This is a genomic window from Methanobrevibacter sp., assembly GCF_015062985.1.
In the GTDB taxonomy this organism is placed as follows: Archaea; Methanobacteriota; Methanobacteria; order Methanobacteriales; family Methanobacteriaceae; genus Methanocatella.
The window spans coordinates 1-57671 of sequence record NZ_SUTI01000007.1 but is presented as its reverse complement, the minus strand read 5'-3'; the positions used below and the strand labels follow the sequence as shown (position 1 = coordinate 57671).

56 protein-coding genes and 1 pseudogene are annotated in these 57671 nt (G+C 34.1%); 40 read left to right on the top strand and 17 right to left on the bottom strand.

Annotated features, from left to right (window positions below):
• The first annotated feature begins 12 nt into the window (after positions 1 to 12).
• From E7Z77_RS04650 to ade, 5 genes are all read left to right on the top strand, one after another.
• Positions 13 to 450, top strand: coding sequence for a hypothetical protein (locus E7Z77_RS04650; RefSeq protein ID WP_292750785.1), 438 nt, complete (start codon positions 13 to 15; stop codon positions 448 to 450).
• A 44-nt stretch (positions 451 to 494) separates the two neighbouring features.
• A complete protein-coding gene (locus E7Z77_RS04645) occupies positions 495 to 959 on the top strand; it encodes a hypothetical protein (protein ID WP_292750783.1) in 465 nt (154 codons plus the stop codon).
• An 11-nt stretch (positions 960 to 970) separates the two neighbouring features.
• Positions 971 to 1273: a DUF5518 domain-containing protein gene (locus E7Z77_RS04640; RefSeq protein WP_292750782.1), complete on the top strand. Its 303-nt coding sequence runs from the start codon at positions 971 to 973 to the stop codon at positions 1271 to 1273.
• Between the two features lie 99 nt (positions 1274 to 1372).
• A complete protein-coding gene (locus E7Z77_RS04635; RefSeq protein ID WP_292750780.1) occupies positions 1373 to 2593 on the top strand; it encodes a TIGR00300 family protein in 1221 nt (406 codons plus the stop codon).
• Positions 2594 to 2595: 2 nt separating this feature from the next.
• Positions 2596 to 4311, top strand: a complete 1716-nt coding sequence (ade, locus tag E7Z77_RS04630; RefSeq protein WP_292750778.1) for an adenine deaminase — start codon at positions 2596 to 2598, stop codon at positions 4309 to 4311.
• On the opposite strand, the gene E7Z77_RS04625 is transcribed toward ade, so the two are convergent.
• On the bottom strand, positions 4308 to 4934 hold the full coding sequence (locus tag E7Z77_RS04625) for a DUF447 domain-containing protein (protein ID WP_292750776.1): 627 nt from the start codon (positions 4932 to 4934) through the stop codon (positions 4308 to 4310). The two genes, ade and E7Z77_RS04625, sit on opposite strands and share 4 nt — an antisense overlap.
• Before the next feature lie 94 nt (positions 4935 to 5028).
• On the opposite strand from E7Z77_RS04625, the gene E7Z77_RS04620 reads away from it, so the two are divergent.
• A complete protein-coding gene (locus tag E7Z77_RS04620) occupies positions 5029 to 6039 on the top strand; it encodes an SIS domain-containing protein (protein WP_292750774.1) in 1011 nt (336 codons plus the stop codon).
• 40 nt (positions 6040 to 6079) lie between these two features.
• Here the strand turns inward: E7Z77_RS04620 and E7Z77_RS04615 are convergent, their stop codons facing one another.
• The 3 genes from E7Z77_RS04615 to E7Z77_RS04605 all read right to left on the bottom strand — a co-directional run bounded on the left by E7Z77_RS04615 (position 6080) and on the right by E7Z77_RS04605 (position 9309).
• Positions 6080 to 6670, bottom strand: a complete 591-nt coding sequence (locus E7Z77_RS04615; RefSeq protein ID WP_292750772.1) for an Hsp20/alpha crystallin family protein — start codon at positions 6668 to 6670, stop codon at positions 6080 to 6082.
• A gap of 471 nt (positions 6671 to 7141) precedes the next feature.
• Complete coding sequence (locus tag E7Z77_RS04610) at positions 7142 to 8212, bottom strand: hypothetical protein (protein WP_292750770.1); 1071 nt, start codon at positions 8210 to 8212, stop codon at positions 7142 to 7144.
• Complete coding sequence (locus E7Z77_RS04605; RefSeq protein WP_292750768.1) at positions 8209 to 9309, bottom strand: oligosaccharide repeat unit polymerase family protein; 1101 nt, start codon at positions 9307 to 9309, stop codon at positions 8209 to 8211. The genes E7Z77_RS04610 and E7Z77_RS04605 overlap by 4 nt, the downstream gene beginning before the upstream one ends.
• A gap of 106 nt (positions 9310 to 9415) precedes the next feature.
• Between E7Z77_RS04605 and E7Z77_RS04600 the strand changes: the two genes are divergently transcribed.
• The 3 genes from E7Z77_RS04600 (at position 9416) to E7Z77_RS04590 (ending at position 12501) form a co-directional block, all read left to right on the top strand.
• Positions 9416 to 10975, top strand: a complete 1560-nt coding sequence (locus E7Z77_RS04600) for a flippase (RefSeq protein WP_292750766.1) — start codon at positions 9416 to 9418, stop codon at positions 10973 to 10975.
• A gap of 208 nt (positions 10976 to 11183) precedes the next feature.
• On the top strand, positions 11184 to 11711 hold the full coding sequence (locus E7Z77_RS04595; protein ID WP_292750764.1) for a CPBP family glutamic-type intramembrane protease: 528 nt from the start codon (positions 11184 to 11186) through the stop codon (positions 11709 to 11711).
• A gap of 397 nt (positions 11712 to 12108) precedes the next feature.
• Complete coding sequence (locus E7Z77_RS04590; RefSeq protein ID WP_292750762.1) at positions 12109 to 12501, top strand: hypothetical protein; 393 nt, start codon at positions 12109 to 12111, stop codon at positions 12499 to 12501.
• A 221-nt stretch (positions 12502 to 12722) separates the two neighbouring features.
• On the opposite strand, the gene E7Z77_RS04585 is transcribed toward E7Z77_RS04590, so the two are convergent.
• Genes E7Z77_RS04585 through E7Z77_RS04575 form a run of 3 tightly spaced genes read right to left on the bottom strand, consistent with a single transcriptional unit; the run spans position 12723 to position 15690 of the window.
• Complete coding sequence (locus E7Z77_RS04585) at positions 12723 to 13754, bottom strand: NOG1 family protein (protein WP_292750760.1); 1032 nt, start codon at positions 13752 to 13754, stop codon at positions 12723 to 12725.
• 8 nt (positions 13755 to 13762) lie between these two features.
• Positions 13763 to 14320 (bottom strand): TIGR00296 family protein, encoded by a 558-nt coding sequence (locus E7Z77_RS04580; protein WP_292750758.1) that lies wholly within the window; start codon positions 14318 to 14320, stop codon positions 13763 to 13765.
• Positions 14320 to 15690 carry a TldD/PmbA family protein gene (locus E7Z77_RS04575; RefSeq protein ID WP_292750756.1) on the bottom strand — a complete coding sequence of 457 codons (1371 nt, stop codon included), beginning with the start codon at positions 15688 to 15690 and terminating at the stop codon, positions 14320 to 14322. The genes E7Z77_RS04580 and E7Z77_RS04575 overlap by 1 nt, the downstream gene beginning before the upstream one ends.
• Positions 15691 to 15870: 180 nt before the next feature.
• Here E7Z77_RS04575 and E7Z77_RS04570 point away from each other — a divergent pair, with 180 nt between their 5' ends.
• Positions 15871 to 17079, top strand: a complete 1209-nt coding sequence (locus tag E7Z77_RS04570; protein WP_292750754.1) for a GMC family oxidoreductase — start codon at positions 15871 to 15873, stop codon at positions 17077 to 17079.
• A gap of 4 nt (positions 17080 to 17083) precedes the next feature.
• Here the strand turns inward: E7Z77_RS04570 and pyrI are convergent, their stop codons facing one another.
• The 5 genes from pyrI to hisA are packed head-to-tail and all read right to left on the bottom strand — an operon-like array spanning position 17084 to position 20330.
• The gene (gene pyrI, locus E7Z77_RS04565) at positions 17084 to 17563 is read right to left on the bottom strand and encodes an aspartate carbamoyltransferase regulatory subunit (RefSeq protein ID WP_292750752.1); all 480 of its coding nucleotides are present in this window, start codon (positions 17561 to 17563) and stop codon (positions 17084 to 17086) included.
• Between the two features lie 6 nt (positions 17564 to 17569).
• Positions 17570 to 18064, bottom strand: coding sequence for a flavodoxin domain-containing protein (locus E7Z77_RS04560; RefSeq protein ID WP_292750750.1), 495 nt, complete (start codon positions 18062 to 18064; stop codon positions 17570 to 17572).
• 25 nt (positions 18065 to 18089) lie between these two features.
• Positions 18090 to 19112 (bottom strand): N-acetyl-gamma-glutamyl-phosphate reductase, encoded by a 1023-nt coding sequence (gene argC / locus E7Z77_RS04555; protein WP_292750749.1) that lies wholly within the window; start codon positions 19110 to 19112, stop codon positions 18090 to 18092.
• An 11-nt stretch (positions 19113 to 19123) separates the two neighbouring features.
• The gene (locus E7Z77_RS04550) at positions 19124 to 19588 is read right to left on the bottom strand and encodes an FAD synthase (RefSeq protein ID WP_292750747.1); all 465 of its coding nucleotides are present in this window, start codon (positions 19586 to 19588) and stop codon (positions 19124 to 19126) included.
• 4 nt (positions 19589 to 19592) lie between these two features.
• Positions 19593 to 20330, bottom strand: a complete 738-nt coding sequence (gene hisA, locus E7Z77_RS04545; protein ID WP_292750745.1) for a 1-(5-phosphoribosyl)-5-[(5-phosphoribosylamino)methylideneamino]imidazole-4-carboxamide isomerase — start codon at positions 20328 to 20330, stop codon at positions 19593 to 19595.
• 159 nt (positions 20331 to 20489) lie between these two features.
• Here hisA and E7Z77_RS04540 point away from each other — a divergent pair, with 159 nt between their 5' ends.
• From E7Z77_RS04540 to E7Z77_RS04520, 5 genes are all read left to right on the top strand, one after another.
• Positions 20490 to 21395 (top strand): ATP-grasp domain-containing protein, encoded by a 906-nt coding sequence (locus E7Z77_RS04540; RefSeq protein WP_292750743.1) that lies wholly within the window; start codon positions 20490 to 20492, stop codon positions 21393 to 21395.
• Positions 21317 to 22189 carry a hypothetical protein gene (locus E7Z77_RS04535; protein ID WP_292750741.1) on the top strand — a complete coding sequence of 291 codons (873 nt, stop codon included), beginning with the start codon at positions 21317 to 21319 and terminating at the stop codon, positions 22187 to 22189. Before E7Z77_RS04540 ends, E7Z77_RS04535 begins: the two co-directional genes overlap by 79 nt.
• Before the next feature lie 168 nt (positions 22190 to 22357).
• Positions 22358 to 23062: an ABC transporter ATP-binding protein gene (locus tag E7Z77_RS04530; protein WP_292750739.1), complete on the top strand. Its 705-nt coding sequence runs from the start codon at positions 22358 to 22360 to the stop codon at positions 23060 to 23062.
• Between the two features lie 4 nt (positions 23063 to 23066).
• The gene (locus tag E7Z77_RS04525) at positions 23067 to 25337 is read left to right on the top strand and encodes an FtsX-like permease family protein (RefSeq protein ID WP_292750737.1); all 2271 of its coding nucleotides are present in this window, start codon (positions 23067 to 23069) and stop codon (positions 25335 to 25337) included.
• Between the two features lie 227 nt (positions 25338 to 25564).
• Complete coding sequence (locus tag E7Z77_RS04520) at positions 25565 to 27823, top strand: ABC transporter permease (RefSeq protein ID WP_292750735.1); 2259 nt, start codon at positions 25565 to 25567, stop codon at positions 27821 to 27823.
• A gap of 41 nt (positions 27824 to 27864) precedes the next feature.
• Here the strand turns inward: E7Z77_RS04520 and E7Z77_RS04515 are convergent, their stop codons facing one another.
• Positions 27865 to 28185: a TfoX/Sxy family protein gene (locus E7Z77_RS04515; protein WP_292750733.1), complete on the bottom strand. Its 321-nt coding sequence runs from the start codon at positions 28183 to 28185 to the stop codon at positions 27865 to 27867.
• Positions 28186 to 28493: 308 nt separating this feature from the next.
• Here E7Z77_RS04515 and E7Z77_RS04510 point away from each other — a divergent pair, with 308 nt between their 5' ends.
• The 10 genes from E7Z77_RS04510 (at position 28494) to E7Z77_RS04465 (ending at position 39206) form a co-directional block, all read left to right on the top strand.
• Positions 28494 to 28958: a DUF2124 domain-containing protein gene (locus E7Z77_RS04510; protein WP_292750731.1), complete on the top strand. Its 465-nt coding sequence runs from the start codon at positions 28494 to 28496 to the stop codon at positions 28956 to 28958.
• A gap of 21 nt (positions 28959 to 28979) precedes the next feature.
• Positions 28980 to 29426, top strand: coding sequence for a hypothetical protein (locus E7Z77_RS04505; RefSeq protein WP_292750729.1), 447 nt, complete (start codon positions 28980 to 28982; stop codon positions 29424 to 29426).
• Between the two features lie 105 nt (positions 29427 to 29531).
• The gene (locus E7Z77_RS04500) at positions 29532 to 29906 is read left to right on the top strand and encodes a metalloregulator ArsR/SmtB family transcription factor (RefSeq protein WP_292750726.1); all 375 of its coding nucleotides are present in this window, start codon (positions 29532 to 29534) and stop codon (positions 29904 to 29906) included.
• An 18-nt stretch (positions 29907 to 29924) separates the two neighbouring features.
• A complete protein-coding gene (locus tag E7Z77_RS04495) occupies positions 29925 to 32456 on the top strand; it encodes a cation-translocating P-type ATPase (RefSeq protein ID WP_292750724.1) in 2532 nt (843 codons plus the stop codon).
• 210 nt (positions 32457 to 32666) lie between these two features.
• A complete protein-coding gene (locus E7Z77_RS04490; protein WP_292750722.1) occupies positions 32667 to 34271 on the top strand; it encodes an ABC transporter substrate-binding protein in 1605 nt (534 codons plus the stop codon).
• A gap of 75 nt (positions 34272 to 34346) precedes the next feature.
• The gene (locus E7Z77_RS04485; RefSeq protein WP_292750720.1) at positions 34347 to 35342 is read left to right on the top strand and encodes an ABC transporter permease; all 996 of its coding nucleotides are present in this window, start codon (positions 34347 to 34349) and stop codon (positions 35340 to 35342) included.
• Positions 35332 to 36186, top strand: coding sequence for an ABC transporter permease (locus tag E7Z77_RS04480; protein WP_292750718.1), 855 nt, complete (start codon positions 35332 to 35334; stop codon positions 36184 to 36186). The genes E7Z77_RS04485 and E7Z77_RS04480 overlap by 11 nt, the downstream gene beginning before the upstream one ends.
• A gap of 12 nt (positions 36187 to 36198) precedes the next feature.
• Positions 36199 to 37146 (top strand): ABC transporter ATP-binding protein, encoded by a 948-nt coding sequence (locus E7Z77_RS04475; RefSeq protein WP_292750716.1) that lies wholly within the window; start codon positions 36199 to 36201, stop codon positions 37144 to 37146.
• Complete coding sequence (locus tag E7Z77_RS04470; protein WP_292750714.1) at positions 37136 to 37747, top strand: ATP-binding cassette domain-containing protein; 612 nt, start codon at positions 37136 to 37138, stop codon at positions 37745 to 37747. Before E7Z77_RS04475 ends, E7Z77_RS04470 begins: the two co-directional genes overlap by 11 nt.
• A 91-nt stretch (positions 37748 to 37838) precedes the next feature.
• Entirely contained in the window at positions 37839 to 39206 is a 1368-nt protein-coding gene (locus E7Z77_RS04465) for an MATE family efflux transporter (protein ID WP_292750712.1), read from the top strand.
• On the opposite strand, the gene E7Z77_RS04460 is transcribed toward E7Z77_RS04465, so the two are convergent.
• Together E7Z77_RS04460 and E7Z77_RS04455 are read right to left on the bottom strand one after the other, a co-directional pair.
• Entirely contained in the window at positions 39203 to 39817 is a 615-nt protein-coding gene (locus tag E7Z77_RS04460) for an ATP-binding cassette domain-containing protein (protein WP_292750710.1), read from the bottom strand. The genes E7Z77_RS04465 and E7Z77_RS04460 overlap by 4 nt on opposite strands.
• Position 39818: 1 nt before the next feature.
• The gene (locus E7Z77_RS04455) at positions 39819 to 40766 is read right to left on the bottom strand and encodes an ABC transporter ATP-binding protein (RefSeq protein WP_292750708.1); all 948 of its coding nucleotides are present in this window, start codon (positions 40764 to 40766) and stop codon (positions 39819 to 39821) included.
• Between the two features lie 145 nt (positions 40767 to 40911).
• On the opposite strand from E7Z77_RS04455, the gene E7Z77_RS04450 reads away from it, so the two are divergent.
• A complete protein-coding gene (locus E7Z77_RS04450; protein ID WP_292750706.1) occupies positions 40912 to 41478 on the top strand; it encodes a GNAT family N-acetyltransferase in 567 nt (188 codons plus the stop codon).
• Here E7Z77_RS04450 and E7Z77_RS04445 read toward each other — a convergent pair.
• On the bottom strand, positions 41473 to 42165 hold the full coding sequence (locus E7Z77_RS04445; RefSeq protein WP_292750704.1) for a 4Fe-4S double cluster binding domain-containing protein: 693 nt from the start codon (positions 42163 to 42165) through the stop codon (positions 41473 to 41475). The two genes, E7Z77_RS04450 and E7Z77_RS04445, sit on opposite strands and share 6 nt — an antisense overlap.
• 338 nt (positions 42166 to 42503) lie before the next feature.
• Between E7Z77_RS04445 and E7Z77_RS04440 the strand changes: the two genes are divergently transcribed.
• The 9 genes from E7Z77_RS04440 to E7Z77_RS04400 all read left to right on the top strand — a co-directional run bounded on the left by E7Z77_RS04440 (position 42504) and on the right by E7Z77_RS04400 (position 52662).
• Positions 42504 to 44126 carry an ABC transporter substrate-binding protein gene (locus E7Z77_RS04440; protein WP_292750702.1) on the top strand — a complete coding sequence of 541 codons (1623 nt, stop codon included), beginning with the start codon at positions 42504 to 42506 and terminating at the stop codon, positions 44124 to 44126.
• Between the two features lie 55 nt (positions 44127 to 44181).
• Positions 44182 to 45171, top strand: coding sequence for an ABC transporter permease (locus E7Z77_RS04435; RefSeq protein ID WP_292750700.1), 990 nt, complete (start codon positions 44182 to 44184; stop codon positions 45169 to 45171).
• Complete coding sequence (locus E7Z77_RS04430; RefSeq protein ID WP_292750698.1) at positions 45164 to 46018, top strand: ABC transporter permease; 855 nt, start codon at positions 45164 to 45166, stop codon at positions 46016 to 46018. The genes E7Z77_RS04435 and E7Z77_RS04430 overlap by 8 nt, the downstream gene beginning before the upstream one ends.
• Positions 46019 to 46075: 57 nt before the next feature.
• A complete protein-coding gene (locus E7Z77_RS04425; protein ID WP_292750696.1) occupies positions 46076 to 46582 on the top strand; it encodes a GNAT family N-acetyltransferase in 507 nt (168 codons plus the stop codon).
• A gap of 558 nt (positions 46583 to 47140) precedes the next feature.
• Entirely contained in the window at positions 47141 to 48001 is an 861-nt protein-coding gene (gene truA / locus E7Z77_RS04420) for a tRNA pseudouridine(38-40) synthase TruA (RefSeq protein WP_292750695.1), read from the top strand.
• Positions 48002 to 48010: 9 nt separating this feature from the next.
• Positions 48011 to 49204, top strand: a complete 1194-nt coding sequence (locus tag E7Z77_RS04415) for an MFS transporter (RefSeq protein ID WP_292750692.1) — start codon at positions 48011 to 48013, stop codon at positions 49202 to 49204.
• Positions 49205 to 49243: 39 nt separating this feature from the next.
• Positions 49244 to 50566, top strand: coding sequence for a UDP-N-acetylglucosamine 2-epimerase (non-hydrolyzing) (wecB, locus tag E7Z77_RS04410; RefSeq protein ID WP_292750690.1), 1323 nt, complete (start codon positions 49244 to 49246; stop codon positions 50564 to 50566).
• The gene (locus E7Z77_RS04405) at positions 50550 to 51638 is read left to right on the top strand and encodes an ATP-grasp domain-containing protein (protein WP_292750688.1); all 1089 of its coding nucleotides are present in this window, start codon (positions 50550 to 50552) and stop codon (positions 51636 to 51638) included. Before wecB ends, E7Z77_RS04405 begins: the two co-directional genes overlap by 17 nt.
• A gap of 1 nt (position 51639) precedes the next feature.
• A complete protein-coding gene (locus tag E7Z77_RS04400) occupies positions 51640 to 52662 on the top strand; it encodes a hydantoinase/oxoprolinase family protein (RefSeq protein WP_292750686.1) in 1023 nt (340 codons plus the stop codon).
• 25 nt (positions 52663 to 52687) lie between these two features.
• Here the strand turns inward: E7Z77_RS04400 and E7Z77_RS04395 are convergent, their stop codons facing one another.
• On the bottom strand, positions 52688 to 53254 hold the full coding sequence (locus E7Z77_RS04395; protein WP_292750684.1) for a CDP-2,3-bis-(O-geranylgeranyl)-sn-glycerol synthase: 567 nt from the start codon (positions 53252 to 53254) through the stop codon (positions 52688 to 52690).
• 141 nt (positions 53255 to 53395) lie between these two features.
• Between E7Z77_RS04395 and tes the strand changes: the two genes are divergently transcribed.
• The 5 genes and pseudogenes from tes to hmtA1 form a co-directional block, all read left to right on the top strand.
• Positions 53396 to 54901, top strand: coding sequence for a tetraether lipid synthase Tes (gene tes / locus E7Z77_RS04390; protein WP_292750682.1), 1506 nt, complete (start codon positions 53396 to 53398; stop codon positions 54899 to 54901).
• Positions 54902 to 54988: 87 nt separating this feature from the next.
• On the top strand, positions 54989 to 55471 hold the full coding sequence (gene hacB / locus E7Z77_RS04385; RefSeq protein WP_292750680.1) for a homoaconitase small subunit: 483 nt from the start codon (positions 54989 to 54991) through the stop codon (positions 55469 to 55471).
• Positions 55472 to 55484: 13 nt separating this feature from the next.
• Complete coding sequence (locus tag E7Z77_RS04380; RefSeq protein WP_292750678.1) at positions 55485 to 56105, top strand: HVO_0476 family zinc finger protein; 621 nt, start codon at positions 55485 to 55487, stop codon at positions 56103 to 56105.
• A gap of 11 nt (positions 56106 to 56116) precedes the next feature.
• Positions 56117 to 57397 carry a tRNA (N(6)-L-threonylcarbamoyladenosine(37)-C(2))-methylthiotransferase gene (locus tag E7Z77_RS04375; protein ID WP_292750676.1) on the top strand — a complete coding sequence of 427 codons (1281 nt, stop codon included), beginning with the start codon at positions 56117 to 56119 and terminating at the stop codon, positions 57395 to 57397.
• Between the two features lie 199 nt (positions 57398 to 57596).
• Positions 57597 to 57671: pseudogene (gene hmtA1, locus E7Z77_RS04370) on the top strand (histone HmtA1); the annotation flags it as partial.

Sequence of the window (57671 nt, the reverse complement as noted above, 5' to 3'; positions counted from 1 at the left end):
AAAATTTTAGCTTTGTTAATAGTGTTAATAGCTGCAATATCAGTGGCTACTGTTTGTGCAGCTGATTTGACAACTGAAAAAGATTTCAATGGTTTATTTAAAATGAATAGTACTAATAACAGTACTTTTTATCCAAAAGCTGACGATATGGGTTTTGGACTATTTTTATCTAATAGGTCTTGGGTGGATAATGAAAGTATCATAGTATGTTATTATGAAGATGGTATGGATAAGCTAGTTCCTAAATTAAAAAGCAACACCTTATTTATTGAAAATCCAAAAGTTGAAGGAAATTTAACAATCTTTGAGGATACTACTTCACCAGAAAATGCACAATATGCTGCAAAGTATTTTGTTGGTGTCTCTTCTCCGAAAAATACAACAGTCTTTGTTGGTTGCAATGATTTAAATCTTGCTAAGGAATATGCAAACACTATTTCATTTGATTAAGCAATTTATTGCTTTTCATTTTTTTTTTAAAAAAGGTGGAATTAATGAATAAGAAATTAATGTTCTGTTTGTTTGTATTTTTGGCAGTAATTTTTTCTTTATCTAGTGTTAATGCTTTTTGGCCATTTGATAGTGGAACTGATGTGACCGTTAATGGGGTCAGTTTTCACCTGCCAGATGGATTTGATGAAGTTGAACAGGAACATGCAGACAGTGTTAGCTATAATGAAGTATTTTCATACAAAAATAATGAAAACCATCAATATATTGAGATAGCTGTCATGGATTATGATGGGGATGCTAATTCGTTATATTCTTCATTAATTAAAAAAGGTTATCAAAAAGAAGTAATTGATGGAAAAGAAGGTTATGGAAAGGTTTTTTCCGGTGGTCCTAGATATGCATATTGTTATTTGGATAATAATAAATATGTTGTATTGGATATTCCATATGTTTATGCTGATGAAGGAATGCAGCATGATGAATTGCTTGCAGAAATAATAAAATGATGGTGGAGATTATGTCAGAAGATATTGTAAATGATTTTGAATTCAAACCGGTAATAATTGGGACAATCATATCTGTAATTCTTATTTTAATTTTTCCAATGGGCATATTACATTTATTTTGGGTGATGATCGGTTCAGCAGTTTCAGGTTTTCTCACTGTTAATTCAACAAAATATGCTTTAGTTTATGGAGCCATAATAGGAATTATCTCAAGTTTTTTCATGTTAACCGTATTTACCATACCAATTTATGTCATATTAGGCGTTTTTGGTGGATTTGTAGGTAAAGTAATTCAATCAAATTTTGTAAAATAATTTAATCTTTTCTTTTTTTCTTTTTTTTAACATAACAATATCATTAAATATCATTCAAAACATAGTTATAATATTAATTAATATATGGAGCATATTGTTATGAATAAAAGAATTATTGAGCTTTCGGGCCATATTATTGACTCGTTGACATTAACCAAAACAATGGGCATAATCATGGACAAAGGTGGAGAATTTGATATTTTGGAAATTGACGTTGGACGTAAGAAATCAGACATTAGTCATGCGAAAATTGAAGTTTCCGCGGATTCTCCCGAATTGTTAGAGTCTATTTTAGATGAATTATCTGTTCTTGGTGCGTCAATTGATGAGATTAAAGAAGTAAAACTTGTTGCATCAACAAAGGATAAGGTTGCTCCTGAAGGCTTTTATTCATCATCCAATCATACCACTCATATTTTCTATGATGGGGATTGGATTCCTGTTGAAGAAATTGAAATGGACTGTTTGGTCGTTGTCGATGAAGCGAAAAGGAGAGCTTTTGTCAAACCGATTGCTGATGTAAAAGCAGGCGATAAGATTGTTGTCGGTCTTGAAGGTGTTAAGGTTACACCACCTCACAGATCAAGGGATGAACAGCAGGTATTTGAGTTCATGAACAGCGAAGTATCCTCTGAAAAGCCTTTAATGAATTTGATTAATGGCATTGCTAGTGAAATGAAGGAAATCAAAGCAAAAGGAGGAAAAATCGGAATTGTTGGTGGACCAGCTATTGTTCACACTGGATCTGGAAAATATCTTGCTTCTTTGATAAAAGACGGATATATTGATGTTATTATGGCCGGTAATGCTTTAGCTACTCATGATATTGAATCAAACTTGTTCGGCACATCTTTAGGTATTGAAGTTGAAACAGGTAAGATTGTAGCTCATGGTCACACTCACCATATGAGGGCAATCAACAGAATCAATCAATCAGGATCAATCAAAAATGCCGTTGAAGACGGTACTTTGACAGGCGGAATCATGTATGAGTGTATCAAAAATGATGTTCCATATGTTCTCGCAGGTTCCATCCGTGATGACGGGCCTCTTCCTGATGTTATAACGGATGTAATTGAGGCACAAAAGTTGATGAGACACTATGCTCAGGAAGTTGACATGGTAATTATGATTGCAACAATGCTCCATTCAATTGCAACTGGTAATCTCCTGCCTTCAAGAGTTAAAAGCATTTGTGTTGATATAAACCCATCCACTGTTACTAAATTGTCTGACAGGGGAAGTGCACAGGTAGTTGGTATCGTTACAGATATCGGAACATTTTTACCACTTCTTTACAATGCTTTAAATGAGGAATAAAAATGAGTTTTACAGCTTATATTTATGATGTTGTCTCCAATACAATTCGTCCTGTTAGGATTACAATTGAAAATGGAATTTTTACGGAAGTCGCTCCAATCACAGTCAATGAGGAAACACTTGTGGATGTTAAGGGGTTAATTATTCCCGGATTTATTGACTCACATATTCATATTGAAAGCAGTATGATTACTCCTGCACAATTTGCTAAAATTGCTGTTCGCCACGGTACTACTTCTGTGGTTTGTGACCCTCATGAAATAGCTAATGTTTTAGGAATTGAGGGTATTGAAGCAATGATTAAAAATGCCAGCCAAGTTCCATTTAATTTTTATTTCACCGCACCGTCATGTGTGCCGGCCACTTCATTTGAAACTTCCGGTGCTGTTATTGATTCATCCGATATTGAATATCTGCTTAAAAAAGATGAAATTGTTGCATTGGGGGAAATGATGAATTTCCCTGGTGTTATAAATGGCGATGAGGAAGTCATCAGAAAATTGGAATTGGCAAAAAAATATGGAAAGCCGATCGATGGTCATGCGCCTCTGCTTTCTCGTGAAGATTTGGATAAATACCTTGCTCATGGTATAAGTACGGACCATGAATGCAGCAATATTATAGAAGCTTTTGAAAAAAAGATTAAAGGCATGAAAATTATGGTTCGTGACGGTTCATCTGCTATGGATATGGAAGGTCTTTTCAATATAGATGAAGGCAAGTCACTCATAAAAAATCCTGAAATGCTAGGTGCTCTATATACGGATGTATTTGAAAGAAAAATATATTCTCCAATGTTTGATTTTATAGTTAGTGATGATAAGCATCCAAATGATTTGATTAAGGGGCATTTGAATTTATCCATTAAAAAGGCAGTTTCTTTAGGAATTGATATCTTAAAAGCTATTGACATGGTGACAATTAATCCAGCATACCATTATAAGTTGAATTGCGGAATTATAATGGAAGGTACGCAGGCGGATTTCGTAATTGTTGACAGCATATATGACTGCAATGTCTTAAAGACATATGTTGCTGGCGAATGTGTTTTCGATGGTGAAAATGTCTTATTTGATGTTCCGGAAATTGAACCTTCCAATTCAATCAACGCTTCTAAAAAAACACCTGAGGATTTTGATATACATTATGATAGTGATGAATGTGAAGTTAATGTAATCGAATGTTTCGATGGGGATTTATTAACTAAAAAAGCCACTGCAAAATTATATGTTAAAGATGGTATTGTCCAGCCCGACATTTTTCAGGATGTTTTAAAAATATCCGTGGTGGAGCGTTATGGTGGCAATACTGTTTCCAATGCTTTTATTAAAGGTTTTGGTCTTAAAAAGGGAGCTATTGCTTCATCTGTTGCTCATGACTCTCATAATATTATAGCGGTGGGTTATAATTCTGAAATGATGGCACAAGCCGTCAATAAGGTCATTGAGGATGGTGGAGGTATTGCCGTTGTGAGTGAGGACTTCTCCGATTCATTGCCGCTTCCGATTGCAGGGCTTATGAGTAATGAAGACGCATATGATGTTGCCAATAAGTTGGGTATTTTACATCATATGGCTAAGGCTTTAGGATGTGAACTGCAATCCCCATTCATGACTATGGCATTCATGGCTCTTTTAGTAATTCCATCTTTAAAAATTTCTGATAGGGGGCTATTTGACGGAGATTCATTTGATTTTATTGATGTTATTAAAAATTAAGGTTCGTAACCTTTTTTTATTAACTCTTTTTTTATTGCTTCCATTGCTTGCATGTCCTGTTTGTAACCGATTTTTTTTACAACGCGATTCGCTTCCCTGAATCTGTTAAGATACAATTCTTTTTGCTTTTCATCCACAAGGTCAAAACGGGTAAAATTGGATAACGTTTCAATGACATAGCCAAATCCTCTATTCATCGCTTTTGTAGGTTTATTGATTACAATTTCGGTAACTCTTGACTTGATGACAATTGCTTCTTCTTTCTTTCGGATGGGGTCACTTTGTTTTACGGCTTCCTTTAAACTAATTACTTCACATTTAAAATAGGCTTCAGCATCCTTCAGGGAATTATTTTCATTGAAGCACTCCGGAGGCAAATTTCCAAGGGTTGATTTGGTGAATAGTTCAGGATCATGTGTGATGTTTGCAATAAACTCTCTTTGCAGAATGATGTTGTCCAAAGTATGACTGCCCTTGAAAATGCGGTTTATTATAATATCCTTTCCGGAACACAATACCCCTATAGGGGCGGCATTTTTTAAATTTTCGTTGTTAACTGTCGTGATTATTGTTTCGTATTGTCTTCCTTTTTCCATTCCGATTGAAGCTAAATCTATTTCCATATTATCATTTTTAAGATTTTCTAATTGAAAAACATTTTTATATATTTAAATATATACTATTAATATTATTACATTGATTTTAGGAGTTTAAGCCATGAAATATAAAATGTATGATGAAATGATGGAGCAACCGGAGTCACTTAGAATGACTTTCGAAGCAGAATTCGCTGCACTGGAAAAAGTTTCAAATTTAGTTTTGGAAGCTGATAAAGTCTATTTAATAGGTTGCGGCAGTTCTATTTCAACTTGCTATAGTGTACGTGATGCAATTAGGATGTCAAGTACCAATATTGACATAGAAGTTTATACAGGATATGAATTCTACTACAATAAAAGATTGGTTGAAGATGAAAATTCTATTGCGATATTCACTTCCCAGTCCGGTGAGACTGCAGATACATTGGCATCACTTAGAAGGGCCAATGAGTTTGGCATTCATACTGTGGCTATTTCAAATGAACCTGAAAGTTCTATGATTAAAGAAGCTAAAACTCCAATTATAACAAGATGTGGAACTGAAACAGCAATTTTAGGCACTAAGACTTACATCACTCAGTTGGCATGTCTTTATCAGATTTTATTCAAGGCAAGCGATTACGAGTATAAAACAGAATTGCTGGCACAACTTTCCGAGATGCCAAAAATGTTGGAAAAGTTACTGCTTCTAACTGAAGCGGAAAGTAAGGAACTTGCTTTAGAGTTTAAAGATGAAAATATTTTTTATTGTCTTGGTAGCGGTCCTAACTTTGGTTTGGCTTATAAATTGGCCATGACCATGCTTATGGAAGGGGCAGTTAAACATGCTTGCCCGGAATATTCTGCCGAATTTAGGCATGGACTAATCGAAAGGGCTGAAAAGGATGTTCCAATCATCATTCTAAAATCAGAGTTTCCATCTGATGAAATCACAGATAAGGCTATTGAATTTTCCAAAAATTTAGAGTTGAAATCAATAATTTATAATTTGGAGGATTATGCATCTGTGGATAAATTATTATCGCCGTTTATCTTTGTAATTCCACTTGAATGGTTTGTATATTATTTAGCACACTTTAATGGCGAAGATCCTGGTGCTACAAGACACATAGGAAAAGTCAGATATTAATTTTTTTTTTTAAAAATAAAAAAGAGATGAAATGTAGAATTTATTCTACATTTACTTTAGTTTTTGGTATAATCATTTTTGGAATGGTTATAATAACAATTCCATTTGAGAATTTTGCGCTGATGTTTTCAAGATCGATGCTGTTTTCGAATCTTACAGTTTTAACGCAAGTTCCGTTTTTGATAGCGGATACAATGAGTTCAGCTTCTTCATCTTCTTCAAACTCTTCGATGTAAGGTTTGAAATTAGTTTCGATAGTGATGTCATTGTCACCTGCTTCGATTAAAACATCTTCTTTGGAAACACCTGGCACAGCAGCTTTGATGTAGTAAAAGTCTTTGGTTTCCACTAAATCAATGTCAATGGACTGTACTGTTGATTTTTTGTAATCAGAATATTTTTGATCTGCACTTTTTTGCATATTTTTAATGCTTTCTCTGAATTCATCAATACTTTTGTATAAATCAGTCAATACATTGTCTGCAATAGTTTTTCCTTTTTCTCTAGTTTCGTCGAATTTTTCTTTATATTCGTCTTTTTTATCATCGAAGTTTACTTCTTCGTCATTATTTTCTTCAAAGGTTTCTTCTTTTTCTGTAAATTCAGTGTCAATAGTTTCAGAGTCTACCATAGTTTTCACACTCCTTATTGATGAATTTTTATTTTCAAGTATTAGTTACTTTTTGTTAGTATATAAAGTTTTCTATTAAATTTACTAAAAGTTATTAAAAAATATTATATTTAATCTCTGGTTTTTCATATGTATGATGCTTTATTCTTTCTGAATTCCCAAATTCTTTTATCAATGTTCCAAATACTTGTTTTTAAATCTTTAAAATCAGATTACATTTTTTTTAATCAATTTATTTTTATTGATTGGGCGGGGGTATAATTTATGTTTTTAATGTTTTTTTTTTTAAGATTAAAATTTCTTTATTTGGAGGTGAGTACTATTTTTTTGAATATAGTTTGGGTAACTATATGCTCTTTTTAATATTAACTTTATTTGAATATTTCATTAGGAAATACTCAAAACTGATGGATGTTAGGAATTCTGTTAACTTTTATATGGTTAAATTAAAAAAAGATAATTAAGAGCGTCTTACCGATACTGTTTTCTATGGTTCCAGATTTTCCTTAAACTACTGAGACCACCACAATTTTGGTTATATAAGTCCATACTTGTAGTTAATTCAGCTACTTTAAGACTTGCTTTACAACCATCTTTAATCAAACGTTTGCCCTGAGGTCTTTTCATCCGGGAAACCGCATGACTTATATCCTGTGTGGAAGCAACATCTATTCCTAAATCTTGAGCCAGATCATTACTTGCATGTTGAGTATGGAAACCCAAAATTTTTACTGCGGGAACTCCTAAAGCACCAGCTTCAATTGTCACGCCCATTCCTGCACAGTAAATTACTCCCTGTGAAGCATTCATCAAACTAATTAAATCAACATAACCCTCAACAACAAAAATATTGTTTTTAGTGATATGGGGGGTTATAGTAGATGTTTCAAACCTAAATGGAATGACCAATATTGTTTTATCTATTTTTTCCACTTCTTTAATTATTCCGAGAATATCAGAAGCTCTTGTATCTCCACCTAAAAAAAGAACATAAAAATCATCATGTTGGTACTGTTCATAAATTTTCTCGGGTTCTATTATTGGAACTCTGCTTACGTATTCAGCCTGAGGATATCCTTTTATATTTACAGTATTTGTAATATCGTACAATTCTTCTAATTGTTTCATAGCCACCTTATTTGGAACAGTGATTAAGTCGGCATATGCTATCATTTCTATCGGGTTATAAATATCCTGTTCTATATGAAGTTTTGGCAAATTTAATTTTTTTGATGCTGCAATTCCTTTACGCACATCCCCGGCATTCCCGCATGTTAATGTTAAATCGATAGGATGTTTTTTTAAAGCCTTGTATGTGCGGATTGTATCTTTTAAAACAAGTTTGCCTATTGTAAAATTGCTTCTTTTCTTTGTCGTGTTCCTTCGACCTTCCCCTATTGAAAAAATTTCTTTACTGTAAGGACCCAATAATTCCATTGCCCCTTCACTATGAGTCAAAGATAGAATGTCTGCATCGACTTTTTCAATGATAGGAATTAAGGCTTTTGCAGGAGCCGTTTCTGCTACAACAGCGATATTCATTTATTACTCACCTTTTCTAAATTAACTGAATAAATTAATATAATTATTGAAATTAAATAGAATAAAATCACGACCAAATCGGTAGGTCCTGTTTCTATCCATATTATTAAATGAGCCATCAATATTGCATACAATGCAATGAAAATACTCTTGACATTGATCTGTACTTTATAAATTAAATTCATTATAAATCCTAAGATTATCATTTGCAATAGCATGGCATATGTTCCAAAATCCAACAGTGCAGGTCCAAAAATTGTTGAAGTTGTTGAATGTGCATGACCTAATGTTGTTGAGCCAACGATTACTCTTGGATCTGAAGATTTAAAAAATCCCATCAATGTATTGTATAATAATTGGCCGTGAGTGCTGCCCTGCAGAAACGCTGCATGGTCTAAGACCTGTAAGGTATATCCTGCCCTATAGAATAATAGTTCAATTGGAGTTGTTGTCCAGGTTTGCCATTCAATTGATTTAACTGCAACATATCCCACTACCACCAGCAATATGAATATGGCAATTATGGATAAGATCAAATATTTCCAAGGCAAATCCTTAGTGTAATACAGTGTTATCAATACGCTTATTACAATAGCCATTGCGGTTGTTCTATAACCTGTAGATACAAACAATAATAAACCTAATATAAACAGTAAATAATATTTCTTGTTATCATATTTTGCTATTAGAATATTAATAGAAGGCAAAAAGATTAGATAACTTAATAGCCATATCCTTGTTGCGGCACGTGCTTTAAGATAACCGCTAAATAAGGGAATTCCTCCCAAGTAGATTAGATTGGCTATTTGAAGTAAGATTCCAAGTATTACCATTGATAAAACTAAACGTTCCGAGAAAATTTTATCTATTTTTTCACTATTTAGATTAATTTCCTTATTCTTAAGAAAATAATTTGATAATGCAATTCCTATGATATAAAATACAATTCCTAAGAATATTAATCCGATAGTGTAAAGATTAACACCAATTAACTTATTTAAATGAGAATAAAAGGCTATTTCTGAAAACATTAAATAAATAATAATCAATAGAACAAATACCATTGGCGAAAAAATATCAAATTTTTTATAATCCATAGTCATCTACCATAAAATAGTTAATTAGCCTCAAATAAATACTAAATATATAATTATATTTTTATAAAGTTATATAAACATTTTATATATTGAATAAGTGAAGATTATGTCTAATAAGGTACTTAAGAATAGTTTCATTTTAGTAATAGGCAACTTACTTTTTAGAGTAGGGGGCTACATTAATAGACTATTAATGAGTAGAATGCTCGGACCTGAAGGATATGGGTTATATGGATTAACTTTACCGTTTCAAGGAATATTCCAAATTTTATCTGCTGGCGGATTACCTCCCGCAATATCAAAATATGTTGCAGAATATAATGCAAAAGATGAAAAGGCATTGACCCGACAAGTTATTTATACTGCAACCAAGTTCATGGTTTTAATGGCAATATTATTAAGCATTATCCTATTATTTTCATCAGATTTTATTGCAAACGTAATATTCCATAAACCACTAGTTGTATGGCCTTTAAGGGCTGTTAGTCTTATAACTCCTTTTAGTGTAATTGTTGGAGCTATGAGAGGCGCATTTCAAGGAGTTTATAAAAATGAATATACCGTATATAATAGGATGGCCGAACAGTTAGCAACAATTGTTTTTGCTGTCGTATTTGTTTATTGCGGATTATATGCTATGGGTGCCGTATTAGGGGGAGCGTTTGGTTTCATAGTTTCGGCCATAACTGCAGTATTCTTGTATAAAAAATATATTAGCCCAATGTTCTATTCAGAAGATTCATTGGATTTAAGTTTTAAAGAAGAATTAAAATTATTATGGATGTTGATTTGTTTTGCAGTGCCTGTAGCTATTACTGCATTATCTGAAATGGCAATTTATGATGTTGGCACTTTAGTCATCGGTGTTTTTATGTTTTCTACAGATGTAGGGTTTTATAATGCTGCGGATCCTATTTCAAGAATTCCATTAGTTATTTCACTATCAATTTCAACAGTATTGCTTCCTGCAACAGCAGAGGCTTATGTTTTAAAAAATCAAAAGTTATTGCAGGAATATGTTGTAGACTGTTTAAGATACTGCATTCTTACAGTCATTCCTATGTGTGTAATTATAAGCATGTTCAGCACACCTATTATTCAATTACTCTTTGGAAACGTTTATAATCCGGGTTCAGGAGTTTTAAGTATCTTAGTAATAGGAATGTCTTTTTATAGCATATATATGATTAGTAGCAGCATACTTCAAGGTACTGGAAATCCTAGATTGCCAATGTATCTGCTGCTTTTTGGCACTCTAATAAATATTGTATTGAATGTATTTTTTGTTAACATAATGGGTATTATAGGTGCTGCCATAGCTACAACAATAACCACAGCCATATTAATGATTATTATAATGCTGTTAGTAATTAAGACTACAAAAATATCTGTCCCTTGGAAAAATATATTACTGGTGTTAATTTGCAATTTAATTTTAATGGTAGTCTGTTATGTAATTCCTAAAACATTAATCGGTTTTATCATAGGAAGCATAATAGGCAGTTCTATCTATCTTTTATCATTGATAAGGTTAAAAGTTTTAACAAAAAGAGATATAAGCTTTTTTAGCCAGTATATGAACAAGGTCCCTATACTAAAAAGATATACTCATAAAATAGTTAAATATATTGAAAAGAAAGGTCTAATATATAAAATTGAAGAGTAATGTGGAAATCCGGTTGTTATCATGTTTAATTTAAAAGATAAATTTGAATTTTTAGAGGATGGAGTTGATTTTCCTTTTTATAATGATGTTCCAAAGTTATCCGCAGCAGAATGGTTAATGTTACTCCTTTCAGTTATTAATGATTGCTTATATTACCATAAAAGATATGCCATTTAGGGAGAATAATTTTTCCCTGATACTTTTTTTATTGGGAGTAGTTCCGGCACTTTATATTTGTAAAGGAAATTACGGGTTATTTTTTAAGATTCCAAGATTAAAAGATATAAAACTTATTTTAGGATGTGTCATTGGAAATTATTTATATGTGTTCATAATAGCAATCATTTTATTTGGATTGGGCATACAGACTGCGACTCATGCTGGCAGTTCCGCACCGGTAACCCTAGCTCATTTTATAGACCAATTCATACAATTATGGGGTGAAGAGTTCCTTAAAATATTTGTTTTATTGCTGGTCATGTTCGGTGTATATAAATTTACAAATAATCGTAAGCTGTCTTTAATGTTAGGCGTTGTTGTCTCTTTGTTCCTGTTTGATTTACTTCATTGCAATACTTATGGCGGAAAAATATTACAAGTGTTATTAATTCAGGGTTTAGGTTCCATATTTGAGTTATATGCATATTTAAAAACCAAAAATGTGGTAGTATCATATATAATTCATGTAATTGTTGATTTAATCCCGGATATAGTACATTTATTGGGTTTGGCATAGGTATAAGTTAATTTGAATAAATCATTAACTCATACCTATTCACTTTAATTGATTCAATTCTAAATGGGTTATTTGAGAAAAATAAGCAAATAGTTATTATCCCATTTACGTATTCGCCAATGGATCCTGATTAGATGAGCGGGATTCTCAGTTAGATAGGGAATAGATGCTTTGAATGTTTCTTATAATTTGGCTAAAATAACTTTGTTAATATATTTTTGTTTAAAATGAATATTTTAATCTATAAATTGATTTAAATCTTTTATTTAGTGAATAACAATGTAAATGAGTACTTACATTCGAAAATCTTTATATGTGGTCAGTTTCATATAGTTATTTGTACTTAGAAAGTCAGAATTCAAAATTCTCTTTCATATAATAAATTTTGGTGATATTTATGGATATTAAAAAAATATTTTTCGCAATGATTGTTTGCGTACTTCTTGCAGGAGGAGTTTGTGCAGCAGGTGTAAACGATTTCAAAGTAGATGATACGTACAAAAATGTGTACAGCGATAAGTATTATTCAGCATATGCTAATGGAAATCAGGATGCTGGAATTTTAGTTTTTAAAAATGTAAATGACGATGTTTACGATGACATTGACAACGATGATGTTTTAGATCACGTAATTCATCATGACGGAAGAGAATACATTGTAGGTGATGACGATTTAAAACTTGATGTTAACTCAAATCACACTGCAAACTTCACTGATTATGAACACGTAACCCATGGTGTTTCAGAAGTAATCAAATCCGGTGATGAACAATACATTGTAGTTGCTTAGGCTAAAGATTCAACCAACATGACCACCGCTCAATTAGCTTCACTCTTAAGCAGCTTCAATAGCAACAACAGTGTTGAAGCAATTGCATTCTAAAACTGTAGTGTAACTATTCAAAAATAGTTAAATGGGAAACTAGTTTTCCCATTTTCCTCATTTTCTTTTTAATTTAATTTTGGAGAATAACTCCTCAAGTCTATTTTTTAAGATTCAATTCAATGAATTTAGTAATATTCGTCATCATCGTCTTCTGCTTCTTCAGTATGACGTTCTATTTTTTTAATCTTATCAATCTTTTTGTTGATTTCTTCTATACCTTCACCTTCAATTGCAGAAATGAATATTGAATTTTCTTCATCGTCAATATATTCCTTAAGGTATTCGGTATCTTCAATAAGATCCATCTTATTAAATAGGTAGATTATTGGTATTTCAGAAAAAATCTTTTCGATTTGTTTTAAAAGATTGTATTGGTTGTCTAAGTGGAATCCGCAGGTTTCAGATGCATCGAAAATAAATAATATGGCATCAGCCAAATGTTCAAGAGCCACTATAGCATTCATTTCAATATCATTCATTTCTAAAACGGGCCTGTCAAGCAATCCTGGAGTGTCGATAATCTGAATGTGTTTCCAGTGCCTTTCGGTGTGACCGATTTGTATACCTTTTGTGGTGAACGGATAATTTGCAACTTGAGGATCTGCGCCACTGATTTGCCTTAGCAATGTTGATTTACCAACGTTAGGAAAACCGGCAATTACAATTGTGGTGGCGTCAAAGTCAATAGTTGGCATATTCCTTAAGTTTTGTTTTGCAAAATCCAAAAAGTCCAAATCTTTTTTAATTTTTTCTACAACGGAAGCTATTCTTCCATAAGCTTGCTTTTGGATGGCAGTCGCTTTTTCGGATGGATTTTTCCTAATTTTTGCACCATATTCTTTTTCAAGTTGTGTTATAATGCCGTAAGCCCAATTAAGTCCTCCCAATGCCTGTTTCATATCATCTACACCAACAGTAATATCGATGTAGTCCTGATAAAACGGATGTAGTTCTTCGATTTCCGGAACGGCATCTATGATTGATTTTAGCTTATCTTTAATAACTTGACATGATGTTACTACTCTTCTTTCTTCAATTCTTTTACCTTTCAGATGTTTAGGTATTTTCTGGCTTCTGACCAGGTCTGCTTGCTTTTTACCCCTACTGAAACCCTTATCGAGCAATTCTTGTGTTGTAGGTATTGTCGGTATCATCATTTTAATCACTATTCAAAAATTTGTCCTTGGAATTTAAACACATCACAACTTTCATCCATCCAGCTATCTGCACTAATTCCAGCCTTCATACAGGTATGTTCTAAAAACTCTTCAATGCTGAACTTGTTTTCTGTTGCAACTTGTGGAAGCAATAGTCCTCGTGAATAACCCTTTTGGATAATTAATCCGTCACGTCCGATTTCAATCTCTTCAAAGTATTGGTCCGGATGGGCCACTATAATCATTTCAGGTTTGGTTAATACTGTAACTTCCAAATCTAGTTCTTTCAATTCATCTAAAGTCACTTGTGGAAATCTTGGATCGTTGACTGCCGCAGCGATTGCAACATCGATTGTTGCTTCAATTGCAGGCATTATAGGTTCGGCATATCCGATACATCCTCTTAAGTAATTATTTTTGTTCAATGTTACAAAAACCCCTAATTTTTCATCTAATTCAGTTGGATAACCTGTTCCTTTATCTAATTTTTCACCGGTTTCCAAATAATGTTTAATTGAATCTTTCGCTAATTCTACTAAGTATTTTCCAGCTCTATCACTTATCATTATCCCATTCCTCCAACTAATGCATTTAATATTCTTGTATGCGGTCCGCCATCACTAACAGGTACAGTTTGACCATCTTTTCCACAAAATCCAACGCTTAATTTAAAGTCATTGCCAATGGCATCTATGTTTTTTAATGTTTCTAAAATGTTGCCGGATAATGAAACATCCCTTAACGGTGTTGTAATTTCACCTTTTTCTATCAAGTAACCTTCATCTGCATTGAATTGGAAAATTCCTTTACATGTATCTACTTGACCTCCTTTGGAACCTTTAAGATAAATTCCGTCAGGAATATCTTCAATTAACTCTTCAAAGGTGTTGTCTCCTGGTTGAAGGTAAGTATTGCTCATTCTTACAATTGGCTGGTCAGATATTATTGATCTTGCATTTCCAGATGATTTCATACCTAATTTGGATGCGGTTTCTCTGGAATTTAAAAGTGAAATCAATTTACCTTCTTTAACTAATTGATTTGGCTTGGTCTTAATGCCTTCCACATCATAAGGGTAATATCCGAATCCGTCTTTTAAACTTGCATCATCAAAGATGTTCACAATATCTGATGCGATTTTTGTACCCATTTTATCTTTTAATATGGAATCGTTTTGTAATATTAAGTCAGCTTCAACAGCATGTCCTAATGCTTCATGGATTAAAACGCCTGTCAATTCAGGGTCTGCTATTATAGGAAAGTTTCCGGAAGGTGCAGGTTTAGCATCAAGTAATCTGATAGCTTGTTCACCTATTTTTCTACCAAACTCCTCAACATCAGCATCTGCTATTGCTTCGAATCCTTTCACTCCTCCAAGACTTCCATGTCCAAATTGGATAATTTCACCGTTGGTTGCAGATGCATTTAAAGCCATTCTCACCCGGCTGGTTTTAACTTGAATTTCGCTGCCTTCGCTGCTCATGAATAACTCATTCACATCACTATCCCCATAGCCCACGGTAGTGCTGTTGACTTTATCGATGCTTGCGGAATCAGCCGCCTGTTTCATAATGTCTTTTTTTTCTTCAATTGAAACATCTTTAAAAGGTATTTTAACATCAACTGCAACATTATCTTTGATGATTTCAGTTTCACTTAAACTAACATCTCCATTAAGTGAGTTTGAGAATTTAATGGCAGTTTCAGTAATTTCATTCATTTTAGATAAGTCTGTAGTATATGCAAAACCCCATGCTCCTTTATTTAGCACTCTTACTCTTGCAGCTAAGCTCATTCCAGTGTTAATTTCATCGACATTACCATCTTTCATCAATAATGAAGTATTTTCACCAATTCCTGCTCTAATGTCGATGTAATCTACTTGAGGCATTGTTTTTGCAATAATATTTTCGAATAGATTGATATATTCTTCCATTTTATCCCTCATTAAGAGTTAATATAAATATAATATTATATGTTTGAATTACATATTTAATAAAAGTTTTTTAATTAATTGTTTTTAACTAGTTTTATCTGTTTTGATTGACATAACTAATATACAAGTTTTTATAATAGGAAATATAATATAACACATGTTAATATTTTAGGTGATTGAATGATTGTTATTGTAGGTACTGGTGCAGGTGGAGGAATTTTGGCTCGTGAACTTTCATTGAATGGATTTCCCGTTACAATTTTAGAAAAAGGACCTTATATAAACTCAAAAGATGCATTTAATTATTATGATAAGTACTCTCAAGATGTGGATTTGCTGACAACGACCTGTGTTGGAGGAGCAACTATTGTAGCGCTGGCAAATATGGTGCGTGCACTTGATGATGAGTTGCTTGATTATGATATTGATTTAACAGAAGCTTATGAATATGTTGAAGATTTGGTGGATGTACATCAGTTGGATGATTCTCACATTGGAAAAGGTACACAGGCATTTTTAGATGCCGGCCGCGAACTTGGCCTCAACACTTTAAAAATGCCGAAAGCTATAAGGGAGAAGGATTGTACGCAGTGTGGAAGGTGTGCATTCGGATGTCCTAAGGATGCTAAATTTTCAGGAAAGGACTTTATCGATGAGGCAGTTGAGGCAGGAGCAGCACTGATTTGTGAAGCTGAAGTAACTGAAATATTAAATGAAAATGGTGAAGTTTCAGCTGTAAAATACATTAAGGATGATGTGGAGCAGATAATCGAAGCAGATAAGGTGATCCTATCCGCGGGGGCCATCGGATCTACTTTAATCTTGAGAAAATCAGGATTTGACCAAGCCGGCCGTGAGATATTTTTCGATCCGTTCGTAACAGTTGGGGGGTATCTAAAAGACATCAACTTCAATACTGAAGTTCAGATGGCTGGTTTGATAATCGGTGAAAATTTTGTTTTAGCACCGCATTTCTCATCATTTATCCGTGCAAATATTCCGGATGATAGTGTCACCGATAAAGACATTTTAAGCATCATGGTTAAAACTCCTGATGAATGCAAAGGGTTTGTAACAGATGATGGGGATGTTGTTAAAATAAATACCATTCAGGATATCAGATATTTGGCTGAAGGAACTGCTACTGCAGGATTTGTTTTAGAAAAAGCGGGTGTTGACCCAACAACAATCGGTTCAACTGTTTATAGGGGTGCGCATCCGGGAGGAACTGCAAAGATTGGTGAAATCGTTGACAGCAATCTGGAAACTGAAATTAAAAATTTGTTTGTTTGCGATGCAAGTGTATTGCCAATATCACCTGGAAAGCCACCTATATTAACAATACTTGCATTAGCTAAAAGATTGGCGGATTATATAAAAAATGAATAGAAGATTATTCGAATTGTTTATCGATATCTTCTGTTTTTATTAATTTTTCACAGTAATGGCATCTGACAACGGGAGGATACTTGTTAATTACATTGAAAATTGGTGTAATAGGTTCATTTTCATAATTTGTTATACATTTTGGATTTGTACACTTAATTATTGATGTAATTTTTTCAGGAAGAATTATCTTATCCTTTTTAATAGGCTTATAATCTCTAATAATGTTTATTGTAGCCTTTGGAGCAATCAAAGCAATTTGATTCAGTTCTTCATGATCCAATTCCCTATTTTCAATTTTCAAAATGTCCTTTCTGCCTATTTCCTTAGAAGATACATTCATGGCTATTGTGACATTTTTGGTTTCATTATCGGGGAGTCCTAAAATTTTAAGAATGTGCAATGCTTTATTGGCAGTAATATGGTCAATTACAGTTCCATTTTCAATAGCTCGTATTTTCAATTCGGATTTTTCATTTTCAATCAATTTAATCTACCTTATATACATTTTTAAATCTTTCATTTCGATAATTGCTTCAGTATCGTAAACTATCTTTTCAGGACTTTTTCCTTTAGTGGCAATAGTAAAGCTTTCGATAACTCTTGCTCCACGCATTTTAACCTTTTCTTCAAGTCTTTCAATGTTTGTATCGCCACGGTTATTGTCCATTGTAGCGAATAACATCACATCTTTTCCAGTTAAGTTGCATCTATCGATAATTGTTAAGATTGCAGGTGTTGGGTTTCCAGACCAGGTAGGTGTTCCGAATATTATGGTATCATATTCGGTCAGGTCTACTTTGGCAGGAACAATATTGGTTTTACTTTCTCTAAATGCATTAATTGAAGCAAATATTTTGTTTTTAAAACCGTCACGATTTTTCAAATCATGAATTCTTACGGTACTTGCTTTTAAGTTTTTTGCTAATGTTTTAGCTACTAATTCAGTAGTTCCCCCTTGTGAATAATAAATTATTAATGTAGCCATTTTATCATCGCCAATTATTTTTTTTTTAAGGATGTGTTCCGAAGTGTGTCAATCCCACATGTTCATCAATGCCAAGTAGGATATTCATGTTTTGTATAGCTTGGCCGGATGCACCTTTAACGAGATTGTCAATTGCTGAGAGCATAACAAGTCTTCCGGTTTCATCAATTTCAAATCCACCGATATGTACAAAGTTGGATCCTCTAACGGCACTTAAATGAGGGATTTCTCCTTCATCCATAAGTTTGATAAAGTACTCATCACCATATTCTTTTTCATACAATTCTCTAATTTCATCTGGAGTAATGTCCAAACATTCTTCTTTTAAGAAGCTGTGGCTTGTAGTTTGAATTCCACGGTTTACAGGCACTAAATGAGGTGTAAATGAAACTTTCACATCATCAAATCCATGTAATTCCTGTTGTATTTCAGACATGTGTCTGTGTGATGAAATCTTATATGGATTCACATTGTCTGCAATATTAGAATAATGTGTGGTTGCGGATGGGTTAATTCCTGCGCCGCTAACTCCAGTTTTTGAATCTAAAATTATTCTTTCCACTAAATCATTTTTTACTAACGGATATGAGGATAAGATTGCTCCTGTTGGGAAACATCCAGGATTAGCTACCAGGTTAGCCTTTTTGATTTCGTCTCTGTATAATTCAGGAAGTCCGAATGCTCCTTTATTTTCCTTATCCGTGTGTTCCATGCCATACCATTTTTCGTAAACTGCTGTATCCCTGTATCTGTAATCTCCACTTAAGTCAACTACTTTTGCACCGGTCTCTAAAATCTCTGGAACAATTTTCATTGATGCACCGTGAGGGGTTGCAGTAAACACTACATCAGCATCAAGTTCTGATGGACTTTTGTTATTAAATTCAAGTCCTGAGTCTCTTATTTGCGGATGAATTTTATGTGCTGGTGTGCCATCATACTGTCTTGAAGTAATATCACTTATTTCTACTTCAGGATGGTTTAATAACATTCTCAAAAGTTCTCCGCCGGTATATCCACTTGCACCTATAATTGCTACTTTAAACATTTATAATCTCCTTAATCTTCACAGTTATCTAATATTTTTCCTTCAAAGTTCGTATTTTTAATTTTTTTAATTATTTTGCAGCTGCTGTCAAGTTCATCTTTATGATAAACTTTAACACGTTGCACACGTGCTTTAAGACCTCTTTTTTCCACTTCCTTTTGTAATTTTTCAACATTATGGGTTTGGTCAGGCCCTATAGCTATAATGTCAGGGTCAATATCTTTAACGATTTTAAAGATATCTCCATCTTCGTTACCAAGATAAGCTTCATCAACGGGTTTTAACATTTTAATCAATTCTAAACGTTGATTTTCTCCAACAATTGGGACTCTTTTTCTTTTCTCTACAGTGGAATCCCTTGCCACCACTACATAAAGCTTGGAATTATATCCTCCAAGATTTTTCGCTTCTTCCAAGTAAACTCCATGTCCCGGATGGAGCAAATCGAAAGTTCCACTTGCCATTACTTTTTTCATTCAATTACCTCTTTTGGTATTTTAATGCTTCAGTCAAATCAATCTTATCAGTATAAAGTGCAGAACCAATAACAACTCCTTCCACACCACTTTCATTTAATTTTTTAATATCTTCTATTGTTGTAATTCCTCCGGAATAGACAATAGGCAAATCTACTGATTTCTTAAGTTTTTCTACAGGTTCTGTGTAAAATCCGCCTAAAAGCCCTTCAACATCTACATTTGTAAATAGGATGCTTCCAGCACCATGATCTTTAAACTCCTGTGATATTTCAGTTGGGCTTTTGTCAATTTTTTCCTGCCATCCTTTGATAACTACCTTGTTGTCTTTGCTGTCCAGTGAAATCATTATCCTGTCAGAACCATATTCATCTGAAAGCTTTGTAATTGTTTCGGGGTTCTGGATTCCCATAGTTCCGATAATCACTCTTTCGATATCTAAATCCAAAAGTTCACGAGCATATTCCACACTTCTGATTCCACCACCCAGTTGAATTGGAACGGAAACTTCTTTCAGAATTCTTTTAATGATGTCGAAGCTGGCAATGCCATTGATGGTCCCATCCAAATCAATGACATGGATATTTTTAGCTCCCAAATCCTCCCAATGTTTTGCAACAAGTTCTGGATTTTCTATTTCGACCATTTCACTTCCAGGTTCGCCCTGAACAAGCTGTACGCATTTTCCATTCTTAATGTCGACTGCAGGCATTATCAACATTTCATCTTTTTTAAATGACATCTACATTTTTCCTGTAATATTTTATTATAATATAATTTCTGTTTTAAAATCTTTTATATCTATTGTTTTGTAACATTTTTTTTAAAAAAAATTTTATAATATTTATAGAGCACCAATTACATATTTTTTTTTTTAGTTGATATTACGTTGGGAGATATTATGAGAAACATTATTATAGTAGATTGCATCTCCACTGGGGTAAATTTCATAGGTGATATAATAAATAGGGGTTATAATCCAATTGTATTGGAATTAAAAGACACCAGTTCAGATGTTGAAGGTTATAAGGCAATGCTTAAGAAACACTATGATCGTATTGATGAAAAATTTGAGATGATTTTTGAAAAGGAAACTTATGAAGAAACTCTTGAAGAAGTTCGAAAACTCAATCCTGAATTGGTTTTGCCAGGCAATGAACATGGAGTTGTTTTAGCAACTAAATTATCCAATGATTTGGGTCTTCTGTGCAATTCCATAGAAAATCTGGATGCAATGACCTTAAAAGATGAAATGCATAACAGGATTGCTCAGCATGGGCTCAGGTCAATTCGGGGAAGAAAAATCCGGTCAGTTGAGGAAGCCATAAAATTTTATGATGAGGAATCTTTAGGTGAGGTTGTTATTAAGCCGTTGTATAGTGCAGGGTCTGCCAGTGTGCGCATTTGTGTAAACAAAGAGGAAATGGTGGATTCAATCAAAGAATTATTCCATTGTAAAAATTATTATGGGCAAGAGAACAAAGAGTTATTGGTTCAGGAGCGCATAAAGGGTGAGGAGTATATTGTCAATACAGTTTCCCACAAAGGACATCATTATGTAACTTTAATTTGGAAATACAGTAAAGTAAAAACTTCCGACGGAGCCATTGTATATGATTCTGTCGAAACCATTGATGCTTTGGGTATTGGTGAAGCTGAAGTTGTTGAATATGCGTATGGTGTGGCTGATGCCTTGGAATCGAATACGGTCCGGTTCATGGGGAGTATATGCTTGATGAAAAAGGTCCGGTACTCATTGAAGTCAATTGCCGCCCTTGCGGTGGAAACATGCCTGCAAAATTTTTAGATAGGATTTCTGGCCAGCATGAAACCGACAGCATCCTTGATTCATATCTAAAGCCTAAAAAATTTTTCAATAAGGCAAAGCAAAGATACAGATTGATTGCACATGGCGCTTTGAAAATGTTTATTGTCCCTGAGGATATTCTAGCCAGATCTTCTTCATGGGGTAATATAAGTCTGAACCTGAAAAGTTTTTATAAATCTAATTTTGATGAAATAGTTGCTGATGGAATATTTTATGGCAAAACAGTAGATTTGAATTCTGCTTATGGTATCATATATCTGGTAAATGAGGAAAAGGGTGTTCTGCATGAGGATATAACTTTCTTAAGAAGCATTGAAAAAAATGCATTTTCATTAATCTTAAGTTCTGAATTAGATAAAATTCATGAACTGGATGAAGATAAGTTGACTGAAGAGCTTAAAAAAGTTGTTGATTTGACTGTAGAAAATGGAACCGGGCTTTTAATCACAGACCAATTTCTGGATAACCCGAATATCGTACAGATAAGTGCTGATGAGATTGATAGTATTAATCAGGGATTTGATTATATTATCGTTAATTTAAATAAGAGTTTAATTGGAAGAAGAGATGATCTTGCCGTAGAAATTATCTTAAAAATATTCTCAAATATCAGATATGGTGGAACGATTTTTGTTCCGGAGACAACCTACAAATATATTCCGGGTCAAAGAAAAGGTCTTGAAGCACTGCTGATTAATTCGAATTTAAGAATAGAACTTCCGATACATGGATTAAATACGGGAATTATGGCTTCAAAAAGAATTTTGGAATAAAAGTTTACTTTTGCTTAGAAACACTTGCCATGTGTGAGGAATGCAACAAGTTCTTCTTCGGTAATTCCATTTTTTCATTCTCATTAATTTTTAGGCATACCTAAATTTTAAATACTTGAATTAATATATTATTAACTAAATAATATAATTTATAAGAAGGCTATTTTAATGAGTACAATAATTGAATTTAAAAATGTTGATAAGATTTATAAATCTGGAGATCACATTTTAAAAGCTATGGATTCTGTCAATTTTACAATTGGCGAAGGGGAGTTCGTTGTAATCCTTGGACCATCTGGTGCAGGTAAATCAACACTTTTAAACCTTTTGGGAGGTCTTGATACAGTTACCTCCGGTGAGATTATTGTAAATGGAAATCATGTTGAATCATTTGATGATAATCAACTTACAGATTACCGGGCAAAACATGTGGGATTCATTTTCCAGTTTTATAATTTGATTCCGAATTTAACAGCTCTTGAAAATGTTGAGCTTATGAAAGACATTGTAGATGTGGATATCAATGGATTGAATGTTCTGGACTCAGTTGGACTAAAGGACCATGCCAGTCAATTTCCAGCACAGCTGTCCGGTGGGGAACAACAGAGAGTATCTATTGCAAGAGCAGTAGCTAAACAGCCTACAATGCTTTTATGTGATGAGCCAACCGGAGCACTTGACTCAAAAACTGGTGTTTTAATCTTAAATCTGCTTCAGGATATGAGTAATAACAAAGATACAACTGTTGTCATCGTTACACACAATGCAATCTTGGCTGAAGCTGCAGATAAGGTAATCAGGATTAAAAACGGCCAAATAGAAAGCATAGCCATAAATGAAAATCCAAAAAAGGTCACTGATTTAGAATGGTGAGTTTATGCTTTTCAAAAAGATGTTGAGAGACATCCGCAAGCACAAAACTCAATTTATATCTATTTTTTTAATGGCATTTCTAGGAGTATTTGTTTTTGCTGGTGTCGGCGGAGAATCAGTAGGCCTTGAAGTTAATAGTGACAGTTTTTATAATGATACCAACTTAGCGGACGGTTGGATTTACTCAGCTAATCTGGATGATGATTTTCTGGATGATGTAAACAGCTTGGGTCCAACCACACAGATGGAAAGGCAATTGGTCATAGATTCGGTTGCAGACTTTTCAAACGATCCGGAAATTACTCTGCATTTCGTTGAAAACAATACAATTTCGAAATTCTATCTGGTTGATGGGGAACCATTAAACATTAGTGATGATGACGGAGTATGGTTGGATAAAAGTTTTGCAGATGCTAAAGACCTGAAAGTTGGAGATAACATCACCTTCGAATTCAACGGACTTGAAATTGAAAAAGAAATCAAAGGAGTAGGTTACTCTCCGGAATATGTTTATCATGCTTCAAAATCATCTGTAATCCCGGATTTCTCCAAAATAGGTTTTGCATATTTATCTTATAAGGCATTTCCAATTGATGATGTTCCATATAATGTTTTAAATGTGAAGTTTGATGGAAAAGCCGATACTTTCAATAATCTATTGTCTGATAAATTGGATGGGGATTACAATTCATTTGTTGAAAGGTCAGAGCATAGCAGTGTAAGCCAATTTTCAGAAGAGATGGACCAGCATAAAATGATGTCAGGAATTTTCCCTGTAGTATTTATAATGATTGCAATGCTGATTCTATTGACAACAATGACAAGAATAATTGCCCATCAGAGAACACAAATCGGTATTTTAAAGGCGTGCGGTTTTAAGGACAGGGCCATAATGTTTCATTATGTATCATATGGATTCTGGTTAGTTTTGGTTGGTTCCATTTTAGGTCTGATTGTCGGACCGATGACCTTGCCTAAACTGTTTTATCCATCAATGAGTTCCACTTATATATTGCCTTCATGGCAACCTGCATGGAGCATGGATTTTGTATATGTTGCAGCGGCAATGATTGTACTGTCAGTATTGGTTTCATATTATGCTGTAAAAAGTATTTTCAATGAAAATCCTGCAGATACAATAAGGCCAAAGGCCCCTAAGGTGTCTTCATCAGGTTTCGTAGAGAAATTTGGATTTTGGAAGCATTTATCTTTCAATGCTCGTTGGAATTATCGTGATGCAAAAAGAAATAAATTCAGAGCTTTAATGACCATAATCGGAGTTATTGGTTGTACTGCACTTTTAATATCTGCATTCGGAATGTATGATGGAATGAATGATTTGAAAGAGTGGGAATTTAATCAAATTAACCATTATGATTCCAAATTGGTTATAGATGATGAAGCAAGCCTGTCTGAAATTGATGATGTTGCGGATGAGGTTAACGGTGATAAGATAATGGAATCAGCCATTGAAATAGAGTCCGATTCGGCCAAGAAGTCAGGTTCTCTATTGGTTTTAAACAATACTGATTTGATAACTCCTACCGATTATAATTGGAATAGGATTGAAATAGCGGATGATGAAGTTTCCATCTCACAAAAAATGGCTGATATGTTGGGTGTCGATGTTGGAGATACAGTTAAATGGCATATAATGGGTTCCGATAAATGGATCAAGACAAAAATAGATAAAATCCATGCCGATCCTACTTCTCAGGGTTTCATAATGTCCAGCGATAAACTTGAAGATTTGGATTTGAACTACACTCCGACAAGCATTGTCACAAGTGAACATGTGGATAAAAATTACTCAGCCATTAAAACAGCCAATTCAATGAAGGACATGACTTCCAGTTGGGATGAACTGACTGAAGCAATGTGGCTGCTGATATACATTTTAATATTCTTCGCATCTCTTCTAGCAGTTGTGGTTCTTTATAATTTAGGACTGTTGTCCTTCACTGAAATTGAACGTGAAATAGCCACATTAAAGGTTTTGGGTTTCAAAACAGGGTCCTTAAGAAGGCTCTTGCTGACACAAAACTTATGGTTTACAGCAATTGGATTTGTTTTGGGTATTCCAATTGGTTATTACATATTAAAGGTAATGTGGGAGTCTTCAGGCGATTCATTTTATATTTTGCCTTCCATAACTCTTACAAATGTGATAATAACAGCTTTGATAACATTTTCATTATCAATTCTTGTAAACTTGATGTTTTCACGCAAGATTAAGAATTTGGACATGGTGGAGTCCCTAAAAGGTGTTGAATAGATTTCTATCTATTCACACTTAATTTGGGTCAAAATTGAATAAATCTTATTTTTTTAGCTTTTGCAGATAACTATCACTATTTTAACAGGGTCTTTTCGCTTCAATGCTTGATGTTAATGAAAATTCCAATTCGCCATTTTGAATTAAATCGATAGCACTTTAATTTGCTGAAGCATAATGTCAATTTAAAAGAGGTTTTTTATATTTCATTTTTCTAATATATTATCATGTCATTATCTAAAAAAATGCTGAGAGATATAAAAATCAATAAGGCACAGTTTATTGCAATATTTCTAATGGCATTTTTAGGTATTTTTGCATACTGCGGAATATATGCGGAGTATTACGGATTGGACCAAACTTCGAATGGATTCTACACTGATACCAATTTAGCTGATGGCTGGATTTACAATACGACTTTTGATGAATTGTCACTTGATAAAATAAACGAATTTTCAAACCAATCAGATAGGCAGGTAGTTGTTCAATCAGTTGCAGATATAAATCGAGATCCGGACATTACATTGCATTTTGTAGAGAATGGAACGATTTCCAAGTTTTATTCGGTTGAGGGTGAAGACTTTAATCCTCACGATGAATCTGGAGTATGGTTGGATAAACGTTTTGCCGATGAAAGGGATTTTTCCGTTGGGGATAATATCACATTCGAATTTGAAGGCCATAAGATCAATAAAAAAATTAGGGGTTTAGGTTATTCTCCGGAATATATCTATGAAGCGTCTCCCTCTTCCTTAAATCCTGATTTTTCACAAATAGGATTTGCTTACCTTTCAGCTGAATCATTTCCTGGAGATTTGCACTATAACAGATTGCTGGTCAAATATAATCAATCAGATAATGAATTTAAAGATGAATTGGATAAATCAATTGATTACCTGTCATTCACCAAAAAAGAAGACCATCTTAGTGTTGCCAAATTTGCAGATGAAATGGCGCAGCACAAAATGATTGGGGATGTTTTTCCGATTGTGTTTATTCTGGTGACATTCTTAACTCTTTTGACTACAATGAACAGGATTGTTGCCCATCAGCGTACTCAAATAGGGATATTAAAGGCTGTCGGATTTAAAGATAAAACAATAATCCTCCATTACCTTTCATATTCATTTTGGCCAGTTCTGGCGGGAGCCGTCTTAGGGGTTATCACAGGACCTATGATAATTCCTCAAATGTTTTATCCGACAATGGCTAAAGGTTACAGCATGCCTAGTTGGCATCCGGGCTTTGACATGAGCTTTATCTATATTGCAGCATTGATGGTTATTTCATCTGTTTTTGTTACATATCTGTCATGCAGGAGAATTTCAAAAGAAAATCCTGCAAATACATTAAGGCCAAAGGCTCCAAAGATTTCCTCAAATGGACTCATTGAAAAATCAAAATTATGGAATCATTTAAGCTTCAATTTCCGTTGGAACTGGAGGGATGCAAAAAGAAATAACTTCAGAGCTATTATGGCTATCGTTGGGGTAATGGGGTGTGTTGCCTTGCTGATTGCTGCATTCGGTATGAATGATAGTATGAACGAATTAAAATCTTGGGAATATGATGACATCTGCCATTTCGAATCAAAATTGCTGCTTTCAAATAATGCCACTCCAATGGAGCTGAGTCATATCATTGATGAAACTAACGGCAGCTATATTATGCAGCAATCAATCGAGATAAAGGCAAATGATATGGAAGACACGGTAAGCCTGTTAGTTTCGAACAACACGGATTTGATATCGTATACTGACAGAAATAAGGACCCGATTGAAATTGAAGAAGGAGATGTTTCAATTTCCAGAAAACTTGCAGACACTTTCAATTTGAGTGTTGGCGATAAGATAAAATGGCACATTGTTGGTAGTGATGAATGGGTAAATTCAAAAATTGGTCAGATTCATGCAGAACCGATTTCACAGGGTTTGATAATGTCTCCAGACACTTTAGAAGATCAGGGATTGAATTTCACTCCAACCAATATACTGACTAAGGAAGAATTCGGCGAAAACTATGATTCAATCAAATCCGTTTCAACCATAGATAAAATGAAAAAAAGCTGGGATGAAATAACGGAAGCAGTAATGATGATGGTTTACGTAGTGACAGTTGTGGCAGTGGCTCTGGCCATTTTGGTATTGTACAATTTGGAAATTTTATCATTTACTGAGATGGAAAGGGAGGTTGCAACATTAAAGGTTCTAGGGTTTAAAACAAATCTTTTAAGGAAATTGCTGTTAACACAAAATATAATTTTCACTTCCATAGGATTTGTTTTAGGAATTCCTCTTGGTTTTTACTTCATGACCTTGATGTTGAATGCTGCAGGGGACTCCTTGTATTATGTTCCTTCTTTAACATGGGGCAATATCCTTTTGACTGCATTCATAACATTTACAATATCAATTGGTGTTAATCTATTGTTTTCAGATAAAATTAGGGATTTGAACATGGTTGAAGCGCTTAAGGATGTTGAATAATGTGATAGTGAACGCTATTTAAAATTATTTTCTAACTTTTTTTATCCTTTTCTCCTTTTCTTTCGAGCAGGAAGCTCTTCATACATTGCTTCAATCAATTCTTTTAGAAACTCTCTGTTTTCAACATCATCAACGAGCAGCATTTCCTTTGCACCTTCATAGGGCAATTCCATATCAGCATCAGGCATCATTTTCATGGCTGTTTTCACAGGTTTGATAAGGAAACGGTCATCGTAAATGCCTCCGATAATCTTGTCGCGGTAATAAATGATGTATTCACCCATCATCGCCCTATAGGTTATGTCATCCAGGTCTGACAGTTGCTCCAATATATATTCTAAATATTCTTTACTTGATGCCATATTAAATCACTTCTCATGTATTTTATTTATTGACTGTAGAATAAATAATAATGCTATGAACAGCCATGCATTGGGATAATTTATGGTTCCGGCCGGTACAAACAGCAATAATCTGATTATTGCCAAACCGGAAATGAATTTAATTGAAGCTTGAGAAAATCCATCATCTCACTGCAGTTTTTTTAAAATAATTGATATTGACTTCATTTATAAGCAGTTGATAACTTTACAGCTATTTTGATATGCAATTTGAGATATAATCAAAAAGTTTAAAACATGGTTTACATAATTATAATTAAGGTGATATCATGGAAGATGTATATGAGTGGAAAGGATTGAACGGACAACTTGTAACATTTAAAAAGGAAGTTGGGGATGCTGAAAAAATTACTTTTGTTGGATCTCCTGGTGTTTGCACCCCATTCGCTGAGTTTTTAGCATATTCAGTCAGGGATAAAGAAACTCATTTTATTCCCCTGCTGGACATTTCTGATTGCCATGAATTTGAGTCAAAACCATATGCAATGGTGCTTAAAGATGAGGTTTCCGACCCTCATGACTCCGATGTTGTAGTATTGTTGGGAGGATTGTCCATGCCGAAATATGATGTCGATACAGAGGAAATTAAAGATTTGGTCAATGAAATCTTAAAGGAAGACGGTCAGCTTATGGGTGTTTGCTTCATGGACATGTTTACCAAAGCGGGATGGCTTGAAAAAGTCGATTTTGACTGCGTTATTGACGGAACATTAATCGGAGTGGTTAAAAAATAATCTTTAAAGAGGTTTTTTGAAATGAATAACAAAAGTATTATTGCAATAGTGATTTTACTTTTAGCTATTTTATCATTAGTTTTGGTTTATTCCTTCGATGAGGTTGGTGATGTAGATAAAACATCGATTACTGTATCTTCAGAAGGACCATTTCCATTATCAGAATTAATTAAGGATATTAAGACTGCCGAGTATTACAAGGGATATGATAATGCAACTCTTGCTTGGATGGAGTCTTTGGGAGACAAACAAGTCTTTGTGGCTAATGATTCATTTGTAGTGATGAATGGCTGGGATGCCAGTAAGATTCCTTCAATATATGTATGCGATGCATATATTGAGGAGTTTATAGACTGTAAAGTCTTGGAAAATCGTTCTATTGGTGATGTTAAGTATCCTAAAGACGTACTTTTAGTAGAACATGTTGATTATCTTGGACAGAAAACATATGATCTTCAGGGCAGTTAACTCTTTTTATTTTTTTAAAATAACATATCATAACATCATGATATGAAAACATTTAAATACATAAATATATTATAATATTATTTGTAGATAATATATGTGATGGAAATGAAAGATAGTAATCTTGATGGAAAAAATGAGGATATGTGCGAAGTATTCAATGCTCATGAGGATGCTGTAAATCGTGTTAAAGAGCGTATGCTTTCAGAAGAGCAATATTTGGACTTGTCCGAATTTTTTAAAATTTTTAGCAACCCAACAAGATTAAAAATTATTTCACTACTTGCAGTAGATGATTTATGTGTTTGTGATATTTGTGAGGCTCTTGATTTAAACCAAACTACTGTTTCAAATCAATTGAGAATATTACGTTCAAATAATATTGTCAAATTTCAAAAAGAGGGTAAAATGGCAAGATACTCCTTAACAGACCTTCATATTGAAATGATTTATAAAGTAGGATTAGAACATATATTAGAATAAGTTTAATCAGGTGATAACATGGTTGAAAATAGATGTTATGATTCTGATTGTGCAGATGAAAATTGTCGCAATCCAGAACATTATAATCATATCTGTTTTGATCCAGAGTGTGACGATACTCACTGTGAAAATCCAGAACACTATAATAAAAAATTATTAAGAGATTATCAAGAAAAAACCGATTTAAGCGTATATGACCACAGGGAAGAAATAGACTACAGCGAAGATGTTGATATTAATCTTTGTGCTTGTCCTGATTGTGCAGATGATAATCACGACCATGACCACAATCATGACCATGACCATCATGATCACGACCATCATGAGCATGAGCATCATCATGACCATGACCATCATAATCACGACCATCATGAGCATGAGCATCATCATGATCACGACCATCATGAGCATGAGCATCATCATGACCATGACCATCATGATCACGACCATCATGAGCATTCTCATGAGGAGGATGTTTGTACTGATGATGATTGTGGTTGTCATGATCATGATCATTCTCATGAGGGGCATCATCACCATCATGACCATGATGATGATATTGAATTTAGCCTTTGTGCTTGTCCCGATTGTGCAGATGAAGACGAGCATGGACATGACCATGGACATGAACATGCGCATGGGGATGGGGAACTGTTAGCTGAAGGAAAACCATTGATAGCTAATAGGCCTATTCAAATCATCGTTGCGAGCGGAATATTATTTGTTTTAGGACATGTTTTTGAATGGTTGTCCTTTGACCCGACAATTGTAACTGTTACTTATATGATTGGTGCGATAATTGCAGGTTATGAAATTGCTATTTTAGCTTATAAATCATTAGTTAACAGACATACTATTGGTCCTGCAATGTTAATGTGTATTGCTTGTGTTGCATCATTTATTATAGGTCATCCTGAAGAAGGTGCAGCAGTAACTTTCCTTTACTACATTGCAGAATTTTTAGAAGACTATGCTGAACTTAGGGCTACACGTTCAATTAAATCATTGGTCGAAATCGCTCCGGACACTGCAAGAGTTAAAGTTGGAGACAAAGAGGAAATTAAAAACGTTGATGAAGTAGACATTGATGACATTGTTATTGTAAAACCTGGTGACAAAGTACCTTTGGATGGTGAGGTTGTTTTGGGTTCTTCTTCAGTTAATCAGGCATCCATTACTGGAGAAAGTGTTCCAGTATTAAAAGAAGTAGGTGATGATGTATTTTCAGGAACTGTCAATGAGGATGGATATCTGGAAATTAGGGTAACTAAAGCAGCTAAGGATTCAGTTATCTCAAAGATAGTTACTTTAGTCAAAAGATCACAGCTCAACAGGTCTGAAACTGAAACCCTGGTTGAAAAAGTAGCCAAATATTATACTCCAATCATGATGGTTGGAGCTATCTGCGTTGCATTAATTCCACCATTATTCTTTTCTCAAAACTTGACCGATTGGGTTTATAAGGCTCTTTCATTACTGGTAATTTCATGTCCTTGTGCATTTTTGATTTCAACACCTGTTGGAATGGTATCTGCCATTACTTCAGCCACTAGAAATGGGGTCATTATTAAGGGAAGTACCTATGTTGAAGAGATGAGAAATGTTAAGGCGGTAATCTTTGATAAAACCGGTACTTTAACAGAAGGTAAATTAAAGTTAAGCGGTATTGAAGTATTGGATGAAAATTATTCAAAAGAAGATATTGTCAAAATCGCAGCATCTTTGGAATTCCACTCTTCTCACCCGATTGCACAAGCAATTGTTAACTATGCAGATGAGAATAATATCCATTTCGATAATATTGATGACTTTAGGAATGTTCCGGGTAAAGGAATCATTGCTAACATTAACGGTGAGCAATTCTATGCCGCCAACGAATCTTTAATTGAAGGAAGTTCATTTGAAATTTCAAGAGAGGACATAAATAAGTATTCCAGTGAAGGAAAGACATTAATATTTGTCGGAAACTCACAAAAAGTTTTAGGCATGATTACTGTGTCTGATAAAATCAGGGATAATGCTTCACAAGTCATTTCTGATTTAAAAGAGAAAGGCGTGCAAACAATAATGCTTACAGGCGATAATAAGTTTGCTGCAAAAAGTGTTGCTGATGAAATCGGAATTGATTATGTTTATTCCAATCTAATGCCTGAAGACAAATTGAATATATTGGACACAATCAGAAACAAATTCGGTGATGTTGCAATGGTTGGTGACGGTATTAACGACGCACCGGCACTTGCACGTGCAAATATTGGTATTGCAATGGGTGCAGCAGGTTCTGATGTTGCTATTGAGACTGCAGATGTTGCATTGATGCAGGATGATATATCAAAACTTCCATATCTATTTGCTTTAAGCCGTAAAACAATGGGAATAATTAAACAGAACATTACTGTAGCTATTGCAGTGAAACTACTATGTGTAGTGCTTGCAATTTTAGGAATTATTACATTAATGATGTCTGTTGGTTTTGGAGACTTAGGTTTGACACTTTTAGTTATCTTGAACTCCTTTAGAATTGGAATGGTGAAAGATCCACTATTCTAATTTCACTTCTTTTTTTTTAATTTTTCCATAGTAATACTTTTTTTAATTTTAATCGTAATTTTTATATACTCGTGACGGATATATATTGTATTGTAATATCTTTATAAAAATAAGTATTACTCAAATCTTAAATTTTTATAATTTTGTAATACTATCTATGATATTACTTTAGATTTTAATTAAATGTAATTTATGTTGGGGAAAAATAAAATGGAAACAAAATATATTATAGGCGCAGTTGTAGCTATACTTGCAATAATTGGTATAGGTGCAGTTGCTATGGGAGGCGGAAGCACAGAACATGCTCCAAATGAATTGGTCGCTTGTGTTGCTGCTCACGGTGAAGAACCTGAATTCGGTTTTGACCCAATGCATGGTTGGGGATATCACGATTCTGGAACAGAACCACTTATTCAAAGTACAATTCTCAAAAGAGATAAAGACAATAATTTCGTAAATGATTTGGCTACAAACTATACTGTTTCTAGCGATTATAAAACTTATACAGTAACTATTCGTGATGATGTTAACTTCACTGATGGTTCTAAATTAACTGCTAATGACGTTGCATTTTCATATACCAAAGCTAAAGAATTAGGTGAAGGAGCAGATTTAAGTTCCATGCTTAATGCAACCGCAAGTGGAAATACTGTAGTATTTACCCTTAATAAATCCGATTCAACTTTTATTAACAAATTGACTGATGTTGGAATTGTTCCTGAAGCTGGTTATAATGAAGATTCCTATGGACAAAACCCTATCGGTTCCGGTCCTTATAAATTAGCTCAATGGGATAAAGGACAACAATTCATCCTAGAAAAAAATCCTGATTACTATGGTCCTGAACCATACTTTGAAAAAATAACTAATTTATTCCTTGATCCGGATGCAGCATTTGCAGCAGTTAAAAACGGTGATGTAGATATTGCTGAAGTACAACTTGCATATGCAAACGAAACTGTAGACGGATACCACTTAGAATACTTCGATTCTATTGATGTACGTGGAATATCATTACCAACACAAATGGATGAAGGAAAAACAAGTGAAGATAATGTTACAATAGGTAACAATGTAACAGGAGATCCTGCTATTAGGGAAGCATTAAACATAGGTATTGACAGAAAATCCTTATTAGATGGCGCATTTAATGGTTACGGTAATGTTTCCTACACTGGTGTAGCTGGTCAATTACCTTGGGCATTTGAAGCTCCATTCAAAGATGGTCAAGTTGATGAAGCTAAAAAAGTTCTTTCCGATGCTGGTTGGAATGATACTGATGGTGATGGTATAGTAGAGAAAAACGGTACAAAAGCTGCATTCTCAGTATATTATAATTCCAAAGCAACCGAAAGACAAGCTATTGCTGTAGCTGTTGCAGAACAAGCTAAAGAAATTGGTATTGAAATTACTCCGGTTGGCGGAAGCTGGGATGATATTGATCCTAATAAATACAGTCAAGGAGTAGTTTGGGGATTCGGTTCAGCTGACCCATTTGAAATCGAACACCAATATGATTCAAGAGTGGCTTGTGTCGGTTATGATAACTCTGAAGGTCTCAATGATACTGAAGTAGATAAATTAATCGATACTGCAATGACTCAAGATTTAAACAGCTCCTATGCAACTTGGTCTCAAGCAGCTCAAAAAGCGGTATCTAATTATCCATACTTATGGGTTGGTACTGTAGATTACACTTACTTTGTAAGTGATTCATTAGACATTTCCAATGGCACACACCTTATTTACCCACACGGTGGAGATATCTGGGGTAATATCTATGATTGGAAACGTATTAATGAAACTGCTAAATAAATAATTCAAATATGAGATGATTTATTATTTATAAATCATTCTTTTATTCTTTTTTTTAAAACAAAGTTAGACGAGATGATTAAAATTAACAATAAAAAATTAGCCAAGTTTTTAGGATTTAAAGCTGTTAGATTACTAATTTTATTAATTGTTATTGCTGCAATCAGTTTTATAATGATACAATTATCTCCAATTGACCCTGTAAAAGCTTATCTTGGACAAAGAATTGTCAGTCAGGAACAAGTTGCCATCATAGGAGAATATTGGGGAACAAATCTGTCCTTGGCTGAAAGAGTTATGGGTTGGCTTCAAACATTGGCAACTGGAAGTATGGGATTTTCTTTAATCTATAGGGTTCCTGTAACTGAAGTAATTGTACAAAAATTCACAGCTTCATTAACTCTTATGGTAGTTTCTTGGGTGATTTCTGCAGTTGTAGGTTTTGGTTTGGGCGTAATTGCTGGTGCAAAGGAAGGCTCTTTTGCAGATAAGGCAATTAAAACATACTGTTACATTTTGCAGTCTACACCTACTTTTTGGATAGGATTAGTCTTTTTAATGGTTTTCTCCGTGTATTTAGGTTGGTTCCCTATTGGTCTTTCAGTTCCAATAGGACAATTATCCGATACGGTAACATTTTGGCAATGGTTATACCGGTTAATATTGCCTGCAATAACTTTAAGTATTGTAGGAATTGCTTCTCTTACAATGTATACTAGAGATAAACTTATCAGTGTAAAAAGAAGCGATTATTTCTTATTTGCACAGGCCAGAGGTGAAAGTTTCTGGGGCATAATCAAAAATCACGGAATAAGAAATATTTTACTTCCGGCAATTACAATTCAGTTCTTATCTTTCAATGAGCTATTTGGTGGAACAATCCTTGTTGAACAAGTATTTGCATATCCTGGAATCGGTCAAGCAACTGTGGCTGCAGGATTAAGGTCAGATGTCCCATTATTATTGGGAATTGTGATTATTAGTGCAATTTTTGTATTCATGGGGAACTTTTTTGCTGATTTGATTTATCAATATGTTGATCCAAGATTAAGGAGTGAGGATGATGAGTGAACTTCCATGGTATAATAGGGGATTGTTTAGTTCTTTAAATTTAAGGCAAAAAACACTTTTGACTATTGGACTAACGGGATTGGTTCTGCTGGTCATTTTTATAAGCGGATGGCTGATTGATGCTAATTTGCCTACTGATTTTGCAATAAAAATGAAACCTCCTTCATTCGAGCATCCTTTTGGTACTGATTGGATGGGTCGTGACATGTTCATTAGGACATTGGAAGGTTTAAGTTTAAGTATCATGATTGGGTTGGCTGCATCAGTGCTTTCTAGTATAATAGCCACTCTTTTAGCGTTTCTTGCTAGTGTAAATAAGTTCTGTGATGAATTTGTATCCTGGTTGATTGACTTATTTGCATCAATACCTCATATCTTGTTAATCATGATGATTTCTATCGGATTAGGTAAGGGCGCATTTGGAGTAATGATGGCAGTGGCATTCACTCATTGGGTGAATCTGACAAGGGTGCTTAGAGCTGAAGTATTGCAAATTAACACATCTGAATATGTTGCATTATCTAAACGGTTTGGTAAAAACAAATTATGGATTGCAAAGGAACATATCCTGCCTTTAGTATTATCTCAAATATTTGTTGGAACATTACTTGTATTCCCACATGCAATCATGCATGAATCAAGTGTAACTTTCTTAGGTTTTGGTCTATCACCACACGAACCAGCAATTGGTATAATATTGTCCGAATCAATGACTTACCTTGCGATGGGCGCATGGTGGTTAGCATTCTTCCCAGGCCTTGCATTATTGATTGTTGTATTGCTGTTTGATATTATAGGAGATAATTTAAAACGGTTAGTTGATCCTTCACAAGCAAATAATTAGATTGGTGATATTATGGGAAATTTGTTAGAAGTAAATAATTTGTCAATAGCTTTTACGCAATATGTTCAAGGATTAAATAGGCATGATTTAAAAGTAATATCTGATTTAACAATAGATGTTAATGAAAATGAAATCGTTGCCATTTTAGGTTCCAGCGGTTCAGGTAAAAGTCTTTTAGCTCATTCAATCTTAGGTATTTTGCCTTACAATGCTCATGTAACCGGTGAGATTAAATATGGAGGAAACGTTTTAGACCAGGATTTGAAAGAAAAGTTAAGAGGTAAGGAAATCTGTCTGATACCCCAGTCAGTAAATTTTTTAGATCCTCTTATGAAAGTTTCCGAACAGGCAATTGGTGAATGTAAGGATGAAAAGGAACATGCCGAGAAAAAAATAAAGCAACGAGAAATTTTTGATAAATATGGATTGGATGAAAGTGTTGATGATTTATATCCTTTCGAATTGTCCGGAGGAATGGCAAGAAAGGTATTATTGTCAACAGCATTAATAGGCAATCCTAAATTATTGATTGCTGATGAACCGACACCAGGTCTTGATAAGAAAAGTGTTGAGGAAACAATCACTGACATTAAAAATCTAAAAGAGAATGGTAAAGGTGTTTTGCTTATTACTCACGAAATTGATGTTGCTTTAAGAACAGCAGATAGAATTGCAATATTTTATTCAGGTTATGTGATTGAAATTAATAATGTCGAAAACTTCAAAAATGCGGATGATGTATTGCACCCATATACTAAAGCGTTAATTAATTCACTACCAAGAAATGGTTTTAAGCTAACTGAAGGGGTTCAGCCATTGGATGATGTTCCAGGATGTCCTTATTGGGAAAATTGTCCAATACGTTTGGATAAATGTGAAAAGAATAAACCAGAGTTAGTTGAACATGATGGTGCAATGATTAGGTGTTTCAATTTTGAGGGGGCTAATGATGGAGCTTAAAGCAAATAATATTTCTTTTTCATATAATAAAAAAAGGCAAATATTAAAGGATATTTCATTATCTGTTAACAGTAATCAAATCATTGGCTTAATAGGAGATAGTGGTAGTGGAAAATCTACATTATGTAAAATATTGTCCGGCCATATTTCACATTATTCCGGTGAAGTGACTATTGATGGTAAAAAAATACCTGATAAGGATTTTTATCCGGTACAATTAATTTTCCAACATCCTGAAAAGACTATGAATCCTAAATGGAAAATGAATAAAGTATTAAATGAATCATGGAATCCTCCAAAAGATTTAAAAGATGCTTTTGGTTTAAAGGATTCATGGTTGACACGTTGGCCTAGTGAACTTTCTGGTGGAGAATTGCAACGTTTCAGCATTTTAAGGGCTCTCAATCCTAAAACTAGATTTATCATAGCTGATGAGATTTCCACTATGCTCGATGCTGTAACACAAGTACAAATCTGGGAAGCACTTATCAATCATGCAAAAGCAAATAACATTGGGATATTGGCAGTTAGCCACGATGAAGAGCTGTTAGATGTATTGTGTGATGATATCTTAAAGTTTAATGAAATAAATAATATCTAAAATTGAATTGAATCTATAATTTAATTTTAGATTTTTTTTCTTTTTTTGTAAATAACTAATTTTATATCTGAATAAATTTTAATAGTTACTTATGTTAAGTAATGATTCTAGCAGTGTAGACATAATGCTTCAAAATCCAAAAAAAGCGTTGATAAAAATGTCTATTCCTTTAATAATTTCATTACTTATAACTAGTTTTTATAATTTAATAGATGCCGTGTGGGTTTCTGGCCTTGGAGCCGATGCGCTTGCAGGTGTAGGATTTTTCACACCAATATTCATGATCTTGGTTGGTTTTGGTAATGGTCTGGGTTCAGGTGCAGCATTCGCTTTGTCAAAGTATCTGGGCGAAGACAATAAACAAAAGGCAGATAATGCTTCTATTCACTCAATAATTTTGGATATTATCGTTTCATTGATTTTAACTGTAATTTTATTAGTATTATTAAATCCGATTTTAAATGCTATGGGTGCGGGTCAAACTATTGGTTATGCAACTGATTATGGTGTGATAATTCTTTTAGGGTCTGTTTTCATTATCCTTTCTAATGCATTATATGGTATTTTCAGGGGTGAAGGAGATACCACTCGACCGATGTATGCAATGATTGCATCAGCAATTTTAAACATGATTTTGGACCCTATTTTCATCTATTCCCTGAATTTGGGTGTTAAGGGTGCAGCTATTGCAACAATTATCTCAGCCGTATTTGTGATTTTAATTTTGATTTATTGGTTTTATATAAAAAAAGACACATATCTGAAGCCGAATCTGGTTAACTTTTCTTTTCAAAAGGATATTTCAATTGATGTAATCAAGGTAGGTATTCCGGCCAGCATCCAACTTTTGAACAATGCATTCTTTGCAGCGGTTTTTTCAGCGTTGCTGGCTTTTGTCGGGTCAACTGATTCAGTTGCTGTTTACTCAACAGGTTGGAGGATAGTAACAATTGGAACCACTCCTCTTTTAGCTATAGGGACTGCATTAATAAGTGTTATTGCTGCCAATTATGGTGCTAAAAATTATAAGAATATTCGGATAGTTCATAGATATGCCATGAAGGTATCCATCGTCGTTGCATGTGTTGTAGCTATTCTGACTAATGTTTTTGCAGGCGATATTGCATCAGTTTTTGCTTCATCCGCAAGCAGCGTTAGGATTTTGGGAGAGCTTACCAGTTTTCTTTCTTGGATAGTTATATATTACCCTACAATGGCAGTTGGTGTCGCATCAACTTATGTGTTCCAGGGAATTGGAAAAGGAATAACTGCAATGTTTCAGACAATTATGAGGGAAACAGGTTTTACAATATGTTTTGCAGTTCTTTTAGGGGTTGTTTTAGGTTATGGTGTGTGGGGCGCTTGGATGGGTATTGTTTTAGGTGAAATAGTATCGAATAACATTACTATGATATGGGCTGATTGGGAAATTAAAAGGTTGATAAATATTAATGACTAAGTGCCATTAATATCCTTTAAGTAAATTTTATCATCACATATGGTATCAACTAAATCCATATCGTGACTTACGAGTAAAAATCCCATTTTCCTTTCTTTTACTACTTTTAAAACTGAATCTAGGATTTGCACTTGTGTTATTGCATCGAGCATTGTTGTCATTTCATCGGCTATTAGGAATTTTGTATTTGGATTTAGTGATCTTAACACTGAAAATCTTTGAAGTTCCCCTCCGGATAGTTCCTGAGGGAATCTTGTTAGCCATGTTTTTTGTATACCGAATTCCTTTAAAAATTCATCCGGAACGTCCCATGATTCATTTAATACTTGTTCCATTTTCCATTTAGGATTCATTACTTTTTCAGGGTGTTGGTAGATTAATTGCACAGGTTTGAATCCTTTTTTGGGAATAGGCTGTCCATCAAAGGTTACAGTGCCTTCGTATTTTGTAACATAGCCGGATAATATCTTACATAATGTTGATTTTCCGCTTCCACTGTCTCCAATTAATCCGATTATTTTGTTATTGTCCAATTCTAAGTTAACATCTTTTAATAGGTATTTCTTTGCAGAAGGATATTTGAATGAGATATTTGTTGCTTTAAGTTCCATCTTATGCACCTTCTTCGTATTTAAAGCATCTTACTTTTTTATCGCCTAAATCAATTAATTCTGGCCTTTCTTTTTCACATCTATCGAAGCGCATTTCGCATCTGTCATAGTATGGGCAACCTTCAGGGATTTCCCCATGCAATGGTTGGTGTCCTTTTGTCAGTTCGAACCCGTTTGCGGGGAGTGCTTTGTATAGTGCTTTTGTGTAAGGGTGTAGAAGGTTTTCACCGTCTCCGGTAAAGTCTTCTGCAAGTGCGATTTCAATCACGTATCCTGAGTAGAATATTCCGATTCTGTCTGCCACTTCTAGTGCTGCATGAATGTCGTGAGTAATTAATAAAACTCCTATTCCATCTTCTTTCATGTGTTTGAAGTGATTTAATGTTTCTTGTACAGTTTTTTCATCTAATCCTGGTGTAGGTTCATCTGCTACAACTAATTTGGGGTCTGAAAGTAATGCGGTTGAAACAAGCACTCTTCTGGCCATTCCCCCAGATAGCTGGAAGGGATACATGTCATCCACTTCAGGGCCAAGATTATAATGTTCGAAGATTTCTCGTTGTTTTATTTTCTTTTGTTTTTTGTCCTCATCGCTTTCTGTGAGGCCGATTGCTTGGTCTGAAATTTTCATTAGGGGGTCTAGGAAGTTTACTGATTGGGGAACGAGCACTATATCTTTTCCTCTGATTTCTTCTTTGTCTTCCTGTGATAATTCTTTTCCATTGTATTTTATTTTTCCATTTAGATTGGCATTTTCTGGAAGAATTCCGAATATTGCATGTGCAAGCAGACTTTTTCCAGATCCGCTGGAACCTAATACGGCCAATATTTCTCCTTCAGATATATCTAAAGTCAAATCTGTGATAACCTTCAAATCTCTTTGATTTAAACCTTTAGTATATTGAATAAATGAGATTGAGACATTCTCTACATCTAATAATTTTTCCATTAAATCACCTTATGATTTTCAAATGATAACTTTTAAATAGTTATTTGTACTTTATTAATATTAAAGTTATTCAAAAATTATAAAAAAGTATTACTTATTGTATAATTTTTTTTATATTTGTAATACTTTTTGGATTGGTGTTGCTATGAAGAATGTTACTATAAAAGAATTAGGTAAAAGTTCAAATGAAATTAAAGAGGTTCAGGAATTTTTATTTAAGATGATAAAAAAGGAATTTGGATATGATTATGTTCCCGAGTGGCATCAAGATATTGTAAAAATTGATGAATATTATGTTAATCCTCAAAGAAACAATTTTTATGTTGCATACTTCGAAGAAACTGGTGAAATCATTGCAACAATAGGCATAAGGGCTTATGATAAGGACTTTCCTGAATTTAGACATTTGTATTCTAATGATACTACCTCAAGCATTTGGAGATTGTTCGTTGATGGGAGATGTAGGCGTTGCGGTTTGGCTTCAAAAATGTTCAGCATTGCAGAAAACTTTGCTAATGAAGTCAATTATGAAGATATTTATTTACATACCCATAAAAATTTGTCAGGAGCTATTGAATTTTGGACAAAAATGGGTTTTGTTGTTGCATTGGATGCAAATGATGATTTGGAAACAGTTCATATGGATAAAAAAATTCAAGGCTTGGAAATTGATCAGTTAGCTAACGATTTTCGCTATGCTGTAAAGTTATAATTTTTTAATATATTTTTGAGTATGTGGGCATGCAAAGATACATTTTCCACATACGGTATCTGCTTTTCCTAAATTCTCTTCAGATACTTTTAATGCATATTTTTCGCATTTTTTGTCATCATAAAAGTCATTTCTTTTAAGTTTATAATTCCATTCTTTCCCACTTATTGCTCCACCAAGACATGCATCTCTGCATTCCATGCATTTCCCACATCTTGATTTTAGGATAGGCTTTCCAATATCCAGTGGAGCATTTGTTAAAACGGAAGACATCCTTAACGCTGATCCGAAATTCTTTGTTGTAAATAATGCGGATTTGCCAATCCATCCAAGGCCTGCACGTGTTGCTATGGTCTTATGGGGTAGTTCAAATGAGTTGAACTCTCCAAAATCAGTTCCTAATCTCTTTTTTGTTTGAGCATATGCTTTGAAGCCTTTATCAATTAAAAATCTTTCACATTTCATGCCCAATGCGTCTAATCTTGAATTTAGACTAACTAGTTCATTGACATATTCTTGGGTGGGTGCATTTTGCATGTTCCGTATTATCTCTTTTGGGTAAGTTATGTAGAAAACAATGCCTTTATTTAATCCAATTTTTGGTGTAAAATTGCTTATGTCCGCAAAACCTACTTCGGTTGCACCATTATTCAAAAGGTAGTTTTTAAGTTCAAGAGATAGATTCATAGCCAAATATTTAAGATTAATAATATTTAAATTTAATTAAGTATTACTTTTCATAAATTTTTCTTTCATTTTTTGTATTTTTTTAATAGTCAATTTTTTCTTATTTTTGCAATTTATTATTTGAATATTTGATGGTTATTCATTTTTTTAAGGAATTTATGTTTATTAATAAATTTTTAAAGTAAATTTTAAAAGTAATAAATATATTTTTATATGTATGTTAGTAATATATAGAATAATGTTAAAATAATATTAAAAAGTATTACTATTCAGTTACTTTAATGTAGAAAAGTAATACTATTATTTTAATATGGTATTTAATTTTATGGTGAAAAGTTATGGATAAAAAGACAATGATGATAATTGGTGGTGTTGCTGCTGTTCTTATTATTGTTGGAGGTGCTTTGGCATTTATGGGAGGCTCTCACGATAATGACCCCACCCACTTAACCGTTGCAGCACACAGCAATATCAAAGAACCGGAAGCAGGTTTCAGCCCTCTTGTCGGTTGGGGATGCGGCCACCAAAATTATAATCCTTTAGTACAAAGCTGTTTGTTTAAAACAGATAAAAACGGAAGTATAGTTCCAGATCTTGCTACTGATTATTCAATTAGCAGTGATGGAAAAACATGGACTGTAAATGTTAGGGATGATGTTAAATTCTCAGATAATTCTACTTTTGATGCAGAAGATGTTGCATTCACATTCAACACTGCAAAAAGTACTGAATCTGAATTGGATTTAACTAATCTTGCAAATGTAACTGCTGTAAACAAAACTACTGTCAAATTTGATTTGGTTGAACCTAGGTCCACTTTCATATATGACTTAAGATATGTGGGAATAGTTCCTTCTGATTCATATGACAATACTACTTATGGTGAAAACCCAATTGGTACCGGACCTTATGTATTAGATCACTGGGATAAAGGTCAACAAGCAATATTTAAAGTAAATGACAATTATTATAATGACAAACCATACTTTACTCAAATCACTCTATTGTTCCCTGAAGAATCAACCTGGTTGGAATTAGCCAAATCCGGTGATGTGGATGTAGTTCCGGTAGCAACTTCCGCATTGAACCAATCAGTTGATGGATACCAATTTGTAGAAAAATCTGCAGGTAGGGCACAAGGTGTATCCTTACCTTATCAAAATGATACTGGTGAAGTATTCAATGGCACATATAAAATAGGAAATAATGTAACTGCTGATAAAGCAATCAGAGAAGCATTAAACGTTGGTGTTAACCGTCAGACAATGTGTGATTACATTTTCTCAGGTCATGCAACCCCAGAATATACCAGTGTAGATACAAGAGACTATGCAAACCCTGATGGTAAAGTTGAAGATGGAAATGTTGAAAAAGCAAAACAAATTTTAGCAGAGGGTGGATGGAACGATACTGATGGTGATGGAATTGTAGAAAAAGATGGTGTAAAAGCATCATTTGAGTTATATTATCCACCAGATTATCTTGACAGGCAATCTCTATCAACCGTATTTGCTGAACAAGCAAAAGAAATTGGAATTGAAGTAAAATTAGTTGGTGCTGACTGGGATACAATCTATAATAACATGTATTGCTCCGCAGCATTAATGCAACAAACTTCTCCAGACCCATATAAATCCATCTATCAGCAATATCACAGTAAAGAAGCAGATGGTTTCTACATGAATCCTAACTTGTACAACAACACTGATTCCGATAAATTGATGGATGATGCAATGCACTCAAGCGATTTGAATGCTGCAAACACCTTATGGTCTCAATCTGCTTTTGTAAATGGTGGAGGTTGGAGTCCTGCTGGTGACGCTCCATTCGTATGGCTTGTAAACTATGACTACAACTACTTCATCAAAAACGGAATCGATATCGGTCAACAACCTGATGGTTTAGGAAATGATATATTAATTAACATCTGTGATTGGACTAGAACCAATTCAACATCTTAATTAAATATCCTTTTCCTTTTTTTTATTTTTTTAAAATTTTCATGGGGGTTTATTTTTGAATAAAAATCAATTATTAAAATTTTTTGGTTACAAATTAATACGTTTTATAATATTAATTCTTGTAGTTGCAATTTTTAGTTTTGTATTATTAGATTTATCCCCTATTGATCCAGTTAATGCTTATTTAAGACAAGCTGCAGTATCAGAAGCACAGAGGCAAATCCTTGAAAATTATTTTGGAACTAATGTTCCTTTGACTACTAAAATTTTTCATTGGCTAATGGATTTAATACATTTTGATTTGGGAACTTCATTAATATATCGTGCACCTGTTATAGACATTATAATTGATAGGGCTTCCGCTTCAATTGTATTAATGGCCATTTCATGGATATTAAGTGGAATTATTGGTTTTGCGATGGGTGTTGTGGCAGGCAAAAACAAAGGTTCATGGATTGATAAGGCAGTAAAAGTTTACTGTTATGCAATTCAATCTGCACCATCCTTCTGGGTGGGAATGCTTGTATTAATGGTATTTGCTGTTTATTTAGGGTGGTTCCCAATAGGATTTGGTGTTCCAATTGGTGTAAAAAGTACAGATGCCACATTTATGGAATGGGCCTCAAGATTGGTATTGCCTACAATCACTTTGAGTCTTGTTGGATTAGCGCCAATTGCAATGTATACACGTAATGAATTAATCCAAGTTTTATCTTCTGATTATGTATTGTTTGCAAAATCCAGAGGAGAAAAAGGTTGGGATTTAGTGAAAAATCACGGAATAAGAAATATTCTCCTGCCTGCAGTCACTTTACAATTTTTGTCTTTCAGTGAATTATTTGGAGGAGCAGTACTTGTAGAACAGGTATTCTCATATCCGGGTGTCGGTCAAACTGCCGTTGCAGCAGGTCTTAGCAGTGATGTTCCACTATTTTTAGGAATTGTAATATTCAGTGCAATATTTGTATTTGTTGGTAACTTGCTTGCGGATTTATCATATTATCTAATTGATCCAAGAATTAAGGAGAGTGAATTCAATGATTAAGAAAAAAACTGATGATGACAAGCAGTGGTTTTTGTATCATGCTAATCTCAGGACTAAAACTTTAGTCATTATTGCTCTTTCAGCACTGGTTATTGTAACAATATTTATTTGCGGTTATTTTATCAAAGATATTCCGACAAGTTTTATCAGTGCAAACCAAATGCCTTCATTTGAACATATCTTTGGAACTGATTGGATGGGAAGGGATATGTTTCAAAGAACTGTCGCAGGTCTTGGATTAAGTATTATGGTGGGTTTCATTGCATCAGTTATAAGTACTATCATTTCTATTATTCTAGGATTGTTTTCAAGTTTTAATAAATTTGCAGATGAAGCTGTTGCCGGAATTATTGACCTATTCGGTTCAATACCTCACATCCTCTTAATTATTCTTGTTTCCATAATGTTTGGTGGAGGAGTTATTGGTGTTGTTATGGGTGTTGGATTAACACATTGGACACCGCTTGCAAGGGTTTTAAGATCAGAAGTCAAGGAAATCAGGACTAAAGAATACATCCATTTAGCAGAAAACCTTGGAAAATCAAAAATATGGATTGCCACAAAACATATTCTTCCATTAATTGTTTCCCAGATTATTGTTGGTGTTATTTTAATGTTTCCTCATGCAATCATGCACGAAGCGGCGATTACATTTTTAGGATTTGGTTTGCCACCTCATGAACCTGCTATTGGTGTAATTCTATCAGAGTCTATGCATTACCTGTCTTCAGGATATTGGTGGTTAGCATTCTTCCCAGGTATGTCATTATTGATTGTTGTATTGCTCTTTGATTTCATTGGGGAAAATGTAGAAAGATTACTTAACCCGGAAACAGCTCAAGAATAGGAGAAATTTTATTAATTTCTCTATTTTATTTTTTTTTAAAAATTTTTAGGTGATATTATGGATTTTACAATTAAAGAACTTGACAATGACCATGAAGCGATTGAATCTGCAAAAGATTTCTTATATGGTCAAATCAGGAAGGTATATGATATTGGCCCTACTCCTGAATTTCATTATGATATTGAGGCAATTGATGAATATTATATTTTGCCTTCATCCAACGCTTTTTTTGTAGCTTATGATGGTGATAAGATTGTTGCAACTGCTGCCATTAGGGCTTATGACAGGGATTATGAATTCTTTAGGGGGATTTACTCTAACGAGGATACTGCAAGTATTTGGCGATTGATGGTGGATGAGGAATACCAGCGTCATGGGATTGCACGGAGGCTTGTAACTACAATGGAAGAGTTTGCAAGAGAAAAGGGATATGTTAGGATATATCTCCATACCCACAGGTATTTGGATGCTGCTTTATCTTTTTGGAAATCAATGGGATATGAATTAACTGTGGAAGAAGATGATTATGATGAAACAAATCATATGGAGAAAATTTTGAATTAAAAAGTCCCACCATATTTTAGTAGCATTATTTTGTTAAAAAGTATTACTTTTTTTAGGTTCTTCTTATTCTGTATCATTTTTTATTTTTTCAGCAGTTACTTTTTAAATGTCAATTTAAATCCATGATTAATCTTTAATAAAACAACGGGGGAGATTTTAGATTTTTTTCTGAATTTTAATTTGTTTCATTGATTATCGTTGTTATTATTAAATTTGAATAAAACCATATTGATTGATTATATGTCATTTGAAGGGATATTTTATTTTAATTTTTTCCATAACTTATTATGATGGGATACTTTTGAATAAAACCCTTTTTTTGAAGAATAATTATTTAAAAACATTTATATGGTTATTACTATTTACTATAAATTATATTATCCAATTTTTGGAATAATATTTAGTTAATATTTGCTTAGAATTTTGTAATATTTATTAGAATAAAGTCATATAACCAAAATAGCTATTTTATAATAGCTATTTTCCCCTCCTCTTTTATTCTTTTTTTTTAAATTATTTCTTAAACTTTATTTTATAGTATCTTAAAATATTATAATAATGAAAAGAACAGCACTAAAAATCGGTTATATTGGAACTAACTTTCATGGTTTTCAAAGACAGCCTAATTTAAGAACAGTCGAAGAGGAGCTGATTTACCATTTGCGTAAGCTGGACTACATCGATGATTTGAAAAAGTCCAGATTCAGGATAGCTGGCAGAACCGATGCGGGCGTTCATAGTTTGGGTAATGTCATTAGCTTTCAGTCCGAAAAGGAAGTTAGGGTCAATGAAATTAACAACTCTCTGCCCGATGATATACAAATATTGGCTAGTGCACCTGTGAGATATGCATTCAAACCAAGATATGCTCAGATGAGACAATACCGTTATATGCTGTTCCAAGATCTGGATATTGATAAGCTTCAAGAGTGTGCTGAAGTTTTTAAAGGAACTCATAACTTTACTAATTTTACTAAAAGATTCCAAAAAACCACTACAAGAACAATTGATGACATTAAAATCACAAAAGTGGACTTGTCCGATTATCACAATAAGGAATTTCCCAATCTCCACGACACCCTTTCCCCAATTTTCGTAGATATCTACGGGGAGTCATTCTTATGGAATATGGTGAGAAAGATGATGAGGGTATTTGTGGATGTGGCTGTTGGCAAAATGGATTTGGATGATGTGGAAAAGCTGTTGAATCCTGAAGAAGACGAACCAAGAGCCTACATTAAGGTCATGGAAGCCGAATATCTGATTTTAATGGATATTCAATATGATGGAATCAGATTCACATACGATGATTATGCCTGTGAAAGATTTAGGCGTGACCTTGTTGATTCATTATCAGATTTACAAAAAAGATATGCGATTCGTGAGTCAATGGTTAAAAGTTTGGCGGATTTGCTTTAAGGGGAAAAAATGAATGCTTTAGAAAATAATCAGGATAGAATATTTACAAAATCATTTTTCTTAGTCTTTGGAGCATTACTGTTTACTGCTTTGGTTATGTATGCTTTAATGTCTACTGTGGCCGAGTATGCTACTGCAATGGGTTCAAGTGCAACAATTGCTGGGCTTGTTTCCGGAATATATATTTTTGGAGGGCTTTGCTCAAGAATTTATTCTGGCAATTCTTTAGAACGGGTAGGCTGGAAGAAAACTGCATTGGTTTTCATGACCATCCATTTCATATCCTGTATTTTGTATTTCTTTGTCAGGGATGTCAATTTGCTTTTGATTGTCAGATTTATTCACGGTATAGGTTTTGGAGCATCTGCCAATGCTATCGTTACAATAGCAACTGCTGTTCTTCCTAAAAGCCGTTTCAGTGAAGCTTTCGGTTATTTCATGCTGGGAACCACTATTGCTGTAGGGTTAGGTCCATTCATCTCAGGATTTCTTTATGATGCTGTCGGCGCCAATGGATGCTTTTTAATAGCCAGCATATTTTGCGCACTTGCATTAATCTGCATAAGTTTTGTTGATGTAAGTGAAAAGGACCCTGGCGTTAACAGTCAAAATAAACCAGTATTCAAAGAAGAAAGGGAATATTCTGGAATTGAGAAAGTTTTTGAAATTAAAGCGATACCTGTTTCACTTTTCACAGCCCTTACAAGTTTGGGTTATATTTCAATTTTATCTTTCAATAGACTATATGCCGCTGAGATTAATCTAACAACAGCATTCTCATGGTTTTTTATCATATATTCAATAGTTTTAGTTTTGTCAAGGCCAATAGCAGGTAAAATCCAGGATTGGGGTGGTGACAGATTAATCTGCATAACAGGTATCATTGCACAATCAATCGGTCTGTTCCTGATTGCATGGATCCCGTCTGTTATTACAGTTTATATCTGTGCAGTATGTTGTGCTCTCGGATTCGGTACCTTGAATTCTGCTTGCACCACAATAGTAACCCGAAACGTATCTGAAAGCCGCAGGTCTTATGCAGTATCAACATTTTTCATATTCTGTGATGCTACAATGGGTTTTGGACCGGCATTGCTTGGAAGTTTCGTATCTGCTAGTTCAGGATATGCACCAGTATTTTTCATTTCATCATTCATTACACTTCTTGCATTGCCGATTTGTTTATATGCATTGAAAAATTAAAAAAAATTTTTAAGTTATTTTAATAAATATATTAATATTATGAAAATAGCAACTGTTTTAGGAACTAGGCCTGAAATTATTAAAATGGCCCCTATCATTGATGAAATATCTAAAAGGGGAATTGATCAAGTTATTCTCCATACCGGTCAGCATTATGATAAGGAGATGTCTGACAATTTCTTTAAGGACTTGGAAATTCCAACTCCTGATTATAATATCCATGTCGGTTCAGGAACCCATGGAAAGCAGACTGGCTTAATGATGGAAGGCATTGAAGAAGTTCTTTTAAAAGAGAAACCTGATATTGTCTTGGTTCAAGGTGATACCAATGCAGTTCTTGCAGGAGCACTTGTTGCAGCCAAATTGCATATTGCGATAGGCCATGTTGAAGCAGGACTGAGGTCATTCGACATGACAATGCCTGAAGAAGTGAATCGCAGAGCTGCCGACGTATGCTCAGCAATGTATTTTGTTCCGACTACACAATCAGCCATTAACCTGTTATCTGAAGGATTTTCAAGAAAAAATCTTTTTATAATAGGCAATACAGTTGTTGACGCATGTTTTAGACACTTGGAAATTGCCAAAAAGAGAGGATTTGAAGAGGAATCTCTTAAGATGTTAAATATTGAAGAGATGGATAACATCTTGACTTTAACAATGCATAGGGCTGAGAATGTGGATGACATTACAAGGGTTACAAACATCATCGATGCGCTTAAAGAATTGGATGATATGAATATTATTTTCCCTATTCATCCGAGAACTAAAAACACACTTCAAAACTTCGGTTTATTTGATGAATTAAATAATTTGAATCATGTTCACGTTATAAAACCTTTGGGATATCTTGATTTCTTGCTTTTAACTTCCAATTCAACTTTAATTTTAACAGATTCCGGAGGTCTTCAGGAAGAAGCGATTACATTAGATGTTCCTGCTTTAACTTTAAGGTATAATACTGAAAGGCCCGAAACAGTTACTGCTGGCGGAAATATTCTTGTTGGTTCCAATAAACAGGCTATTGTTGATAATGCTAGAAAAATCCTTGATGATGAAGATTTTGCAAACAAGATGAGAAATGCAGTCAATCCATATGGGCAGGGAAATTCTGCAGAATTGACTGTCGATGCAATAGAAAAATATTATGATGAAGGTTTATTGGATATTAAAGCTCCAGAAAACATAATGGCCTCATTTGTAAGGAAAATGATAAAAATTGAAGAGGATATTTCTGTTGAAGAATTTGAAAACAGGGAAGATGCACTTATCCACATGGCTTTTGATGGGGAAAAAATGCAATTTCCTGCTGATGAATTAAATTTAAATGGTATGATGATTGTTTATGACAAAAGAGAATGATTCAATTTTAGTATTTGAGTATTTTACTGCTTCAGGGGAAAAGGATAAATGCATCATCTCAGAAGCTGAAGCATTAATATTTGCACTTTTGGAAGATTTAAAGGACTTTGATGTTGATTTGGTCATCAACGAATCTTATGAAGGAACTGTTAAGGATTATCCTAATGTTAATCCAATTTTAATCAATCAGGATATAATCTCCTGGCTTGATGAAAATGCCGAACAATTCAGTAAAGCCATTTTCATCTCCGCTGAAAACAACAATAATCTTTACAATATCACCAGAATATTGGAAGAGAATAATGTCAAAATTTACAATTCCTCTTCTGAAGCTTGCTTAAAATCTTCAGATAAATCTGAAACCTATGAGGCTTTGTCCAATATTGTTCCACAACCAAGATCATTCAGATTCAAAATAGACCCAAAAGGATACTGGAAAAGGGCAATCGAGAATCTGCATGAAAAATGGCAAGCCGAAGATCCATTGACTCCCCTTAAATTAATCATAAAGCCATTAGTTGGCGTTGACTGCGAGGATATTGTGGTAATTGAAAAAATTGAAGATTTGACATTGGATTTGGATAAGATTTTCACACCAGGATCCCGTGTCCTTGTTCAGGAGTATATTGAGGGAACAGATATAAGCGTCAGCTTAATATCCGACGGCAAAAAAGCAATTCCAATCAGTTTAAATCAGCAATATGTGGAGTTGAAAAATGATAAGGGAACTTACCTTGGAGGTAAAATTCCTTATGAAACCAAATACAAAGATGAAGCATTTGAAATTGCAACCAAGGCAGTTGAGGCCATTGATGGAATGAAAGGTTTTGTTGGTGTTGATTTATTAATCAATGCTGATGAAAAAGATGTTTATTCAGTTTATCTTTTGGAAATCAATTCAAGATTTACAACTCCATATGTGGGTTTGAGCGAAATTGCCAATTTCAACATTGGAAAGACAATCATTGACCTGATTGACGGTAATGTGGATATTAATGAACTTGATATCTCTTTAGATGGTGAAGTGGAGTTTAAAAAATCTGGAGATTCCTTAGTAATCAGGAGAATATAATATGAAAGTAGCGGGATTTGATATTGGCGGTGCAAACACTGATTTGGCGGTCATTGACTTTGACGGAGAGGAAATTAAAAATATTGAAGTTGATTTTGCATATCTTCCGATGTGGAGCAACAACGATGATTTATCAGAAGTTCTCGTTGAATTGATAGAAAACATCTGTCCGGTATCAGAAATTGATGCTGTGGGCATCTCCATGACTGCTGAACTTGTTGACGCATATGATACCAAAAAGGATGGAGTTTTGGATGTTGTTATGAAATGTGAAGAAACATTTGACTGCCCGATAGCATATGTTGGAATCGATGGTATGCTTTCCAAAAGCGAAATTGAAGAAGCTCCACTTAAGGCAGCGGCAGCTAATTGGATTGCAACAGCTCAGATTGCTACTTTAATATCTGACAACTGCATATTTATTGATACCGGAAGCACAACAACAGACATTATCCCAATCAAGGATGGAAAGGAATGTGCAATAGGCAAATCTGATTTTGACAGGTCTGCAACTGGAGAACTGGTCTACACTGGAACTTTAAGAACAAATCTTGCAAGCTTTTTGGATAAAGTGGAATTGAATGGAAAAGAGTATCGTGTAGCTAGCGAACTCTTTGCACAGACTGCTGATGTTTACACTGTTTTGGATTTAATTACCGAAGATGATTACGTGTGTGATACTTTTGATGGTGCAAGCAAATCCAAGTTGGATTGCGCAAAGAGGATTGCACGTGTCGTATGTGCCGATTTGGAAATGTTGACAATGGATGATATTGTTGAAATGTCCAAGTTCATTCATCAAAAGCAAGTTGAACAGATTGCAGATGGCTTAAAACAGGTTGTTGAAACACAAGGCTTTGATTTGATTGTTACAACAGGGCTTGGAAAGGATATTCTTGATAAAAAAGCGGCTGAACTTTTAGGCTTGGAAGTCAAATCAATGGGAGATATCCTAACAGATGAGGAATGTGTTGTAGCACCGGCTGTGGGAACTGCAGTGATGATGAATAAATATTTAAATTAAAATAAGTTCTCTTAATTTTTAAAGGTTAATACCAAACATCTTTCAAACCAAGCAGATATGCTCCGGTATTGGCAAGTAAATGAATGATTAAGGTTAATATGATAGCTATTGCTATAAATGTAACATTCAGTTTCACAACTAATGAAACCAAGATAAGTGCAACAATTAAAAAGTCTAGCTGATCTAAAATTGGAGCAGGTTTTCCACGGCCAATTCCAAGTCTTCTTTTTAAAAAACTGCCGATTGCATCACCTAACAATGCTCCGAAACCAAGTAAAAATCCAATCAGTATTCCATTAGGGACGCTAGTTACAATTGGGGTGGTAATGTATGTTCCGAATTGTGAAATGATGTGCGGTGCTAAAAATCCCTGAATGGCTCCTGTTATAATTCCTATGAAAGTTCCTGCAATCAATCCTTTCCAGGTCACTCCATCTCCAATCCAACGAATGCCATTTTTGTCACTCTTTCCCATGTCAAATGGAAGACCTCCTCCAAAAACTAATCCTGCGCCGTTTGCAAAATATGCCGGAAGAAGGAAGTAGAGTGTTGCAACACAAGTTATTAACAACATTACAATTTCATTAGCCATTAAATAATTCTCCAATAATATTTAATATTATTTTGTTTTAACTAATATATATTAATTAAGTTTAAATATTTAATTAATTTAAATATATAATATTATGTAAGTTATGTACTAATGACATTTTATTAGTAAAAGGTGATTTTTTTGAAAATTAAGGGAACAAAAAGTTTATGTCCAGAATGTGGCAAACCTATAGATGCAGAAGTCTATGATGAAGACGGTAAAATTTTCATCAAAAAGACCTGTGATGAACATGGGGAGTTTGTTAACACATACTGGAGTGATGAAGAGTTATATCATAATGTGAGTAAATATATTCCATCAGTCGCTCCTATTGAAAATCCTTGTGTTGATGATGTGGGAGCTTGCCCAAGCAATTGTGGTTTATGCTCAAAACATGAAACCTCTACTGTTTTAGGATTAATTGACGTGACTAACAGGTGTAACCTAAGATGCCCTGTTTGTTTTGCAAATGCGGCTGCTGCAGGATACCTATATGAACCTAGTAAAGATGAAATTAGGCAAATGCTTAAGAATTTAAGAAATCTAAAGCCTAATCCTTGTCCGGCTATTCAATATGCCGGTGGTGAACCAACTGTCAGAAATGACATTGTTGAGCTAATTGAAATGGCTAAGGAAGAAGGTTTTACTCACGTTCAGATTGCTACCAATGGTATTAGATTAGCTAAAAGGGAAAATTTAGCTAAAGACTTGAAGGAAGCTGGTTTGAATACTGTTTATCTTTCATTTGAAGGTGTAACTCCAGAACCTTATATTGCAAATAAAGGTAGGGATTTGCTTCCGGATAAACTTCAGGCTATTGAAAACTGTAGAAAAGCAGGTTTAGGAGTTGTATTGGTTCCTACATTAGTCAAAGGAGTAAATGATCACCAAGTTGGTCAAATCATTAAATTTGCATTTGACAATAACGATATCATTTATGGAGTTAACTTCCAGCCGGTATCATTTTCAGGAAGAACCCCTGCAGACCAAGTAGAGGAACAAAGAATTACAATCCCTGACTTTATAAAGATTATTGAAGAAGAAACTGATGGTCAGGTTCCAACTGATGCTTTTTACCCACCATCCTGTGTTGAACCAATTGCGGAATTCATATCTCTGCTTGATGGAAATGATGCTGCTACAGTAACTTTGAATTGTCATGAGCATTGTGGAATTGCTACTTATGTTTTCAGAGAAAAAACTGAAGGTGACGGAAAAGATAAACTCATTCCAATTACCGATTTCATCGATGTTGATGATTTGTTCAATAAACTTGAGGAATATAATGAAAAACTTAGGAAAGGCAAATTCGGTTCTCATAAGAGGGTTCTTGCAGGATTAACAGGAAATCTTCCTAAATTAGTTCACCCTAGCAGATCTCCTAAAGATTTGGATATTACTAAAATCTTGTTAAACGTATTTGCCAAAAGAGATTATGAAGCATTAGGTGAATTTTCCAAGGATGCAATGCTTATTTCATGTATGCATTTCATGGATCCATTTAACTTTGACGAAGATAGAGTTAAAAAATGTGTTATTCATTATGCAACACCGGATGGTAGAATTATCCCGTTCTGTACAATGAATTCCATGTATCGTGAAAGTGTGGAAAAAGAATTTTCAACACCTTTTAAACAAAAAGAATAAATTAATTATAAAAATCACCTAACTTATTTTGTATTTGGGTTTATCCCAAATACTCGTTTTTTTTAAATCAATTTTACAGTGATATGAATGGATATTATTGAAGGAAAAACATGGACTTTTGGGGAGAATATTGACACTGATGTCATTATTCCCGGAAGATATTTAAGAACTTTTAATCCTCAAGATTTAGCAGATCATGTTTTGGAAGGTGAACGCCCGGATTTCACAAAAAATGTTAAACAGGGGGATATAATTGTTGCTGACGAGAACTTTGGATGCGGTTCATCCAGAGAACAGGCACCGGTAGCTATTAAAACTGCAGGTGTTAGCGCAATTGTTGCAAAGTCCTTTGCAAGAATTTTTTACAGGAATGCAATAAATATTGGTTTGCCGGTTATTGTAAGCGATATTGAAGCTAGCGATGATGATGTCATAAGCATTGACTTATCCAAAGGCATTTTAGTTAATAAAACAACCGGTGAAAGTAAAACTTTCGAACCCTTTAAGGAGTTCATGTTAAGCATTTTGGAAGATGGTGGTTTGGTTAACCATTATCTAAAGGACGAATGAGGAGGTATAAAAAATGGAATGCCCTATTTGCGGCTCTGATGATATTGAAATTTTAAATTCAAAACAGAAGCCTTCCAAGAAAAAATTAATTGAAGAATATTTATTGAAATGTGAAGAGTGCGGTCATGTTTTTAAAGATATTTTTTCTGCAAAGAAACCTCAACCTTATAGATTAATTATTTCAGAGCAAGATAAGTCTTATAAAACATCTATTAATTTATCTCCAAGCGATGAATTAAAATGTGGTGACGTATTGCTTTCCGATTTGGGCCAGGTCGAAGTGACAGGCATTGAAGTGAAAGATAAGAGAGTTGAAAAATCCCTAATTGAAGATATTGACACAATATGGGCTATTTCTGTTGAAATTCCTGCCCGTATAGGTTTTTCAGTGGATCTTCATGGTGAAGTAGATTCATATAAGCTGGACTTGGATAGAGATTTCGAAATCGCTCCTGGTGATGTCATAAAGATAGACAAGCACATTGTCAAAGTGCATGTCATCAAGACACAGGATAGAAAATTAACATCCGGTTTTGCAAAAGCAGGGGTTATTAAACGTGTTTATTCAAAGCCGGTTAAATTCAATAATTATGATTATGATTTAACTAAGGATATTTGCAAAAAAACATCATAGAGTGTAAGACAATGAAAGTATATATTGAGTCATATGGATGCACCTTCAATAAAGCTGATGGTCAGATTATAGCAGGCAATTTAAAGGATAATAATATTGATATTGTCGATTCCATCGAAGATGCCGATGTTGTTATTGTAAACACATGTTATGTTAAACTGCCCACAGAAAATAAGGTCACCTACAGAATCCAGAAATTGCAGGATGAATTTCCCGACAAGAAAATTATCGTAGGCGGGTGTATGGTTGAAATTGACCCTGAAAAATTGGATAAGGTCGGGCCTGACTGTTCATGGATTGGACCTCATCAATTAAACAAGGCGTATGATGTTGTCACAGGAGCCTATAATGGTGAAGTCGTTCGTGAATGTGGATTTTCAAAGGAACCGAAAGTTGGTGTTTCCAAAGTAGTTGATGACAGCCTTATCCACATAATTCAAATCTGTGAAGGATGTTTGGGTGCATGTACATTTTGTTGTACTCGTTTTGCCAGAGGTCCTTTAAACAGTTACCCGATAGCAGACATTACTGAAGAAGCAAGGAAAGCTATTGAAAATGGGGCATGTGAAATTCAGCTCACTGCACAGGACACTGCCGCATTTGGCCGGGATAGTGGTGAGAAACTATCAGATTTAATTAAAGAAGTGGCTAATTTAGATGGAGATTTTCGTGTTCGTGTTGGAATGATGCATCCTAAAAATGTTTTAAATGATGTTGATGAAATAATCGATGCTATGAAACATCCTAAGGTATATAATTTCATTCATTTGCCCGTACAATCTGGAAGTGATAAGGTGCTGTCTGAAATGAATAGGGGTCACACATTAGATCAGTACTTGGATATCGTGTCCAGATTTAAAAATGAGATTCCTGACATAACTCTGGCTACAGACATTATTGTGGGTTATCCGACTGAAAATGATGATGATTTCAATGAAACAGTAAAGTTGCTTGAAAACATTGGGCCAAGTTTAATTCATTTATCAAAATACCAGCATCGTAAAGGTGCAATTTCATCTTCCCTTCCGGAAATTCCTCGTGAGGTAATGAAGAATAGATCAAAATTTTTATCTGAAATTAAATCAAAAATAACAGAAGATGAAAACAAGGAATTGGTTAATTCCATTCAAAATGTATTGGTTGTTGAAAAAGGTTCCAAAGGAGGTTTTATTGCTAAGACTGATTCTTATATTCCAGTAATTGTTGACAATGTCCAATTAGGGACTTTTGTTAAGGTAAAGATAACCGAAGCAACCGCCACATATCTTAAAAGCGAATTATTGGAAGAATAATTTTTTATTTTTATATATCTTCTTATTTTTATTTCATAGTTAATTTATATCCCTTAATTTATTATAATACCGATATTCTTAATCAAATTTCAAAAGCATATTCTGATAGGGGATATGCTATAATATAAGCGGTTAATATCCATTTTTACCGATACCTTTATATACTATTGTTTACTACCTTTTAATTGGAGGTGTCAAAATGAGTGAATTACCAATCGCACCAGTCGGTCGTATCTTAAAAAATGCTGGCGCACAAAGAATTAGTGATGATGCA

Excerpts from the sequence above, each read along its gene's own strand:
- E7Z77_RS04645 (WP_292750783.1), top strand. The coding sequence starts at position 495 with ATGAATAAGAAATTAATGTTCTGTTTGTTTGTATTTTTGGCAGTAATT.
- E7Z77_RS04640 (WP_292750782.1), top strand. The coding sequence starts at position 971 with ATGTCAGAAGATATTGTAAATGATTTTGAATTCAAACCGGTAATAATT.
- E7Z77_RS04635 (WP_292750780.1), top strand. The coding sequence starts at position 1,373 with ATGAATAAAAGAATTATTGAGCTTTCGGGCCATATTATTGACTCGTTG.
- ade (WP_292750778.1), top strand. The coding sequence starts at position 2,596 with ATGAGTTTTACAGCTTATATTTATGATGTTGTCTCCAATACAATTCGT.
- E7Z77_RS04625 (WP_292750776.1), bottom strand. The coding sequence starts at position 4,934 with ATGGAAATAGATTTAGCTTCAATCGGAATGGAAAAAGGAAGACAATAC.
- E7Z77_RS04620 (WP_292750774.1), top strand. The coding sequence starts at position 5,029 with ATGAAATATAAAATGTATGATGAAATGATGGAGCAACCGGAGTCACTT.
- E7Z77_RS04615 (WP_292750772.1), bottom strand. The coding sequence starts at position 6,670 with ATGGTAGACTCTGAAACTATTGACACTGAATTTACAGAAAAAGAAGAA.
- E7Z77_RS04610 (WP_292750770.1), bottom strand. The coding sequence starts at position 8,212 with ATGAATATCGCTGTTGTAGCAGAAACGGCTCCTGCAAAAGCCTTAATT.
- E7Z77_RS04605 (WP_292750768.1), bottom strand. The coding sequence starts at position 9,309 with ATGGATTATAAAAAATTTGATATTTTTTCGCCAATGGTATTTGTTCTA.
- E7Z77_RS04600 (WP_292750766.1), top strand. The coding sequence starts at position 9,416 with ATGTCTAATAAGGTACTTAAGAATAGTTTCATTTTAGTAATAGGCAAC.
- E7Z77_RS04590 (WP_292750762.1), top strand. The coding sequence starts at position 12,109 with ATGGATATTAAAAAAATATTTTTCGCAATGATTGTTTGCGTACTTCTT.
- E7Z77_RS04585 (WP_292750760.1), bottom strand. The coding sequence starts at position 13,754 with ATGATGATACCGACAATACCTACAACACAAGAATTGCTCGATAAGGGT.
- E7Z77_RS04580 (WP_292750758.1), bottom strand. The coding sequence starts at position 14,320 with ATGATAAGTGATAGAGCTGGAAAATACTTAGTAGAATTAGCGAAAGAT.
- E7Z77_RS04575 (WP_292750756.1), bottom strand. The coding sequence starts at position 15,690 with ATGGAAGAATATATCAATCTATTCGAAAATATTATTGCAAAAACAATG.
- E7Z77_RS04570 (WP_292750754.1), top strand. The coding sequence starts at position 15,871 with ATGATTGTTATTGTAGGTACTGGTGCAGGTGGAGGAATTTTGGCTCGT.
- E7Z77_RS04560 (WP_292750750.1), bottom strand. The coding sequence starts at position 18,064 with ATGGCTACATTAATAATTTATTATTCACAAGGGGGAACTACTGAATTA.
- argC (WP_292750749.1), bottom strand. The coding sequence starts at position 19,112 with ATGTTTAAAGTAGCAATTATAGGTGCAAGTGGATATACCGGCGGAGAA.
- E7Z77_RS04550 (WP_292750747.1), bottom strand. The coding sequence starts at position 19,588 with ATGAAAAAAGTAATGGCAAGTGGAACTTTCGATTTGCTCCATCCGGGA.
- hisA (WP_292750745.1), bottom strand. The coding sequence starts at position 20,330 with ATGTCATTTAAAAAAGATGAAATGTTGATAATGCCTGCAGTCGACATT.
- E7Z77_RS04540 (WP_292750743.1), top strand. The coding sequence starts at position 20,490 with ATGAGAAACATTATTATAGTAGATTGCATCTCCACTGGGGTAAATTTC.
- E7Z77_RS04535 (WP_292750741.1), top strand. The coding sequence starts at position 21,317 with ATGCTTGATGAAAAAGGTCCGGTACTCATTGAAGTCAATTGCCGCCCT.
- E7Z77_RS04530 (WP_292750739.1), top strand. The coding sequence starts at position 22,358 with ATGAGTACAATAATTGAATTTAAAAATGTTGATAAGATTTATAAATCT.
- E7Z77_RS04525 (WP_292750737.1), top strand. The coding sequence starts at position 23,067 with ATGCTTTTCAAAAAGATGTTGAGAGACATCCGCAAGCACAAAACTCAA.
- E7Z77_RS04520 (WP_292750735.1), top strand. The coding sequence starts at position 25,565 with ATGTCATTATCTAAAAAAATGCTGAGAGATATAAAAATCAATAAGGCA.
- E7Z77_RS04515 (WP_292750733.1), bottom strand. The coding sequence starts at position 28,185 with ATGGCATCAAGTAAAGAATATTTAGAATATATATTGGAGCAACTGTCA.
- E7Z77_RS04510 (WP_292750731.1), top strand. The coding sequence starts at position 28,494 with ATGGAAGATGTATATGAGTGGAAAGGATTGAACGGACAACTTGTAACA.
- E7Z77_RS04505 (WP_292750729.1), top strand. The coding sequence starts at position 28,980 with ATGAATAACAAAAGTATTATTGCAATAGTGATTTTACTTTTAGCTATT.
- E7Z77_RS04500 (WP_292750726.1), top strand. The coding sequence starts at position 29,532 with ATGAAAGATAGTAATCTTGATGGAAAAAATGAGGATATGTGCGAAGTA.
- E7Z77_RS04495 (WP_292750724.1), top strand. The coding sequence starts at position 29,925 with ATGGTTGAAAATAGATGTTATGATTCTGATTGTGCAGATGAAAATTGT.
- E7Z77_RS04490 (WP_292750722.1), top strand. The coding sequence starts at position 32,667 with ATGGAAACAAAATATATTATAGGCGCAGTTGTAGCTATACTTGCAATA.
- E7Z77_RS04485 (WP_292750720.1), top strand. The coding sequence starts at position 34,347 with ATGATTAAAATTAACAATAAAAAATTAGCCAAGTTTTTAGGATTTAAA.
- E7Z77_RS04480 (WP_292750718.1), top strand. The coding sequence starts at position 35,332 with ATGATGAGTGAACTTCCATGGTATAATAGGGGATTGTTTAGTTCTTTA.
- E7Z77_RS04475 (WP_292750716.1), top strand. The coding sequence starts at position 36,199 with ATGGGAAATTTGTTAGAAGTAAATAATTTGTCAATAGCTTTTACGCAA.
- E7Z77_RS04470 (WP_292750714.1), top strand. The coding sequence starts at position 37,136 with ATGGAGCTTAAAGCAAATAATATTTCTTTTTCATATAATAAAAAAAGG.
- E7Z77_RS04465 (WP_292750712.1), top strand. The coding sequence starts at position 37,839 with ATGTTAAGTAATGATTCTAGCAGTGTAGACATAATGCTTCAAAATCCA.
- E7Z77_RS04460 (WP_292750710.1), bottom strand. The coding sequence starts at position 39,817 with ATGGAACTTAAAGCAACAAATATCTCATTCAAATATCCTTCTGCAAAG.
- E7Z77_RS04455 (WP_292750708.1), bottom strand. The coding sequence starts at position 40,766 with ATGGAAAAATTATTAGATGTAGAGAATGTCTCAATCTCATTTATTCAA.
- E7Z77_RS04450 (WP_292750706.1), top strand. The coding sequence starts at position 40,912 with ATGAAGAATGTTACTATAAAAGAATTAGGTAAAAGTTCAAATGAAATT.
- E7Z77_RS04445 (WP_292750704.1), bottom strand. The coding sequence starts at position 42,165 with ATGAATCTATCTCTTGAACTTAAAAACTACCTTTTGAATAATGGTGCA.
- E7Z77_RS04440 (WP_292750702.1), top strand. The coding sequence starts at position 42,504 with ATGGATAAAAAGACAATGATGATAATTGGTGGTGTTGCTGCTGTTCTT.
- E7Z77_RS04430 (WP_292750698.1), top strand. The coding sequence starts at position 45,164 with ATGATTAAGAAAAAAACTGATGATGACAAGCAGTGGTTTTTGTATCAT.
- E7Z77_RS04425 (WP_292750696.1), top strand. The coding sequence starts at position 46,076 with ATGGATTTTACAATTAAAGAACTTGACAATGACCATGAAGCGATTGAA.
- truA (WP_292750695.1), top strand. The coding sequence starts at position 47,141 with ATGAAAAGAACAGCACTAAAAATCGGTTATATTGGAACTAACTTTCAT.
- E7Z77_RS04415 (WP_292750692.1), top strand. The coding sequence starts at position 48,011 with ATGAATGCTTTAGAAAATAATCAGGATAGAATATTTACAAAATCATTT.
- wecB (WP_292750690.1), top strand. The coding sequence starts at position 49,244 with ATGAAAATAGCAACTGTTTTAGGAACTAGGCCTGAAATTATTAAAATG.
- E7Z77_RS04405 (WP_292750688.1), top strand. The coding sequence starts at position 50,550 with ATGACAAAAGAGAATGATTCAATTTTAGTATTTGAGTATTTTACTGCT.
- E7Z77_RS04400 (WP_292750686.1), top strand. The coding sequence starts at position 51,640 with ATGAAAGTAGCGGGATTTGATATTGGCGGTGCAAACACTGATTTGGCG.
- E7Z77_RS04395 (WP_292750684.1), bottom strand. The coding sequence starts at position 53,254 with ATGGCTAATGAAATTGTAATGTTGTTAATAACTTGTGTTGCAACACTC.
- hacB (WP_292750680.1), top strand. The coding sequence starts at position 54,989 with ATGGATATTATTGAAGGAAAAACATGGACTTTTGGGGAGAATATTGAC.
- E7Z77_RS04380 (WP_292750678.1), top strand. The coding sequence starts at position 55,485 with ATGGAATGCCCTATTTGCGGCTCTGATGATATTGAAATTTTAAATTCA.
- E7Z77_RS04375 (WP_292750676.1), top strand. The coding sequence starts at position 56,117 with ATGAAAGTATATATTGAGTCATATGGATGCACCTTCAATAAAGCTGAT.